General features: G+C 72.4%; 51 protein-coding genes and 1 rRNA gene (1 of these 52 running past the window's edge). 25 read left to right on the top strand and 27 right to left on the bottom strand.

Annotated elements, in window-relative coordinates:
* Positions 1-725 carry the 5' portion of a S1 family peptidase gene (locus tag ACFP2E_RS00260; protein WP_378522185.1) on the bottom strand. 88 nt of this gene lie to the left of the window's left edge, so only the first 725 of its 813 coding nucleotides appear in the window; the start codon lies at positions 723-725; its stop codon lies beyond the left edge, outside the window.
* A gap of 182 nt (positions 726-907) precedes the next feature.
* Between ACFP2E_RS00260 and ACFP2E_RS00255 the strand changes: the two genes are divergently transcribed.
* The 5 genes from ACFP2E_RS00255 to ACFP2E_RS00235 all read left to right on the top strand — a co-directional run bounded on the left by ACFP2E_RS00255 (position 908) and on the right by ACFP2E_RS00235 (position 8,597).
* The gene (locus tag ACFP2E_RS00255) at positions 908-2,686 is read left to right on the top strand and encodes an acetyl/propionyl/methylcrotonyl-CoA carboxylase subunit alpha (protein WP_378522186.1); all 1,779 of its coding nucleotides are present in this window, start codon (positions 908-910) and stop codon (positions 2,684-2,686) included.
* Positions 2,687-2,719: 33 nt separating this feature from the next.
* On the top strand, positions 2,720-3,211 hold the full coding sequence (locus ACFP2E_RS00250; RefSeq protein WP_378522187.1) for a PH domain-containing protein: 492 nt from the start codon (positions 2,720-2,722) through the stop codon (positions 3,209-3,211).
* On the top strand, positions 3,208-4,719 hold the full coding sequence (locus ACFP2E_RS00245) for a PH domain-containing protein (RefSeq protein ID WP_378522188.1): 1,512 nt from the start codon (positions 3,208-3,210) through the stop codon (positions 4,717-4,719). Before ACFP2E_RS00250 ends, ACFP2E_RS00245 begins: the two co-directional genes overlap by 4 nt.
* A gap of 145 nt (positions 4,720-4,864) precedes the next feature.
* Positions 4,865-5,143: a Fe-S cluster assembly protein HesB gene (locus ACFP2E_RS00240; RefSeq protein WP_378522189.1), complete on the top strand. Its 279-nt coding sequence runs from the start codon at positions 4,865-4,867 to the stop codon at positions 5,141-5,143.
* Between the two features lie 64 nt (positions 5,144-5,207).
* A complete protein-coding gene (locus tag ACFP2E_RS00235; RefSeq protein ID WP_378522190.1) occupies positions 5,208-8,597 on the top strand; it encodes a pyruvate carboxylase in 3,390 nt (1,129 codons plus the stop codon).
* Between the two features lie 30 nt (positions 8,598-8,627).
* Here ACFP2E_RS00235 and ACFP2E_RS00230 read toward each other — a convergent pair whose 3' ends face one another.
* The 3 genes from ACFP2E_RS00230 to ACFP2E_RS00220 form a co-directional block, all read right to left on the bottom strand.
* Positions 8,628-9,884: a calcium-binding protein gene (locus ACFP2E_RS00230; protein WP_378522191.1), complete on the bottom strand. Its 1,257-nt coding sequence runs from the start codon at positions 9,882-9,884 to the stop codon at positions 8,628-8,630.
* Positions 9,885-9,916: 32 nt separating this feature from the next.
* Positions 9,917-11,137, bottom strand: a complete 1,221-nt coding sequence (locus tag ACFP2E_RS00225; protein WP_378522192.1) for a SpoIID/LytB domain-containing protein — start codon at positions 11,135-11,137, stop codon at positions 9,917-9,919.
* A 131-nt stretch (positions 11,138-11,268) separates the two neighbouring features.
* The gene (locus ACFP2E_RS00220) at positions 11,269-12,444 is read right to left on the bottom strand and encodes a SpoIID/LytB domain-containing protein (protein WP_378522193.1); all 1,176 of its coding nucleotides are present in this window, start codon (positions 12,442-12,444) and stop codon (positions 11,269-11,271) included.
* Between the two features lie 81 nt (positions 12,445-12,525).
* Here ACFP2E_RS00220 and ACFP2E_RS00215 point away from each other — a divergent pair, with 81 nt between their 5' ends.
* Positions 12,526-13,245, top strand: coding sequence for a hypothetical protein (locus tag ACFP2E_RS00215; protein ID WP_378522194.1), 720 nt, complete (start codon positions 12,526-12,528; stop codon positions 13,243-13,245).
* Here the strand turns inward: ACFP2E_RS00215 and ACFP2E_RS00210 are convergent.
* Together ACFP2E_RS00210 and lpdA are read right to left on the bottom strand one after the other, a co-directional pair.
* Positions 13,181-14,590 (bottom strand): NAD(P)H-quinone dehydrogenase, encoded by a 1,410-nt coding sequence (locus ACFP2E_RS00210; protein WP_378522235.1) that lies wholly within the window; start codon positions 14,588-14,590, stop codon positions 13,181-13,183. The two genes, ACFP2E_RS00215 and ACFP2E_RS00210, sit on opposite strands and share 65 nt — an antisense overlap.
* A gap of 26 nt (positions 14,591-14,616) precedes the next feature.
* A complete protein-coding gene (lpdA, locus tag ACFP2E_RS00205) occupies positions 14,617-16,026 on the bottom strand; it encodes a dihydrolipoyl dehydrogenase (protein ID WP_378522195.1) in 1,410 nt (469 codons plus the stop codon).
* 73 nt (positions 16,027-16,099) lie between these two features.
* Here lpdA and ACFP2E_RS00200 point away from each other — a divergent pair, with 73 nt between their 5' ends.
* From ACFP2E_RS00200 to ACFP2E_RS00165, 8 genes are all read left to right on the top strand, one after another.
* Entirely contained in the window at positions 16,100-16,552 is a 453-nt protein-coding gene (locus tag ACFP2E_RS00200; RefSeq protein WP_378522196.1) for a gamma-glutamylcyclotransferase, read from the top strand.
* 32 nt (positions 16,553-16,584) lie between these two features.
* Positions 16,585-17,412 carry a purine-nucleoside phosphorylase gene (locus tag ACFP2E_RS00195; protein ID WP_378522197.1) on the top strand — a complete coding sequence of 276 codons (828 nt, stop codon included), beginning with the start codon at positions 16,585-16,587 and terminating at the stop codon, positions 17,410-17,412.
* Between the two features lie 83 nt (positions 17,413-17,495).
* A complete protein-coding gene (locus ACFP2E_RS00190) occupies positions 17,496-18,062 on the top strand; it encodes a hypothetical protein (RefSeq protein ID WP_378522198.1) in 567 nt (188 codons plus the stop codon).
* On the top strand, positions 18,059-18,868 hold the full coding sequence (locus ACFP2E_RS00185; protein WP_378522199.1) for an NAD-dependent epimerase/dehydratase family protein: 810 nt from the start codon (positions 18,059-18,061) through the stop codon (positions 18,866-18,868). The genes ACFP2E_RS00190 and ACFP2E_RS00185 overlap by 4 nt, the downstream gene beginning before the upstream one ends.
* A gap of 105 nt (positions 18,869-18,973) precedes the next feature.
* On the top strand, positions 18,974-19,423 hold the full coding sequence (locus ACFP2E_RS00180) for a VOC family protein (protein WP_378522200.1): 450 nt from the start codon (positions 18,974-18,976) through the stop codon (positions 19,421-19,423).
* Between the two features lie 94 nt (positions 19,424-19,517).
* Positions 19,518-21,005: a hypothetical protein gene (locus tag ACFP2E_RS00175; RefSeq protein WP_378522201.1), complete on the top strand. Its 1,488-nt coding sequence runs from the start codon at positions 19,518-19,520 to the stop codon at positions 21,003-21,005.
* A 13-nt stretch (positions 21,006-21,018) separates the two neighbouring features.
* Positions 21,019-21,423 carry a hypothetical protein gene (locus ACFP2E_RS00170; protein ID WP_378522202.1) on the top strand — a complete coding sequence of 135 codons (405 nt, stop codon included), beginning with the start codon at positions 21,019-21,021 and terminating at the stop codon, positions 21,421-21,423.
* Positions 21,424-21,463: 40 nt separating this feature from the next.
* Positions 21,464-21,808, top strand: a complete 345-nt coding sequence (locus ACFP2E_RS00165; RefSeq protein ID WP_378522203.1) for a hypothetical protein — start codon at positions 21,464-21,466, stop codon at positions 21,806-21,808.
* On the opposite strand, the gene ACFP2E_RS00160 is transcribed toward ACFP2E_RS00165, so the two are convergent.
* Positions 21,785-22,234: an SRPBCC family protein gene (locus ACFP2E_RS00160; protein ID WP_378522204.1), complete on the bottom strand. Its 450-nt coding sequence runs from the start codon at positions 22,232-22,234 to the stop codon at positions 21,785-21,787. The two genes, ACFP2E_RS00165 and ACFP2E_RS00160, sit on opposite strands and share 24 nt — an antisense overlap.
* 57 nt (positions 22,235-22,291) lie before the next feature.
* On the opposite strand from ACFP2E_RS00160, the gene ACFP2E_RS00155 reads away from it, so the two are divergent.
* Complete coding sequence (locus ACFP2E_RS00155; RefSeq protein ID WP_378522205.1) at positions 22,292-23,947, top strand: phospho-sugar mutase; 1,656 nt, start codon at positions 22,292-22,294, stop codon at positions 23,945-23,947.
* A gap of 28 nt (positions 23,948-23,975) precedes the next feature.
* On the opposite strand, the gene ACFP2E_RS00150 is transcribed toward ACFP2E_RS00155, so the two are convergent.
* Together ACFP2E_RS00150 and ACFP2E_RS00145 are read right to left on the bottom strand one after the other, a co-directional pair.
* A complete protein-coding gene (locus ACFP2E_RS00150; protein WP_378522206.1) occupies positions 23,976-24,617 on the bottom strand; it encodes a hemerythrin domain-containing protein in 642 nt (213 codons plus the stop codon).
* Positions 24,618-24,703: 86 nt separating this feature from the next.
* Entirely contained in the window at positions 24,704-25,312 is a 609-nt protein-coding gene (locus ACFP2E_RS00145) for a hypothetical protein (protein WP_378522207.1), read from the bottom strand.
* Between the two features lie 100 nt (positions 25,313-25,412).
* Between ACFP2E_RS00145 and deoC the strand changes: the two genes are divergently transcribed.
* The 5 genes from deoC to ACFP2E_RS00120 are packed head-to-tail and all read left to right on the top strand — an operon-like array spanning position 25,413 to position 29,931.
* Positions 25,413-26,393 carry a deoxyribose-phosphate aldolase gene (gene deoC, locus ACFP2E_RS00140; RefSeq protein ID WP_378522208.1) on the top strand — a complete coding sequence of 327 codons (981 nt, stop codon included), beginning with the start codon at positions 25,413-25,415 and terminating at the stop codon, positions 26,391-26,393.
* A 32-nt stretch (positions 26,394-26,425) separates the two neighbouring features.
* Positions 26,426-27,886 (top strand): aldehyde dehydrogenase family protein, encoded by a 1,461-nt coding sequence (locus ACFP2E_RS00135; RefSeq protein WP_378522209.1) that lies wholly within the window; start codon positions 26,426-26,428, stop codon positions 27,884-27,886.
* Positions 27,883-28,752, top strand: a complete 870-nt coding sequence (locus ACFP2E_RS00130) for an aldehyde dehydrogenase family protein (RefSeq protein ID WP_378522210.1) — start codon at positions 27,883-27,885, stop codon at positions 28,750-28,752. The genes ACFP2E_RS00135 and ACFP2E_RS00130 overlap by 4 nt, the downstream gene beginning before the upstream one ends.
* 5 nt (positions 28,753-28,757) lie before the next feature.
* The gene (locus tag ACFP2E_RS00125; RefSeq protein WP_378522211.1) at positions 28,758-29,372 is read left to right on the top strand and encodes an ATP-binding protein; all 615 of its coding nucleotides are present in this window, start codon (positions 28,758-28,760) and stop codon (positions 29,370-29,372) included.
* Complete coding sequence (locus ACFP2E_RS00120; RefSeq protein WP_378522212.1) at positions 29,365-29,931, top strand: hypothetical protein; 567 nt, start codon at positions 29,365-29,367, stop codon at positions 29,929-29,931. Before ACFP2E_RS00125 ends, ACFP2E_RS00120 begins: the two co-directional genes overlap by 8 nt.
* On the opposite strand, the gene ACFP2E_RS00115 is transcribed toward ACFP2E_RS00120, so the two are convergent.
* Positions 29,894-30,997 carry an adenosine deaminase gene (locus ACFP2E_RS00115; protein WP_378522213.1) on the bottom strand — a complete coding sequence of 368 codons (1,104 nt, stop codon included), beginning with the start codon at positions 30,995-30,997 and terminating at the stop codon, positions 29,894-29,896. The two genes, ACFP2E_RS00120 and ACFP2E_RS00115, sit on opposite strands and share 38 nt — an antisense overlap.
* Positions 30,998-31,071: 74 nt before the next feature.
* Between ACFP2E_RS00115 and ACFP2E_RS00110 the strand changes: the two genes are divergently transcribed.
* The gene (locus ACFP2E_RS00110; protein ID WP_378522214.1) at positions 31,072-31,524 is read left to right on the top strand and encodes a MaoC family dehydratase; all 453 of its coding nucleotides are present in this window, start codon (positions 31,072-31,074) and stop codon (positions 31,522-31,524) included.
* 128 nt (positions 31,525-31,652) lie between these two features.
* Here the strand turns inward: ACFP2E_RS00110 and ACFP2E_RS00105 are convergent, their stop codons facing one another.
* The 15 genes from ACFP2E_RS00105 to ACFP2E_RS00035 form a co-directional block, all read right to left on the bottom strand.
* Entirely contained in the window at positions 31,653-32,939 is a 1,287-nt protein-coding gene (locus tag ACFP2E_RS00105) for a thymidine phosphorylase (protein ID WP_378522215.1), read from the bottom strand.
* Positions 32,936-33,334, bottom strand: coding sequence for a cytidine deaminase (locus ACFP2E_RS00100; protein ID WP_378522216.1), 399 nt, complete (start codon positions 33,332-33,334; stop codon positions 32,936-32,938). Before ACFP2E_RS00100 ends, ACFP2E_RS00105 begins: the two co-directional genes overlap by 4 nt.
* A gap of 7 nt (positions 33,335-33,341) precedes the next feature.
* Positions 33,342-34,682, bottom strand: coding sequence for an ABC transporter permease (locus tag ACFP2E_RS00095; protein ID WP_378522217.1), 1,341 nt, complete (start codon positions 34,680-34,682; stop codon positions 33,342-33,344).
* 2 nt (positions 34,683-34,684) lie between these two features.
* Entirely contained in the window at positions 34,685-35,872 is a 1,188-nt protein-coding gene (locus ACFP2E_RS00090; RefSeq protein WP_378522218.1) for an ABC transporter permease, read from the bottom strand.
* The gene (locus ACFP2E_RS00085) at positions 35,869-37,392 is read right to left on the bottom strand and encodes an ABC transporter ATP-binding protein (protein ID WP_378522219.1); all 1,524 of its coding nucleotides are present in this window, start codon (positions 37,390-37,392) and stop codon (positions 35,869-35,871) included. The genes ACFP2E_RS00090 and ACFP2E_RS00085 overlap by 4 nt, the downstream gene beginning before the upstream one ends.
* 118 nt (positions 37,393-37,510) lie before the next feature.
* On the bottom strand, positions 37,511-38,596 hold the full coding sequence (locus tag ACFP2E_RS00080) for a BMP family protein (RefSeq protein WP_378522220.1): 1,086 nt from the start codon (positions 38,594-38,596) through the stop codon (positions 37,511-37,513).
* 165 nt (positions 38,597-38,761) lie between these two features.
* Complete coding sequence (locus ACFP2E_RS00075; protein ID WP_378522221.1) at positions 38,762-39,988, bottom strand: amidohydrolase; 1,227 nt, start codon at positions 39,986-39,988, stop codon at positions 38,762-38,764.
* A gap of 130 nt (positions 39,989-40,118) precedes the next feature.
* On the bottom strand, positions 40,119-41,204 hold the full coding sequence (locus tag ACFP2E_RS00070; RefSeq protein WP_378522222.1) for a ScyD/ScyE family protein: 1,086 nt from the start codon (positions 41,202-41,204) through the stop codon (positions 40,119-40,121).
* 168 nt (positions 41,205-41,372) lie between these two features.
* Complete coding sequence (locus ACFP2E_RS00065; RefSeq protein ID WP_378522223.1) at positions 41,373-42,488, bottom strand: ScyD/ScyE family protein; 1,116 nt, start codon at positions 42,486-42,488, stop codon at positions 41,373-41,375.
* A 126-nt stretch (positions 42,489-42,614) separates the two neighbouring features.
* Positions 42,615-43,622, bottom strand: coding sequence for a methylmalonyl Co-A mutase-associated GTPase MeaB (meaB, locus tag ACFP2E_RS00060; protein ID WP_378522224.1), 1,008 nt, complete (start codon positions 43,620-43,622; stop codon positions 42,615-42,617).
* Positions 43,619-45,787 carry a methylmalonyl-CoA mutase gene (scpA, locus tag ACFP2E_RS00055; protein WP_378522225.1) on the bottom strand — a complete coding sequence of 723 codons (2,169 nt, stop codon included), beginning with the start codon at positions 45,785-45,787 and terminating at the stop codon, positions 43,619-43,621. The genes meaB and scpA overlap by 4 nt, the downstream gene beginning before the upstream one ends.
* On the bottom strand, positions 45,784-47,532 hold the full coding sequence (locus ACFP2E_RS00050) for a methylmalonyl-CoA mutase family protein (protein ID WP_378522226.1): 1,749 nt from the start codon (positions 47,530-47,532) through the stop codon (positions 45,784-45,786). The genes scpA and ACFP2E_RS00050 overlap by 4 nt, the downstream gene beginning before the upstream one ends.
* A 226-nt stretch (positions 47,533-47,758) precedes the next feature.
* The gene (locus ACFP2E_RS00045) at positions 47,759-48,535 is read right to left on the bottom strand and encodes a succinate dehydrogenase/fumarate reductase iron-sulfur subunit (protein WP_378522227.1); all 777 of its coding nucleotides are present in this window, start codon (positions 48,533-48,535) and stop codon (positions 47,759-47,761) included.
* 10 nt (positions 48,536-48,545) lie between these two features.
* Positions 48,546-50,414: a fumarate reductase/succinate dehydrogenase flavoprotein subunit gene (locus ACFP2E_RS00040; RefSeq protein WP_378522228.1), complete on the bottom strand. Its 1,869-nt coding sequence runs from the start codon at positions 50,412-50,414 to the stop codon at positions 48,546-48,548.
* On the bottom strand, positions 50,414-51,187 hold the full coding sequence (locus ACFP2E_RS00035) for a hypothetical protein (protein ID WP_378522229.1): 774 nt from the start codon (positions 51,185-51,187) through the stop codon (positions 50,414-50,416). Before ACFP2E_RS00035 ends, ACFP2E_RS00040 begins: the two co-directional genes overlap by 1 nt.
* A 156-nt stretch (positions 51,188-51,343) precedes the next feature.
* Here ACFP2E_RS00035 and ACFP2E_RS00030 point away from each other — a divergent pair, with 156 nt between their 5' ends.
* The 4 genes from ACFP2E_RS00030 (at position 51,344) to ACFP2E_RS00015 (ending at position 56,045) form a co-directional block, all read left to right on the top strand.
* Entirely contained in the window at positions 51,344-52,411 is a 1,068-nt protein-coding gene (locus tag ACFP2E_RS00030) for a glycosyltransferase (protein WP_378522230.1), read from the top strand.
* A 136-nt stretch (positions 52,412-52,547) separates the two neighbouring features.
* Positions 52,548-53,252, top strand: a complete 705-nt coding sequence (locus tag ACFP2E_RS00025) for a succinate dehydrogenase cytochrome b subunit (protein ID WP_378522231.1) — start codon at positions 52,548-52,550, stop codon at positions 53,250-53,252.
* Between the two features lie 25 nt (positions 53,253-53,277).
* Entirely contained in the window at positions 53,278-55,305 is a 2,028-nt protein-coding gene (locus ACFP2E_RS00020) for a fumarate reductase/succinate dehydrogenase flavoprotein subunit (protein WP_378522236.1), read from the top strand.
* Positions 55,302-56,045 carry a succinate dehydrogenase/fumarate reductase iron-sulfur subunit gene (locus tag ACFP2E_RS00015; RefSeq protein WP_378522232.1) on the top strand — a complete coding sequence of 248 codons (744 nt, stop codon included), beginning with the start codon at positions 55,302-55,304 and terminating at the stop codon, positions 56,043-56,045. The genes ACFP2E_RS00020 and ACFP2E_RS00015 overlap by 4 nt, the downstream gene beginning before the upstream one ends.
* 121 nt (positions 56,046-56,166) lie before the next feature.
* Here ACFP2E_RS00015 and ACFP2E_RS00010 read toward each other — a convergent pair whose 3' ends face one another.
* Both ACFP2E_RS00010 and rrf read right to left on the bottom strand, forming a co-directional pair.
* Positions 56,167-57,099, bottom strand: a complete 933-nt coding sequence (locus tag ACFP2E_RS00010; protein ID WP_378522233.1) for a tetratricopeptide repeat protein — start codon at positions 57,097-57,099, stop codon at positions 56,167-56,169.
* A gap of 102 nt (positions 57,100-57,201) precedes the next feature.
* Positions 57,202-57,318 (bottom strand): 5S ribosomal RNA (rrf, locus tag ACFP2E_RS00005).
* Positions 57,319-57,326 lie beyond the last annotated feature (8 nt).

The following is a 57,326-nucleotide window of genomic DNA, read 5'->3' as shown; positions in this document are numbered from 1 at the left end:
CCGAGGCCGTAGCTGACGATGCCGACCTGGACGGTGCGGCCGGCGACGGTGCCGAAGAGCGGACCGCCCGAGTCACCCTGGCAGGAGTCGCCGCCAAGGGTCTCCGCGCAGATCTCCGAGCTCGCCTGGAAGCCCATCAGGCCGTTGGTGGTGCACTTGTCGTCGGCGACCGCCCGCACGTCGACGGCCTTCAGCCGCGACGGGATGAACGGCGAGCCGAAGAACTCGGTGCCCCAGCCGGCGACGGTGAGGGCGGCGCCGTCGCGCTCGAGGGTGTCCTGGCCCACCGAGGCGAGGTCGACCCGCGGCGCGGTGATCGAGGAGGTGACCCGGACCAGCGCCGCGTCGTAGGTGCCGGTGCTGGCGTAGTCGGGGTGGATCACGATCCGGTCGGCGGTGAGGGTCTGGCCGCGGGAGAGGTCGTCGATGTCGGTGCGGCCGACCGCGACCTGGATCTCCTTGGGCTTGGTGCCCTCGAGGCAGTGGGCGGCGGTGAGCACCCAGCGCGACCCGATGACCGAGCCGCCGCAGAAGTGGCCGTCGGTCCCGTTGTCACCCTTGAGCTGGAGCGACGCCATGAACGGGAACTGGCCCTGGCCGGCCTGGTAGCCCCCGACGATCGCGGTGGCGGGCGAGGACGTCAGTCCGGCCGCGAGGCCGGCACCGGCGACGAGGGTGACGGCGGTGGCCACGCGAAGGGCGAGCTTGGAGAAGAGACGGCGCACGTGAGGACCTTCCGAGTCAGGCGGATTTCCCCGTCCAACGACGGGATCGGGCGCCGGTTACCCCCGTCCCCGCAGCTTCCCGGGCCCCCCGGCGCGCCATCCTGCGGGCGCGGGCGCGACCCCGCAGCGGGGGGACGCTACGCTGCGGCACGCAGCCCGATCAGCGAGACCAGGAGCGCCAGGTGCCGGAGAGCAAGCCACTGCAGAAGGTCCTCATCGCCAACCGAGGCGAGATCGCGGTCCGGGTGATCCGGGCCTGCAAGGACTCCGGGATCCCCAGCGTGGCGGTCTACGCCGACCCCGACCGTGACGCGCTCTTCGTGCGGCTCGCCGACGAGGCCCACAGCCTCGGGGGCGCCACCCCTGCCGAGTCCTACCTCGACATCGACAAGATCGTCGCAGTCGCGAAGAAGTCCGGTGCCGACTCCGTCCACCCGGGCTACGGCTTCCTCGCCGAGAACGCCGACTTCGCCCGCGCGGTCATCGACGCCGGCCTGATCTGGATCGGTCCCCCGCCGTCCGCCATCGAAGCGCTCGGCGACAAGGTGAAGGCCCGCCACATCGCCGAGAAGGTCGGCGCCCCGCTCGCCCCCGGCACCAAGGACCCGCTGGCCAACCACGACGAGGCGGTCGCCTTCGCCGAGGAGAACGGCCTGCCGATCGCGATCAAGGCCGCCTTCGGCGGCGGCGGCCGCGGCCTCAAGGTCGCCCGCGAGATGTCCGAGGTCGCCGACGCCTTCGACTCCGCCGTCCGCGAGGCGGTCACCGCCTTCGGCCGCGGCGAGTGCTTCGTCGAGAAGTTCCTCGACAAGCCGCGCCACGTCGAGACCCAGTGCCTCGCCGACCAGCACGGCAACGTCGTGGTGGTCTCCACCCGCGACTGCTCGCTGCAGCGCCGCCACCAGAAGCTCGTCGAGGAGGCCCCCGCCCCGTTCCTCACCGAGGACCAGGTCGCACGCCTCTACGAGTCCAGCAAGGCGATCCTGCGTGAGGCCGGGTACGTCGGCGCCGGCACCTGCGAGTTCCTCGTGGGCCAGGACGGCACCATCTCCTTCCTCGAGGTCAACACCCGGCTCCAGGTCGAGCACTGCGTCTCCGAGGAGGTCACCGGCATCGACCTCGTCCGCGAGATGTTCCGCATCGCCGCCGGCGAGGAGATCGGGTACGACGACCCGGAGGTCCGCGGCCACTCCATCGAGTTCCGCATCAATGCCGAGGACGGCGGCCGCAACTTCATGCCCGCCCCGGGCACCCTCACCCGCTGGCACCAGCCGTCCGGCCCGGGCGTCCGCGTCGACGGCGGCTACGACCAGGGCGAGACGATCCCCGGCTCGTTCGACTCGCTGATCGCCAAGCTCATCGTCACCGGCCGCGACCGCAACCACGCGCTGGAGCGCTCGCGCCGCGCGCTCGACGAGTTCGTCGTCGACGGCATGCCCACGGTCATCCCGTTCCACCAGGCGGTCGTGTCCGACCCGGCGTACATCGGCGACGGCGAGAAGTTCAGCGTCTACACGACCTGGATCGAGACCGAGTTCGACAACCAGATCCAGCCCTACTCCGGCGACGCCGGCGAGGCCGACGAGCAGGGCGAGCGACAGAAGGTCGTCGTCGAGGTCGACGGCCGTCGGATCGAGGTCGTCCTCCCCGGCGGCCTGGGCGGGCTCGCCACCACCGGCAACGGTGGCGGCGGCGCCAAGAAGCCCAAGCGCGGCGGCGGCAAGAAGTCCGGGGGCGCCGTCAGCGGCGACGCCGTCACCAGCCCGATGCAGGGCACCGTCGTCAAGGTCGTCGTCGAGGAGGGCCAGGAGGTCGCCGAGGGCGACACCGTGGTCGTCATCGAGGCGATGAAGATGGAGCAGCCGCTCAAGGCCCACAAGGCCGGCACCGTCACCGGCCTCCAGGCCGAGGTCGGCGCCACCGTCACCAACGGCGCGGTCATCTGCGAGCTCAAGGACTGAGCCGTCGACGGGGTCCTGACTAGGCTCGGAGACGTGGTCGAGACCCTGCAGCTCCGCGAGCCCAGCCAGCGCGTCAGCCCCCGGGCGCGCGGCCTCTGGCTGGTCGAGTCGTTGCTGGAGGGGCTGCTGACCGTCCTCGTACTGACGGTCGTGGCGTGGGTGTGGTCGCCCGTCGAGCTGCGGTGGTGGATGCCGCTGGTCGCGCTCGCGCTGCTGGCTGCGTACGTCGCCGTGGTCCCGGCGTGGCGGTACGCCGTTCACCGCTGGGAGGTCACCGACACGGCGGTCTACACCCAGACCGGGTGGTGGGCGCGGGAGCGGCGGATCGCGCCGATGTCGCGTATCCAGACCGTCGACTACGCCGAGGGCGCCCTGGAGCGGCTCTTCGGGCTCGCCAGCGTCACCGTGACGACCGCGTCGGCCGCGGGGGCGCTCCAGATCGCCGCCCTCGACCGCGACGTCGCGCACCGGCTGGCCGACGAGCTGACCCTCAGGGCCGACACCGTCCCGGGCGACGCCACGTGAGCGAGCCCCTGACCGCGGGTCCCGGCGTCCCGTGGCAGCGGCTCGACCCGCGGATGCTGCTGGTCTACCCGCTGCGCGAGGTGCTGCGCTTCCTGCCGGTGCTGCTCGGCCTCTTCATCGCCGGCTCGGCGTCGGGCCGGATGGACCTGCGCTGGCAGCTGCTCGGCATCACGATCCCGCTCCTCGTCGGCCTGCTCCGCTACGCCACCACCAGCTTCCGGATACACGCCGGGACGGTGGAGCTGCGTCGCGGCGTCGTCGACCGGCACCGGCTCTCGGCTCGGGTCGAGCGCGTCCGCACGGTCGAGCTGACCGCGTCCCCGCTCCACCGCCTGCTCGGCCTGACCACGGTCAGGATCGGCACCGGTACCGCCTCGACGCGAGAGGAGGACTCGCTCGACCTCGACGGCCTGCCGGTGGCGCGCGCCCGGGACCTGCGCGAGTCGCTGCTCGGCGCGGCCGTCCGCAGCCGCGGCCCGGAGCCCGAGGGCGAGGGCGACGTGCCCACCGTGCAGGCGGCCCGGGTGGTGCTCACCTTCGACCCACGCTGGGCGAGGTTCGCCCCGCTCACCAGCGCCGGCGTCGTGCTGGCCGCGGGCGTGCTGGGCGTCGGCAGCCAGGTCCTCGAGGGCCTCGGTGCCTTCGACGACCCCGAGCTCGGCTCCGTCGACGACCCGGGCGTCCTCGAGGCCGTCGAGTGGCTTGTCGTCATCCCCGCCACCGTCGTCATCGGGGCCGTGGTGGTCTCCGCCCTCGCGGTGGCGGCCTACCTCGTGACCCACGGCGGGCTGCGCCTGTCGCACTCCGACGCCGACGGCGCCTGGCACCTGCGCCGCGGGCTGCTCACGACCCGCGAGACGACGCTCGACGACCACCGGGTGACCGGGGTCTCCGTGGTCGAGCCGCTCGGACTCCGGCTCGCCGGCGGCGCCCGCCTCGCGGCGATCGTCACCGGGCTGCGCCGCGACGAGTCGACCAGCGCGATGCTCGTCCCGCCCGCCCCTGTCGCCGTCGTCCGCCGCACCGCCGGCGCGGTCGTCGGCGACCCGGCCGCGGCCACGGGGCCGCTGCGGGGGCACGGCCCCCGGGCCCGGACCCGACGCTGGACGCGGGCGCTGGTGCCGGTGCTCGTCGTCGCCGCGGCGCTGGCGGCGGCGTCCGTGGCCGCCGGGCGGGTCTGGCCCGCCCTCGTCGGCCTTGCCCTGCTGCCGCTGGCCGCCCTCCTCGCCGAGGACCGGACCCGGGCGCTCGGGCACGCCCTCACCCCCACGCACCTCGTCAGCCGCTCGGGCAGCCTGCTGCGGCGGCGCCAGGTCCTGCGCACCGACGCGGTCATCGGCTGGAACCAGCGCGCCACCTGGTTCCAGAGGCGGGCCGGCCTCACCACGCTGGTGGCGACCACGGCGGGCGGCAGCCAGGCGGTGGTCGTGCTCGACGTCCCGGAGGACGAGGCGGTCGCCCTCGCGGCCGCTGCGACCCCGGGCCTGCTCGAACAGTTCCTCGACTGAGGTCACGGAACGGTAACGGCGTCGCAACGCTTGGTCACGCGCGCCGCGTCCCCCCGGTTGCGGCCGGCCCGCGTCCACGGTCGAGTGGGGTGCGAGGAGCCGGCAGAGACCCCGCCGGGAACCGACCGAAGGAGGCGAGCCACCCGTGCTCACGCTGACCGACACCGCCCGCGACGTGCTGCGCAAGATCCCCCGCCAGCCCGACCAGCCGAGCACCGCCGGCCTGCGTATCGCCCCCCGCGCCACCGACGACAGCCGCTTCCGTGTTGCGGCCGCACCGCGCCCGCGCAGCGGCGACCACGTGCTCGACGACGGCGACGCGCGGGTCTTCCTGGCCGACGAGGCCGTCGACCGCTTCGAGGACGCCGAGCTCGACGCCCGCAAGGACGACCGCGGCAGGATCGAGTTCGTCGTCCGGACCTGATCCCGCGAGACCGCCGCCCGGACAGCGCCTTCCGTGTGGCCCCGATCTCAGTAGGGTGCCCAGCATGTTCTCCAAGGTGCTGGTGGCCAACCGCGGCGAGATCGCCATCCGCGGCCTCCGTGCGGCGTACGAGCTCGGCGCGCGCACGGTCGCCGTGTTCCCCTACGAGGACCGCTGGTCCGAGCACCGCCTCAAGGCGGACGAGGCCTACGAGATCGGCGAGCGCGGCCACCCTGTCCGCGCCTACCTCGACCCCGAGGCGATCGTGGCGACGGCGGTGCGCGCCGGCGCCGACGCGGTCTACCCGGGCTACGGCTTCCTGTCGGAGAACCCCGCCCTCGCCGAGGCCTGCACGAATGCCGGCATCACCTTCGTGGGGCCGACCGCCGAGGTCCTCACCCTCACCGGCAACAAGGCCCGAGCCATCGCCGCGGCCAAGGCAGCCGGCGTGCCGACCCTGGCGAGCGTCGAGCCCTCGACCGACGCCGACGCCCTCATCGCGGCAGCGTCGGAGATGCCCTTCCCGCTCTTCGTGAAGGCCGTCGCCGGTGGCGGCGGCCGCGGCATGCGTCGCGTCGACGACCCCGCCGACCTGCGCGAGGCCGTCGAGACGTGCATGCGCGAGGCGGAGGGCGCCTTCGGCGACCCGACGGTCTTCATCGAGCAGGCCGTGGTCGACCCCCGGCACATCGAGGTGCAGATCCTCGCCGACGCCGCGGGCAACGTCATCCACCTCTACGAGCGCGACTGCTCGGTGCAGCGGCGCCACCAGAAGGTCGTCGAGATCGCGCCCGCCCCCAACCTCGACCCGGAGCTGCGCGACCGGATCTGCGCCGACGCGGTCCGCTTCGCGCGGGAGATCGGCTACCGCAACGCCGGCACCGTCGAGTTCCTGCTCGACCCGCAGGGCAACTACGTCTTCATCGAGATGAACCCCCGCATCCAGGTCGAGCACACGGTGACCGAGGAGGTGACGGACGTCGACCTCGTGCAGTCGCAGCTCCGGATCGCCTCGGGCGAGACGCTGGCCGACCTCGGCCTCTCCCAGGACGACATCGTGCTGCGCGGCGCGGCGCTGCAGTGCCGGATCACCACCGAGGACCCGGCCAACAACTTCCGCCCCGACACCGGCAAGATCACGACCTACCGCTCCCCCGGCGGCGCGGGCGTCCGCCTCGACGGCGGCACGACCTACACCGGTGCGGAGATCTCGGGCCACTTCGACTCGATGCTGGCCAAGCTCACCTGCCGAGGCCGCACGTTCGACAAGGCCGTGCAGCGGGCGCGGCGCGCGGTCGCGGAGTTCCGCATCCGAGGCGTCTCCACGAACATCCCCTTCCTGCAGGCGGTCCTCGACGACCCGGACTTCCTCGCCGGGCGGGTGACCACCGCGTTCATCGAGACCCATCCGCAGCTGCTCCAGGCCCGCAGCAGCGGCGACCGCGGCTCGAAGCTGCTCAACTACCTCGCCGACGTGACGGTCAACCAGCCGCACGGACCAGCCCCGGTGAGCGTCGACCCGGTGACCAAGCTGCCGGCGACCAACCTCGAGGTGCCGCCGCCGGACGGCACCCGCCAGCTGCTGCTGAAGCTCGGCCCGGAGGAGTTCGCCCGCCAGCTACGCGCCCAGGAGCGGGTCGCCGTCACCGACACCACCTTCCGCGACGCCCACCAGTCGCTGCTCGCGACCCGGGTCCGCACCCGGGACCTGCTCGCTGTGGCCGGCCACGTCGCCCGCACCACGCCGGAGCTGTTCTCCCTGGAGGCATGGGGTGGCGCGACGTACGACGTGGCGCTGCGATTCCTCTCGGAGGACCCGTGGGAGCGGCTCACCAAGCTGCGGCAGACGGTCCCCAACATCTGCCTGCAGATGCTGCTGCGCGGCCGCAACACCGTCGGCTACACGCCGTACCCCACCCGCGTCACCGACGTCTTCGTCGAGGAGGCGGCCGCGGCCGGCATCGACGTGTTCCGGATCTTCGACGCGCTCAACGACGTCGAGCAGATGCGACCGGCGATCGAGGCGGTGCGCCGCACCGGCACGACGATCGCCGAGGTCTGCCTCTGCTACACCGGCGACCTCTCCGACCCGGACGAGAAGCTCTACACGCTCGACTACTACCTCGACCTCGCCGACAGGATCGTCGATGCCGGCGCGCACGTCATCGCGATCAAGGACATGGCCGGGCTGCTGCGCGCACCCGCCGCCCGCACCCTGATCACGGCGCTGCGGGAGCGGTTCGACCTGCCGGTCCACCTGCACACCCACGACACCGCCGGGGGCCAGCTGGCCACGCTGCTGGCGGCCATCGACGCCGGGGTCGACGCGGTCGACGCCGCGACGGCGTCCATGGCCGGCACCACCTCGCAGCCGCCGCTGTCGGCGCTGGTCTCTGCCACCGACCACTCCCCGCGCGAGACCGGCCTGTCGCTGGCCGCCGTGAACGCGCTGGAGCCCTACTGGGAGGCCACCCGCCGGGTCTACGCGCCGTTCGAGTCCGGGCTGCCGTCGCCGACCGGCCGGGTCTACCGCCACGAGATCCCGGGCGGGCAGCTGTCCAACCTGCGGCAGCAGGCGATCGCGCTCGGCCTGGGCGAGAAGTTCGAGCAGATCGAGGACATGTACGCCGCCGCCGACGACATCCTGGGCCACATCGTGAAGGTGACGCCGTCGTCGAAGGTGGTCGGCGACCTCGCCCTCCATCTCGTGGCCGTGGGCGCCGATCCCGCCGAGTTCGCGGAGGAGCCCGGCAAGTTCGACATCCCCGACTCGGTGGTCGGGTTCCTCAACGGCGAGCTCGGCGACCCGCCGGGCGGCTGGCCCGAGCCGTTCCGCACGAAGGCGCTCGAGGGCCGGAGCTGGAAGGCGCCGGCCGAGGAGCTGACCGAGGAGCAGGCCGCCGGCCTCGAGCCGGGCGACCCGGAGCGTCGCCGCCGCACGCTCAACGAGCTGCTGTTCCCCGGCCCGACCCGCGACTTCGACGTGGCCCGCCAGACCTACGGCGACCTCTCGCTGCTGCCGACGATGGACTACCTCTACGGCCTGCGGTACGGCGAGGAGCACCAGGTCGACCTCGCCGAGGGAATCCGGGTGCTGCTGGGGCTCCAGGCGATCTCCGAGCCCGACGAGCGCGGCTACCGGACCGTCATGGCCACCATCAACGGCCACCTGCGACCGATCAGCGTCCGCGACCAGTCGGTCGCGGCGGAGGTCGCCGCCGCCGAGAAGGCCGACCCGTCGCAGCCTGGCCAGGTCGCGGCGCCCTTCCAGGGCGTGGTGACCATCGTGGTCGAGCAGGGCCAGGCGGTGGAGGCCGGCGAGACCGTCGCGACGATCGAGGCGATGAAGATGGAGGCGTCCATCACCGCCCCCGTCGACGGCACGGTGCAGCGGCTCGCGATCAGCGGGCCGCAGGCGGTCGACGGCGGCGACCTGGTGCTGGTCCTGGGCTGACGCGACTCAGGCCGGGCGGTCGGCAGCCCGTCAGCAGCCGCGCTCGACCTCGCGGCAGGTGTCGGTGCCGCCGCCGGTGGCGGCGGTGTCGGTGCCGTCCCCGCCGTGGAGGAAGTCGTTGCGCGGCGAGCCGCCGAGCCAGTCGTCGCCGCCGAGCGTCCGGGCGCGGAGCGGTCCCCCGGTGAGCGCCCACACCCTGTCGGGGCCGGGGGTGCCGTGGAACTCCCACGCGATGTTGCCGACGAGGCGGTGCTCCTCGAAGCCGCCGACCGAGCCGCGGGCACCGGTCGAGGTCCGGGTGGTGCCGGAGCGCAGGTCGACGTGGAACGACGCCCGCGGCTGCCTGCCCTCCAGCCGCTTGCCGAGGGACACGAGGACGTCGCGCCCCGCACCGCCGACGTTGCGGGCGCCGGAGCGAGCCAGGACGTGGTGGACGACGTGGTCGGCGCCGCCGCCAGCCTCGACGACGGCCGGCCGGTCGCTGAAGGCCTCCACGAAGTCGCGGCCGCCGCCGCCCTCGATGCGGTCGCGGCCGGTGTAGCTGCCGAGCAGGTCGTTCCCCGGGCCGCCGACGAGCGTGTCGGCGCCACGCTTCGTCGCCTTCCGGGACTCGCCCGTGAGGGTGTCGTTGCCGCCGCGCCCCTTGATGAGGTCGCCGCCGTCGCCACCGTCGACCTGGTCCGGGCCGTCGGAACCGGTGATGGTGTCGTTGTGGACGGACCCGATCACGCCCGGGTGGGTCCCGAGCCGGAGCCTGTCGGTTCCCTCGCCCGACGCGAGGGGGTTCTCGGAGGACAGGTCGACGATGACGGCGCCGGCCGCGTCGGCGTAGCTCACGGTGTCGTGGAGCCGCCGGGCGTCCGCCCGGCGGTTGTCCTGCCCGCCGACCAGGAAGTCGTCGCCGGGACCGCCGCTGATGACGTCCCCGACGAGGAAGCTGCCACCGGCGTCGGAGCCGAGCCGGTCCTGCTGGCCGTAGATCCGGTCCGACCCGAAGCCGCCGTCGACCCGGTCCGAGCCCATGCCGGCGCAGACCAGGTCGTCACCGGCGCGGGCGTCGATGACGTCGTCGCCGGGGCCGGCCACGATCACGTCGGGGCCCTTGGTGCCGACGATCGTGTCGGGCCCGGAGGTGCCGACGATGGTGGCGGGGACGCCCTGGCAGGTCGGGGTGGCGGCGATGGCGGCGGGCGACCAGTCCGCCGGGACCGCCAGGGCTCCGAGGAGCACGAGCGCGACCCCCGTCGACCCGGCCGTCATCCTGGTCACCGTGGCGGTGGCCGGCATGACCCGTCCCCCCTCCGGCCGCGGCGCGGCCCTCACTTCCGTCTGCGAACCTCGAAGGTAACCCAGGTCGACTTCAGCCCGAGGGCGCTTCGCAGCGTGTCACCCGAGACCGTCACGGAGCCGTCGGAGCCGACGACGCGCAGCGTCCGGAGACGGCCGCCCCACTCGCCGTTCCCGTCCCGCGACACGACGACGAGCCGGCGCAGGTTGCCGATCGCGGGCCAGGCCTGCTCGAAGCGGGTGTCGTCGACGGTCACCGACCAGCGGTGGTTCGGGTTGCCGGCCCAGCCGTCGTACGGGTCCTCCTGCGCGACCAGGTAGGGCACCGACCCCGCCGACGTCCAGCCGCCGCTGCTCGAGCCGAACTGGGTGAACGCCGGCTCCCCGTCGTGCTCGAGCACCAGCCTCCGGGTCCTCGCGATGGCGTCGTTCGACGCGGGGTGCTCCGCCGAGTAGCCGCCGTAGACCTGGCAGGACCAGGTGTCGCAGATCGGGCCCGAGCGGTGCCGCCGCTCGTACGCCGCGTAGGTGCGCGCCGCGATCGCCTGCGCCCGCACCGCGGCCGGGCTCCACAGCGCGGGGATCTCGAGCGGGACGACGCCGCGCAGGTAGTGCTCGAGCCTGAGCACGTTGACGGTGTCGCGCGCGCTCGGGCCCCCGGGGGCGCCGCGCGACCAGAGCCGGCCGCGGTAGGCACGGGTCCCGCTCGGCGTCACGAGCGAGACGGGGCCACCCCTGACCACGAAGCCGGCCTCGCCCGGGAGGGTCCGGAAGCGGCGCCAGCGCTCGCGGTAGTGCGCGACCTGGGTCGCCCCGGAGGGATCTGCCTGGACCCGCCACCGGCTGGCTCCCTTGTCCGGGAGCACGGTCTTCTCCTTGGTGGAGGCGTCGAGGAGCGTCAGCCCGGGGGCCGCCTCGACGACGAGGTCGTCGGTGGTGTCGGCGGTGATCTGGACGGCGATCCTGCCGCCGGCCTTCCCCCAGTCGGTGCCCGGGTAGTAGAACTCCGCGATCTCCCGGTGCCCCAGGCCCTTGCGGGCCGCGCCCTCGGCGCCGTACTGGGACATGCCGTGGCCGTGCCCGTAGCCGTGGCCGTTGATGACGATGCGCGCCTTGCGGGGCACGTCCCAGCTGTCGGTGGCCGCGTGGGCGGGCCCAGCAAGCACGACGGGCCCGGCGGTCGCGGCCACGGCGAGCCCCAGGGCGGCGAGCAGCGCCGTCGGGATCCTGCGCATGGTGGTGGCCTCGTTCACGGAAGACGTCTCGTGTGACTGTTGGTGCTGGTGTGGTCCAACGGACATGGCACCACGGGTTCAGGGGCCGCGCAACGGCTTCCCGGCAACTACAGGTCTGTAGTTCGGCCGCGGCCGCTCCGTCCTGGGCGTCAGCTGAGTACCGGGTCGTCGAAGAAGTGGGAGCGAAGGCCCAGCCACGACGCGAAGGTCTCGCCCGAGACGGACCGGCTGAAGGCGCTGCCCTGCACGGTCACCCGGTCCACCCACTTCTCGTTGACGTCGCGTTCGAGGGTGATCGACTCCAGGTCACCCATGCCGGGCCACAGGTCGGTGATCTCGTCGGCGTCGAAGGTCGCCGTCCAGGAGTCGTCCTTCCTGTCGAAGCGGTCCTCCCTCGCCGGCAGGTACGCCGCGTCCTCGCCGTGGACCCACCCCTGCGAGGTCCACCCGCCGTTGCTGCGCGCGAACTGCGTGAATGCGAGCCCACCCTCGAAGCTCAGCACCTCGCGCGCGGTGGCCCGGACGGCCGCGTTCGACTCGGGCTCCTCGGCCGTCCGGCCGCCGTAGACCTGCGACCGGGTGGTGTCCCAGACGTCGAAGTGCCGGCCCGCCGGCACCGCGGCGCGCTCGTAGGCGGCGTAGGTCCGGGCCGCGACGGCCTGCGCCCGGACGGCGTCGGCGTCCCACTGCGCGGGCATCTCGTCCGGGACGACGCCCTTCACGTAGGCGTCCAGCGGGACCACGTTGACGGTGTCGCGCTCGCTGCCACCGTTGGCGGGAGTCGCGGAGCGCAGCGCCCCCCGGTAGTCGACGGGGCCGGCCGGCGTCCGCAGCCGCAGCGCTCCGCCCCGGGCGGAGAGCTCGGCGTCGCCGGGCACGGTCCGCCACTCCCGCCAGCGCCCGGTCTTGTAGGAGATCACACTGCGGCCGCGCTCGCCGGGCGTGATCCGCCACAGCCGGGCCTGCTGGCGCGGGGTCCAGGTCCGGCCGTTCCCGAGCGCGGTGACCCGCAGGCCCTTGCGGTCCTCGACGACGACGTCGCGGCTGGTGTCGCCCGTGACGAGCACCCGGATCCTGCCCGTGGCACTGTCGACCGTGGTCCCCGGGTAGTAGAAGCCGAGGATCTCGCGGTACCCGTCGCCCGCCTCGCCGCGTGCCTTGGCGCCGTACTGGGAGAGGCCGTGGCCGTGGCCCCAGGCCTCGCCCGCGAACGTCACCTGCTGCGGCGCCCCACCCTCCGCGGCGAGTGCCGACGGCACGGCCCCGGCGAGCACAGCGGCGGCGGCGCCGGTTGCAAGCAGTGTGCGAGTCCCCCGAGTGAGCATGCGCCCGATCCTCACACACATCTCCGGATTTGCCCGGTCTGGGCGATCCGGGGCCCACGGCATGCGCCCTACCGTCGGGAGATGACGTGGTCCTTCCTCGTCGCACTCGCGGTCCTCACGGTCTCGGTGAGCATCCTGACCCGCCGGGCGGTGGTCGCGGGCCGCCGCCGGCGGCTGGAGCGGGACCTGCACTTCCGGCTCAGCCGGCGTGCAGCGGAGGAGGATGCCACCCGCCTCGGCGAGGAGCTCGCCGAGCTCCACATCGCGCTCGTCACCGACCTGCTCCCCCACCCGGAGCGACCGGCGATGCTCGACGACTACGGCCGTGCCCTCGAGGCATGGGAGCACGCGCGGCTGCTCCTGCTACGGGCGACCCACAGCGACGACGTCGTGCCCGCGACAGAGCTGCTTGCCGAGGTCGGCCACGCCCGGGCGTGCCTGGTCGCCCGCCGGGCCGGTGAGCCGGTTCCGGCCGGCCGGGCGCCCTGCTGGTTCGACCCGACCCACGGGCCGGGCCACGACACCGTCGCCTGGGCGCCGCCGGAGGGCGAGCCGCGCACGGTGGCGGCCTGCCCGGCCTGCGAGGCCCGGCTGCGCACGGGCGACGCGCCGCAGGCGCGACTGGTGCGCTGGAGCGACCGGTGGTTGCCGTGGTTCGAGGCAGGCCCGGCATACCACGCGTGGGCCGAGGGCTACCACGGTCCCGCAGCCCGCGCGGGGCCCGCCGGCGTCCCGGTCAGACCCGGTGGAGCCGGCGTGCCGCCTCGGCGATCGATCCACTCATCGACGGGTAGACCGTGAAGGCCTGAGCCAGCTGGTCGGCGGTCAGCGACTCCGCCACCGCGACCGAGACCGGGTGAATCAGCTCGCTGGCGCGGGGCGCCACGACCACGCCGCCCACCACGATGCCGGTGCCCGGGCGGCAGAAGAGCTTCACGAAGCCGTCGCGCACGCCCTGCATCTTCGCCCGCGGGTTGCCCGAGAGCGGCAGCATGACGACCTCGGCCTGGATCTCGCCGGCGTCGACCGCCTGCTGCGACCAGCCGACCGTGGCGATCTCGGGAGCCGTGAAGACGTTGGAGGAGACCGTCTTGAGGTTCAGCGGGGCGACGGCGTCGCCGAGGAAGTGCCACATCGCGATCCGGCCCTGCATGGCGGCGACCGAGGCGAGCATCAGTACGCCCGTGCAGTCGCCGGCGGCGTAGACACCACGCGCGGACGTGCGGCTGACCCGGTCGACCTTGATGAAGCCGCCCTCGTCGACCGCCACGCCGGCCTCCTCGAGGCCGAGGTCGGCGGTGTTGGGGACGGAGCCGAGCGCGAGGATGCAGTGGGACCCCTGGACCTGGCGGCCGTCGGTGAGGGTCACCGTCACGACGTCGCCGTCGCGGGCGACCGACTCCATCCGGGACTTGGACAGCACGTTCATGCCGCGCCGCTTGAGGACCTCCTCGAGCACGGCGGCCGCGTCGGCGTCCTCGCCGGGCAGCACCCGGTCGCGGGAGGAGACGAGGGTGACCGGGACACCGAGCGCGAGGTAGGCGCTGGCGAACTCGGCGCCGGTGACACCGGAGCCGACGACGATCAGCTCGGAGGGCACCTCGGTGAGGTCGTAGACCTGCTCCCAGGTCAGGATCCGCTCGCCGTCGGGCTTGGCCGACGGCAGGGTGCGGGGCGCGGCGCCCGTCGCGAGCAGCACGGCGTCGGCGTCGAGGACCTCCTGGCCGCCGGCGGTGAGGTCGACCACGACCCGCTCGGTGCCGTCGAGCCGGCCACGTCCGTGCACCATGCGCACGCCGTCGCGCTCGAGCCGGCGGGCGATGTCGGCCGACTGGTCGGCAGCGAGGCCCTTGACCCGCTCGTTGACCCGGGCCAGGTCGACCCGGATCCGCGCGGCGGGCCCCTCGGCCCCGGCGGGCTGGTCCTGCCCGTTCTGGATCTCCAGGCCGAGCTCGCCGGCCTCGATGAGCTCGGTCATCACCTCGGCCGTGGCGATGAGCGTCTTGCTCGGCACGCAGTCGGTGAGGACGGCCGAGCCGCCGAGCCCGTCGGTGTCGACGACGGTGACGTCGGCGCCCAGCTGGGCGGCGACATGGGCGGACTCGTAGCCGCCGGGACCACCGCCGACGATGACGACCTTGTTCACGTGCTCGTCCCGCTCCCGCACCCGGCTCAGAGGTTGATCATGTGGCCGGCGATGCCCTCGACGGCCTCCTTCATGGCCTCCGACAGCGTCGGGTGCGCGAAGACGTTGCGCGCCACCTCGTCGGCGGTCAGGTCCCACTGCTGGGCCAGCGTCAGCGCCGGCAGCAGCTCGGTGACCTCGGGGCCGATCATGTGGGCGCCGACGATCTCGTTGTACTTCGCGTCGGCCACGATCTTCACGAAGCCCACTCCCTCGGCCATGCCGCGCGCCTTGCCGTTGGCCGAGAACGGGAACATCGCCGTCTTCACGTCGTACCCCTTCTCCTTCGCCTGCTCCTCGGAGTAGCCGAACGACGCGATCTGCGGCTGGCAGAACGTCGCGCGCGGGATCATGTCGAAGTCGATCTCCAGGGTCTCCGCCCCGGCGATCGTCTCGGCGGCGACGACGCCCATCGCCTCGGCGGTGTGGGCGAGCATCAGCTTGCCGGTCACGTCGCCGATGGCGTAGACGCCCTCGACGTTGGTGCGGCCGCGCTCGTCGACGGCGATCGCGCCGCGCTCGGTCAGCTCGACGCCCGTCGCCTCGAGGCCGTAGCCCTCGACGCGCGGGGCGAAGCCGAAGGCCGCCATCATCTTGTCGGCCTCGAGCACCTGCGAGTCGCCGCCGTCGGCGGGGCTCACCGTCACCTTGACACCCGAGCCGGTGTCCTCGACCGAGTCGACCTTGGTCGAGAGCATGACCTTCACGCCGAGCTTCTTGTACTGCTTGAGGAGCTCCTTGGACACGTCGACGTCCTCGGTGGGGACCATCCGGTCGAGGAACTCGACGATCGTCACGTCGACGCCGAAGTTCTTCATCACGTAGGCGAACTCGACGCCGATGGCACCGGAGCCCCCGATGATGATGCTGCCCGGGAGGTTCTCGTCGAGGATCTGCTCCTCGTAGGTAACGACGTTCTCGCTGACCTCCATGCCCGGCAGCATCCGGACCTTCGCGCCGGTCGCCAGGATCAGGTTGTCGCAGGAGTACGACGTGGTGTTGCCGTCGGAGTCCTTGACGTCGACCGACTTCGGACCGGTGAGGGTGCCCCAGCCGTTGATCTCGGTGATCTTGTTCTTCTTCATCAGGTAGTGCACACCCTTGGCGCTGGACTCGGCCACGCCGCGGCTGCGCTTGTGCGTCGCGCCGAAGTCCATGGTCGGCTCGCCGGAGATGCCGAACGTCTTGCGCTCGTGGGTGATGATGTGCGCGATCTCCGCGTTGCGCAGCAGCGCCTTCGACGGGATGCACCCGACGTTGAGGCAGACCCCGCCCCAGTACTTCTCCTCGATCACGGCGACCTTCTTGCCGAGCTGGGCCGCCCGGATCGCGGCGACGTAGCCGCCGGGGCCGGCACCGAGGACGAGGACGTCGAAGTGGGTCTCAGTCTGGGTCACGGGGGCCAGCCTAGGCCCGCAGCAGGCGTGGCCTCAAAGCAAGGTGGCCCCTCGGCCGACTAGTGTTCGAGCCGTGACGCTGTACGCCGCCTACGGGACCAACCTCGATCCCGCACGGATGGGCGAGCGCTGCCCGCACTCCCCGCTCCACACCACCGGGTGGCTGACCGGGTGGCGACTGACGTTCGGCGGCGAGGAGCACGGCTGGGACGGCGCGCTCTCCACGATCGTGCAGGACCCCTTCGAGCAGGTCTTCGTCGCCGTCTACGACGTGACGCGCGAGGACGAGGCCGCGCTGGACGGCTGGGAGGGCGCCGACCTCGGCCTCTACCGCAAGACCCGGGTGCGGGTGTCCACGCTCGCGGGCGAGCTGGTCGTCTGGACGTACGTGCTCGATGCCTTCGAGGGCGGGCTGCCGTCAGCGTCGTACCTCGGGGTGCTCGCCGACGCGGCCGAGGCCGCCGACGCCCCGGCCGACTACGTCGCGGCGCTGCGCCGCCGCCCCTGCCGGTCCACCGGCCTCTGACCACCCGTCCCGGCGCGGTCTAGAGTCGCTCCGTGAGCGAGCCCCAGAACCAGCTGAACGACCCCACCACCGACCCGAAGGCGGTCGCCGCCGCAGCCGCCGACCGGCTCCGCGAGCTGACCGGGGTCGAGACCCACGACGTGGCCCTCGTGCTCGGGTCCGGCTGGCTCCCGGCGGTGGACGCCCTGGGCGAGGCCACGGCCGAGATCTCGACCACCGACCTGCCCGGATTCTCGGCGGCCGCCGTCGCCGGCCACTCCGGCAAGATCCGGTCGATCCGGTCGGGCGACCGCAACCTGCTGGTCTTCCTCTCCCGCACGCACTACTACGAGGGCAAGGGCGTGCGCGCCGTCGTCCACGGTGTCCGCACCGCCGCCGCGGCCGGCTGCCGCGCGATCGTGCTGACCAACGGCTGCGGCGGCCTCAAGGAGCACTGGACCCCCGGCACCCCGGTGCTCATCGGCGACCACATCAACCTGACCGGTCGCTCCCCCATCGAGGGCGCGAACTTCGTCGACCTCACCGACCTGTACTCCAGCCGGCTGCGCGCGATGTGCCGCGAGGTCGACCCGTCGCTGGAGGAGGGCGTCTACGTCCAGTTCCCCGGCCCCCACTACGAGACCCCGGCCGAGATCGGCATGGTCCGCGCGATCGGCGGCCACCTCGCCGGCATGAGCACCACCCTCGAGGCGATCGCGGCCCGCGAGGCGGGCATGGAGATCCTCGGCATCAGCCTGGTCACCAACCTCGCCGCCGGCATCAGCGGCGAGCCGCTCAACCACGAGGAGGTCCTCGAGGCCGGCAAGGCCGCCGCCTCGCGGATGGGCGGGCTGCTCGGCGAGATCGTGCCCCGCATCTGAGCCACCGTCTGCTGCAGGACCGAGCCCCTGCCGCCAGCCGACCCGGTGGCGGGCCGGCCCGTCAGGTGGGCAAGACTTCCGGCATGGTCATCCGTACGGGGGCGGTTGCCGCCCTGCTGCTGTCGCTCGTCGCCTGCACGGCCGACGAGGGACCGTCCGCGGACTCGTCGCCCGCAGCCTCGTCGGAACCGTCGGGGACGACCGGTGCCGAGCCGGGGGAGACCGATCCCCTCACCATCATGGGCAAGGGCCGCGGCTGCGCGTCGCTCCCCGGCACGTACGTCATGTACGAGCAGGTACGGGTGGACCGCCCGGTCACGCTGACCGGGCTCCGGCTCGCTGACGCGGAGGGCATCGAGCTCCTCGAGCGGTCGGTGTCCCGCCGACCCGACGGCGAGGTCCCCTCGTCCGGGTGGGTCCTCGTGGGGGCCCCTGGCAAGACGCACTACAAGCGCCGGATCGGCTGGTCCGGGCGCGAGCCGCTCGTCGGAGCCCGGCTCGAGCCGAAGACCGACTACTACGTGATCGCCCGCATGCGGATGACCATGGGCGGCTCCATGGACGGGCTCGACATCGGCTGGGACGACGGCGGGACCACCGGCAACAGCCAGTGGCAGGGGCGGACCGAGGTCAGGAAGGACTGCGTGTGAAGGTTCTCGTCACCGGCGCGGCCGGCAGCATCGGACAGGTGGTCACCGTGGGTCTCGAGGACCGCGGCCACGAGGTGGTCGGGCTCGACCTGGTCCCGCCGCCGGACGGCTACGTCGGCCAGTGGCACATGGTCGACTGCGCCGACCCCGACGCCGTCGCGGCGGTCTTCGCGGAGGTCGCGCCCGAGGCGGTCGTCCACCTCGCCGGCCACCCGGGCGAGGCGTCCCTGCCCGACTCGCTCCACTCCCACGTGGTGACCACCGCCGCGCTGCTGGACGCGATGGTCGCCCATGACGTCACGCGCCTCGTCTACGCGTCCTCCAACCACGCGGTCGGCCGCACCCCGCGTCCGGAGTCGGCCGACGCCGCTGTCTCGGACGACGCGCTCCCCCGCCCCGACACGTTCTACGGCGTCGGCAAGGTCGCCGCCGAGGCGGTCATGGCGCTGTACGCCGACCGCTACGCCCTCGACGCCGTGTCCTGCCGGATCGGCTCGTTCCTGCCCCAGCCCGAGACCCGCCGGCACCTCGCGACCTGGCTGTCCCATGACGACTGCGTCCGCATGGTCGACGCCGGCCTGACCGCCCCCGCGCCCGGCTTCGCGGTCCTCTACGGGATCTCCGCCAACACCCGCGCCTGGTGGGACCTCGAGCCCGGCCGCCGGCTCGGCTACGACCCGCAGGACGATGCCGAGGAGTTCGCCGCCACCGTTCCGGCCCGGGACGAGGACGAGGCCGAGTCGGCGTACGTCGGCGGACCGTTCGCCCTCGAGTCGTTCTACCGCCCCGCCCTCGACCGCGGCTGACCTGCCAGCAGTTCCCCGCCGAGCTGCCACCAGTTCCCCTGCCGGACCCGCCGAGCTGCCAGCACTTGCCTGTCGCCGTCCCCGCCGGCACCTACCGTGACGCGCATGGTGACCTGGCATCTGACGATCGACTGCGCCGACCCGGCGCGGATGGTGGCGTTCTGGGGCCCCGCGCTGGGCTACGAGGTGCCGCCACCACCCGAGGGTCACGCGACGTGGAACGACTGGTACCGGTCGGTGGGAGTGCCCGACGAGGAGCTCGATCCGAACGGCGACGGCGCCGACCGGCTCCATGATCCCGCCGGTTGCGGGCCCCGCATCTGGTTCCAGCAGGTCCCCGAGCCGAAACAGGTCAAGAACCGGTTCCACCTCGACCTCGACCCCACCGGCCCCGATCCCCGGAGCCTGCCGATCGAGCGGCGTCGCGAGATCGTCGAGACCGCGGTGGCGGAGCGGTTGGCAGCCGGCGCGACCGTGCTCCGTCGCAACGACGACCACGGCGGCTACGCCGTCCTCATGGCCGACCCCGAGGGCAACGAGTTCTGCGTGTCCTGACTCGGTGCCTGTCGGGGCCCGGCGCCACTGCCCATGGCCGTGACGCGCTGTGCAGAACTTCTTGACTTCGAACACCTGTTCGATAGACTGGGGCATGGCCTCCACTCCGATCGACGAGCTCGACGCCGCGGCGACGCTGACGGCGCTCGAGGATGGGGTGCGGGCCCGGCGCGAGGCGGAGGTGCGCGATCTGTTGCTGGTGGCCCGGTGGGCGGACCTGCAGGGCACCGACCCGCGGGAGGACCCCCGGCCGGACCCGTCGCAGCCGCGGCCCCCGGGTGGGGACCGGCTGGTGCAGGTCGGGGGCGAGGGGACGCCGATGGTCCGCGAGCTCACGTTGTGCGAGCTGGGCATCGCCCGCGGGGTCCACACCATGGCGGCCCGCAAGGTGGTCGCGGACGTGCTCGACCTGCGTCACCGGTTGCCGCAGACCTGGTCCCTGGTCCTCGACCTCGATGCCGAGCCGTGGCTGGCCCGCAAGGTCGCCGGCATGTGCCGCCACCTGCCGGCCGCGGTGGTGGGTGTCGTGGACGACGCGGTGGCCGACGCGATCCGCACCGAGGCCCCGTCCCGGGTGATGGCGATCGCGGAGGCCAAGGTCATCGAGGCCGACCCCGCCGCACACGCCGCCCGGATCGCCGCCGACCGCGAGCGCCGCTACGTCGCGCTGACCCGGCCCGACGCCACCGGACTGCGCACCATCGTGGCCCGGGTGACCGCCGGCGACGCCGCCTGGGTCGACGCCACCGTCACCCGGGTCGCCGAGATCCTCGCCGCCCGCCCCGGCCACGCCGACACCCCCGTCGACGACCTGCGCGCCGAGGCGATGGGCTGGCTCGCCCGGCCCGCCGAGCTGACCCGGCTCCTCCTCGAGGGAGCCGACGTCCCCGCCGAGACCGGCGACGAGCCCGACCGGGAGTCCCAGGGCCTCGAACCCGATGACACCCCGTGCCGGGCACTGGCATTCCCCGCCGACCTGCTCGATGCGCTCCGCGCCCTCGACGTCGACCGACTGGCCGACCAGCTCCGGCCCCGCACGGTGCTCTACGTCCACCTCCACGAGGCCGCCCTCACCGGCCTGACACAGGGCGTGGCGCGGGTCGAGGGCCTCGGCCCGCTCGCCCTGGCCCAGCTACAAGACCTGCTCGGCCACCACCGGATCACCGTGAAGCCCGTGCTCGACCTGGCCCACCACCACAGCGTCAACGCCTACGAGCACCCCGAGGCCATCCGGGAGCGGATCCACCTCATCCGCCCCGGCGACGCGTTCCCCCACGCCTCCACGGTTTCCCGCAACACCGACCTCGACCACCCCGTGCCGTTCGACCCCCACGGCCCACCCGGACAGACCTCCAGTCGCACCAGCCAGCCACTCGGCCGGCGGGGCCACCGCGCCAAGACCCACCTCGGCTACACCGCCACCCCCGCCGCCGCGGGCACCACGATCTGGCGGACCCCGCACGGCCTGCACCGCAGGGTCGACGGCTCCGGCACCCACCACCTCGACCCACCCGACGACGAGGCCGTCAACCACACCGACGACGTCGACCGTGTCCTGGAGCTCCTGCTCGGCGCCGCCTGACTAGGGTGCGGCCATGGAGATCGTCGAGCGCGCCCCCCAGCACCTGCGTGGTGCCTCCCTGTCGGCTCCGATCGGCGAGCTGCCGCTCGTGGCCCCGTCACTGTGGCGTCGGGTGATGGAGTTCGCCGAGGCCGGCCAGGTGCACGCCGAGCTGAGCGCGGAGCCGGGCGGCGACGTCCACCGCATCACCGTCGGCGTCCTGGTCGACGAGCCGGGTGAGGACACCGTGGCCGTGCCGGGCGGCCGCTGGCTCCACCACCGCCACGAGGGCGACGTCCGCGGCATCGGCGACACCTACGCGCGCATGTTCGAGCACGCCGACGAGGTCGGCGAGCGGACCACCAACCTGAAGCTCGACGTCGGCTACCTGCCCGACGGCAGCGAGCAGGCCCACGACCTCTATCTCCAGCTGGGCTGACTCTGGCAGGGTGGTCGGCCCACGACGAAGGGGGATCGGAATGGGCGACCAGGAGGCAATGGCGGAGATCGAGGCGGAGCGCAGGCGCCGGCTCGCTCCCGAGAACCGGCCCGAGAACGCCGAGGTCGACAACACCGGGGTCACGCTGCCGGCGGTCGAGCGGTTCGAGCAGATGAACGCCGACGAGGAGCAGGAGAGCTCGGCCGGCCGGGCCGACCCGAGCGCCGCGTTCCGGGACAAGCGCCCCTCGGACGCGGAGATCGCCGAGATCGAGGCCGAGCGCAAGCGCCGGCTCGCCCCGGAGAACCGGCCCGAGAACGCCGAGGTCGACAACACCGGCGACTTCGGCGGATCGACCAGCTCAGGCGGCGAGCCGCGCCCGTAGCCCGTCCAGGCAGCCGACCATCATCCGGTCGTGGTTCCACCGCAGCAGCGGCCTGACCACGACGGAGGCGAGGCGCAGCCAGCGGCTCCCGACGTCGACGTCCTGCTCGAAGTCGAGCCGGGTCGAGCCGTCCTGCTCGGTGAGCCGCCAGCGCACGCTGCCGTGGAGGTCGCCGGCCAGGCTGGTCTCGAGCACGTCGAGGTCGCGGCGTACGGCGTGCAGCATCAGGTCGAGCGTGTACGGCAGCGCCGAGCGGCAGAGCACACGGGCGTCGTCGTCCGTCACCTTCGCCACGGCGAGCACCTGCGGCCACCACTCGGGGTAGTGCTCGAGGTCCACGAGCACCGCGTGCACCTGCGCGCGAGGCGCCTCGACGACCCAGCGTCCCCGGAACGAGTAGCTGCCTCCACCGTCGACCAGCCCCATGCACCCATCCTGCCCCGAGGTGGGCCGGTCGGGCGCAGTCGGACTAGCGTTCCGCCCATGACGACGCTCGACACCGCCGCCCTGCTCGAACGTGCCCGCGAGTGGGCCGCGGAGGACCCCGACGAGGAGACCCGGGCCGAGCTGGACGCGATCATCGCCGAGGTGGCCGACGGCGGGGACGCCGCCGACCTCGCCGACCGCTTCGACGGCACGCTCGAGTTCGGGACCGCGGGCCTGCGCGGCGCGCTGGGCGCGGGCCCCAACCGCATGAACCGGGTCGTCGTCACCCGTGCCGCCGCCGGGCTCGCGGCCTACCTCAAGGACCAGGGCGCCGGCCGCGACAGCAGCGTCGTCATCGGGTACGACGCCCGGCGCAACTCCGACGTCTTCGCCCGCGACACCGCCGAGGTGATGACAGGGGCCGGTCTCAAGGCGCTGGTGCTCCCCCGCCCGCTGCCGACCCCGATCCTCGCCTACGCGATCCGGGAGCTCGGCTGCGTGGCCGGCGTGATGGTCACCGCCAGCCACAACCCGCCGGAGGACAACGGCTACAAGGTCTACCTCGGCGACGGGTCGCAGATCGTGCCGCCTGCCGACGCCGGGATCGCCGAGCGGATCGCGGCCGTCGGTCGCCTCGCCGACGTGCCGCGCGGCGACGCCGGCAAGGTGCTGGGCGACGAGCTGGTCGACCGGTACCTCGACACGGTCGCCGAGCTCGCCGCCGACGGCCCCCGCGACCTCGACATCGTCTACACACCGCTGCACGGCGTGGGCGGCAGCTCGGTGGTCCAGGTCCTGGAGACCGCCGGCTTCGGCGCACCGCGGGTGGTCTCCGAGCAGGAGCACCCCGACGGGACCTTCCCGACCGTCTCGTTCCCGAACCCCGAGGAGCCCGGGGCCATGGACCTCGCCATGGCTCTCGCGGAGCGCAGCGGCGCCGACCTCGTGGTCGCCAACGACCCGGACGCCGACCGGTGCGCGGCGGCGGTGCCGGGTCCGCACGGCTGGCGGATGCTGCGCGGCGACGAGGTCGGGGCGCTGCTCGCCGCCCACCTGCTGCGCCGCGGCAAGGAGGGCACCTACGCCACCACCATCGTGTCGTCGTCGCTGCTGGGCCGGCTGGCCGAGGCAGCCGGACAGCCGTACGCCGAGACGCTCACCGGTTTCAAGTGGATCGGCCGCGTCGACGGCCTCGCGTTCGGCTACGAGGAGGCGCTCGGCTACTGCGTCGACCCCGAGCACGTGAAGGACAAGGACGGGCTCTCCGCGCTGCTGCTCCTGTGCGAGATCGCCGCGGAGGCCAAGGCCGCCGGCCGCACCCTCGACGACCTGCTCGACGACATCGCCCTCGAGCACGGCCTGCACGCCACCGACCAGGTCTCGGTGCGGGTCACCGACCTCGCCGAGATCGCCCGCGCCATGGAGACCCTGCGCAACACCCCGCCGACCACGCTGGGCGGGCTCGCCGTGGAGCAGGTGGACGACCTCGACGAGGGGACGGCCGACCTCCCGCCCACCGACGGCCTGCGCTACCGGCTCGCCGGGGGCGGCCGGGTCGTCGTCCGTCCGAGCGGCACCGAGCCGAAGCTCAAGTGCTACCTCGAGGTGGTCATCCCGGTGAACCCCGAGGACGGCGTCGAGGCGGCCCGGATCGCGGCCGCCGGGAGGCTCGACGCACTCGGGCGGGACATCCGGACCGCGGCCGGCATCTGAGCGGCGGCAGGCGCGCCGCCGGACCCGGTCAGCCCGCCCAGACCGGTGCGACCTCGCGGCGGTAGCGCCGCCCGAAGACGGTGCCGACCACGGCGAGCACCGGGCCGGGGACGTTGTCGCGGAGCGCCGCGAGCTCGGCCGGCGACGCGCCGTCCTGCACCCAGACGAAGAACGTCCCCGCCTCGGACGGGCTCGACCTGCGACGGAACTGACGGCCCATCTCCTTCATCGCCGGGTGGCCGGAGTTCCGGTTGAGCGCGTCCTCGGTCTCCTGCTCCTCGTGGTCGAGGTGACTCACGGCCGTCGCCTGCAGCCGGGTCACCGCCACGGCCGCGGCGTCGGCGTCGTGCCGGCCCGCCGTGGCCGCCAGCGTGTCCATCGCCCTGCTGGCGGCGGCGAGGTCGGCAGCCATGGCCGCGTGCTCGCCGTCGAACGACGCGATGGTGAGGCTGTCCACGCCGATCGCCGACAGCGCCGGCCAGGCGATCGCATGCTCACCCTCGTGGTGCTCGGTGAGCTGGTCCTCGAAGTTGCGCCAGGCCCGGTGCAGCCCGGCGGCTCGGACGACGTCGCCCTCGGGGAACTCCTCCAGCGCCCGGCGGAACCGCTCAAGGTCCCTGCGCAGGGCGCCGTGGATCACCTTGTTCATGCTCATGGCCGGGGGTGCCATCTCCCCACCGTAGGCGCCCCTTCCTGGTCGTGGAAGGGATTCGGCGGATCGCCGCGGACCCGCCTCCCGACGGCCGGAAGCGCCCCTCAGCGGGCGATCGAGACGACCAGGCCGCCCAGCGCCACGACCAGCGCGACGATCTCCGGCCACGCCCAGTCACGGCGTACGCCGGCGGCGAGCGCGAGCTGCTCGTCGGACAGCAGCGCGATCCCCGCCCGACCGCGGGCCTCCTCGGCCAGCTGGTGGAGCCGGTCCTCGACGTACGTGGGGTACGGCATCGTGCCCGGGGTCTCGGGATCCGCTGCCCGCTGCCGGTTGCGCTCCAGCCTCTTGTCGGAGCGCAGCGCCTGACGCCACGACTTCCCGACCGCCGGGGACACATAGCGCCGCTCGCCGACCCGGACCGCGCAGACCTGCCGGACGGCGATCTGCTCGATGGCCGCGAGCGGGACGTGGAGGGTGCTGAACGAGTTGCGCATGACCAGGTCGGACTCGGTGGCCCACAACCGCGGCCGGAGCATCGCGGCCCACATCACGACGCCGACGACGAGTGCGGTCCACACGACCACCGGCGAGTAGCCCTGATCGCGGTCGAGCACCCCGATCAGCACGATCACGATGACCAGCACCAGCCCGATCGACCCCATGACCCGGCCGCTCGTCGGCCGAAACTTCTCCACGGGCTCGTCGCTCACCTGCACCCCTCGCTGGTCCCCGGCACACCGCCGGCTGGTCGTCGCTGCCTGTCCGCATGCTGATTGTCCGCGGACCGAACCTCCAGCCTATGCTGGGTCGGTGACGAGTTCCTCCACCGCTGCAGCCCCGGCGGCGACGGCGTCCACCTCGGACCTCTCCGAGATCACGCGTTCCGATGCCTCGCTCCGTCGTTTCCTCCACGGCCTCCCCGGCGTCGACCAGGTCGGCGCCGAGGCGCGTGCTGCCTCCCTGGGCACCCGGTCGATCAAGACCAGCGCCAAGGAGTTCGCGCTCGACCTGGCGATCCGCATGGTCGACCTGACGACCCTCGAGGGCCAGGACACTCCGGGCAAGGTCCGCGCGCTCGCGTCCAAGGCGCTGCGCCCCGACCCCGCGGACCCGACGGTCCCGCAGGTCGCCGCCGTCTGCGTCTACCCGGACATGGTCGCCACCGCGAAGGAGGTCGTGGGCGACTCGGGTGTGAACATCGCGGCCGTGGCGACGGCGTTCCCGTCGGGCCGCGCGGCGATGGACATCAAGCTGGCCGACACCCGCGACGCCGTCGAGGCGGGCGCCGACGAGATCGACATGGTCATCGACCGTGGAGCGTTCCTCGCCGGCCGCTACCTGCAGGTGTTCGAGGAGATCGTCCAGGTCCGCGAGGCGTGCGGCGACGCCCACCTCAAGGTCATCTTCGAGACCGGTGAGCTGCAGACCTACGACAACGTCCGCCGCGCGAGCTGGCTGGCGATGCTGGCCGGGGGCCACTTCATCAAGACCTCCACCGGCAAGGTACAGCCGGCGGCGACGCTGCCGGTCACCCTTGTCATGCTCGAGGCGGTCCGCGACTTCCGCGAGCTCACCGGTCAGATGGTCGGCGTGAAGCCCGCGGGCGGCATCCGCACCGCCAAGGACGCCATCAAGTACCTGGTCATGGTCAACGAGGTCGCCGGCAGCGACTGGCTCGATCCCGACTGGTTCCGCTTCGGCGCCTCCACGCTGCTCAACGACCTGCTGATGCAGCGCACCAAGATGAGGACCGGCCGCTACTCCGGCCCCGACTACTTCACCCTGGACTGATCGCCATGGCCGACACCGGAACAAGTGGATCCATGACCGGAAAGAGCACCGTGTTCGAGTACGCCCCCGCGCCCGAGTCGCGCAGCATCGTCGACATCAAGCCGTCGTACGGCCTGTTCATCAACGCCGAGTTCGTCGACGGCCACGGCAAGGCGTTCAAGACGATCAGCCCTGCCACCGAGGAGGTGCTGGCGGAGGTCGCCGAGGCCGACGAGGCGGATGTCGACAACGCCGTCAAGGCCGCCCGCCGCGCCTACTCGCGCGTGTGGGGCCGGATGCCCGGCAGCGAGCGCGCCAAGTACCTCTACCGCATCGCGCGGATCATCCAGGAGCGCGGCCGCGAGCTCGCCGTGCTGGAGTCCCTCGACAACGGCAAGCCGATCAAGGAGTCCCGCGACGTCGACATCCCGACCGTCGCCGCGCACTTCTTCTACTACGCCGGCTGGGCCGACAAGCTTGAGTATTCGGGCTACGGCGCTGGCAATCCGAGGCCGCTCGGCGTCGCCGGCCAGGTCATCCCGTGGAACTTCCCGCTGCTCATGCTGGCGTGGAAGATCGCCCCGGCGCTGGCCTGCGGCAACACCGTGGTGCTCAAGCCGGCCGAGACGACCCCGCTGACCGCGCTGCTGTTCGCCGAGATCTGCCAGCAGGCCGACCTGCCGCCGGGCGTCGTCAACATCGTCACCGGCGCCGGCGAGACCGGCCGCTCGCTGGTCTCGCACCCCGACGTCGACAAGGTCGCCTTCACCGGCTCCACCGACGTGGGCCGCGCGATCGCCAAGGCCGTCGCGGGCACCGACAAGAAGGTCACCCTCGAGCTCGGCGGCAAGGCCGCCAACATCGTCTTCGACGACGCCCCCATCGACCAGGCGGTCGAGGGCATCGTCAACGGAATCTTCTTCAACCAGGGCCACGTCTGCTGCGCCGGCTCGCGGCTGCTGGTGCAGGAATCCGTCGCCGACGAGGTCCTCGACCGGCTCAAGCGCCGGATGGCGACGCTGCGTGTCGGCGACCCGCTCGACAAGAACACCGACATCGGCGCGATCAACTCCGCCGAGCAGCTCGCCCGGATCCGCGAGCTGTCCGAGGTCGGCGAGGCCGAGGGCGCGGGCCGCTGGTCGCCCCAGTGCGAGCTGCCCACCAACGGTTTCTGGTTCCCGCCGACGCTGTTCACCGGCGTCTCCCAGGCCCACCGGATCGCCCGCGAGGAGATCTTCGGCCCGGTGCTGTCGGTGCTCACCTTCCGCACCCCCAGCGAGGCGGTCGAGAAGGCCAACAACACGCCGTACGGCCTGTCCGCGGGTGTGTGGACCGACAAGGGGTCCCGGATTCTCCACATGGCCAACGCGCTGCGTGCCGGGGTCGTGTGGGCCAACACGTTCAACAAGTTCGACCCGACCAGCCCGTTCGGTGGCTACAAGGAGTCGGGCTACGGCCGTGAGGGTGGCCGTCACGGCCTCGAGGCCTACCTGAAGGGTGGAACCAGCCAGTGAGCCGCATCGACGTGCGCAAGACCTACAAGCTCTACATCGGTGGCGCCTTCCCCCGCTCGGAGTCGGGCCACTCCTACGTCGTCAACGACTCGAAGGGGACGTTCGTGGCCAATGCCGCCCTGGCCTCCCGCAAGGACGCCCGTGACGCGGTGACCGCCGCCCGCAAGGCCTTCCCGGGCTGGGCCGGCCGCACCGCCTACAACCGGGCACAGATCCTCTACCGGGTCGCCGAGATCATGGAGGACCGCCGCCCGCAGTTCGTCGACGCGGTGCGCCGCTCCGAGGGGCTGACCACCGCCAAGGCGGAGAAGGTGCTCGACGCCGCCATCGACCGACTCGTCTGGTACGCCGGCTGGGCCGACAAGATCACCCAGGTGGTCGGCGGCGCCAACCCGGTGGCCGGGCCGTTCTTCAACCTCTCCACCCCGGAGCCGACCGGCGTCGTCGCCGTGCTCGCGCCGCAGGAGTCCTCGCTGCTCGGCCTGGTCTCGGTGATCGCGCCGGCGATCGTCACCGGCAACACCGTCGTCGTCGTCTCCTCCTACGAGCGGCCGCTGCCCGCGATCACGTTCGCCGAGGTGCTGGCGACCTCCGACGTCCCCGGCGGCGTGGTCAACATCCTCACCGGCTCCGCGGCCACCATCGCGCCGTGGCTGGCGGGCCACATGGACGTCAACGCCATCGACCTCACCGGCATCGCCGGCGAGGCCGAGCTGGCCGCCGACCTCGAGGTCGCGGCGGCCGACAACCTCAAGCGGGTCCGCCGCGCGCCGGCCGCCGAGCCGGACTGGACGGCCGACCCCGGCATCGAGGCGATGACCACGTTCCTCGAGACCAAGACCGTCTGGCACCCGATCGGCGTCTGACGCACGTGACGGCACAGGTGATCGTGCTTGCCGGCCCCTCAGGGGCCGGCAAGTCACGTCTCGCCGAACGGCTCGGGCTGCCCGTCCTGCGGCTCGACGACTTCTACAAGAGCGGCGGCGACCCCTCCCTGCCGGTCATCGAGCACGGCCCCAACGCCGGCATGACCGACTGGGACCACCCCGACTCGTGGCTGAAGGCCGAGGCCATCACCACGCTCGAGCGCCTCTGCCGCGAGGGCCGGGCCGAGGTGCCGATCTACGAGCTGGCGCGCGACGGGCGGTGCGGCTCGCGCAGGCTCGACCTCGGCGGCAGCCGCTACTTCGTCGCGGAGGGGATCTTCGCCCAGGAGGTCGTGCCCGCGGCCGCACTGGCCGGTGTGCTCGCGGGCGCCTACTGCGTGCGGCAGCACGCCGCGGTCACCTTCTGGCGCCGGCTCACCCGCGACCTGCGCGAGCGCCGCAAGCCGCCGCTGGTTCTGCTGCGCCGCGGCTGGGCCCTCATGCGCGACCAGCAGCGGGTGGTCGGCCACGCCGTCGACCTCGGATGCCGCCCGGCAACACCGGACCAGGCGTACGACGAGATCTCCCGGCTGCTCGACCGGCAGCCCGCCGGTGGCTGAGGCGGGAGCCTCTTCGCCCGCGGAGCGGCTGCTGCGGCACCCGCTCCCCCAACCCGACGCCCGCTCGTGCGGCGCCGCGTCGATGCGGGTCGCAGAGCTCCTGCGCGCCGCCGCGGCCCCACCCGTCCTCACCGGGTTCCACGCCGAGGTGCTGGCGCTGCACCGCCGGCTGACGTCGGGTCGCGACGGCCGGGGCCGGCTCCAGCTGCCGTGGCCGCAGGCGCTCGGCACCCCGCCCTGGGCCGTCGCGCGCCACCTGGCCGGGCTGACCGGCCAGGCGTACCGCAGTCGCTGGATCCGCACCGGCGACCCGGTGCCCGACGTGGCCGGCGCGACCTCCCACGCCCCGGTCGGGCTCTACGTCGGCAACGCCTGGCTGCCGCGCCACGTCGTGCTCGTCGTCGGCGGGACCGACGAGGTGCTCGCGGTCTACGAGCCCACGTCGGGGCGGCTCGTCACGGTCGGCCACGAGGCCCTGCGGTCGCGCCGCCTCCGGCTCGCCGGCTGGGACGTGCCGTGGTTCAGCGTTCGGCCAGCAGCCCGGCGTACCCCGGCTTGACGACCTCGTCGATGATCGCGAGCCGCTCGTCGAACGGCAGGAACGCCGACTTCATGGCGTTGATGGTGAACCAGCGCAGGTCCTCGAGGCCGTAGCCGAAAGCCTGCACCAGCGACCACATCTCCTCGGTCATCGACGTGCCGCTCATCAGCCGGTTGTCGGTGTTCACGGTGACCCGGAACCGCAGCTTCGTCAGCAGCCCGATCGGGTGGTCGGTGATCGAGGACGCAGCGCCGGTCTGCACGTTGGATGCCGGGCACATCTCGAGCGGGATCCGCTTGTCGCGGACGTACGCCGCCAGCGGGCCGAGCGCGACGCGGCCATCCTCGCTGACCTCGATGTCGTCGATGATGCGCACGCCGTGGCCGAGCCGGTCGGCGCCGCACCACTGGATGGCCTGCCAGATCGACGGCAGCCCGAACGCCTCGCCCGCGTGGATCGTGAAGTGGGAGTTCTCGCGCTGGAGGTACTCGAACGCGTCGAGGTGGCGGGTGGGCGGGTAGCCCGCCTCCGCGCCCGCGATGTCGAAGCCGGCGACCCCGCGGTCGCGCCAGGCCACCGCGAGCTCGGCGATCTCCATCGACCGGGCCTGGTGGCGCATCGCGGTGAGCAGCTGCCGCACCACGATCCGCCCGCCCGTGGCCGCGACGCCCTCGTCGAAGCCGCGCTGCACCGCGGCCACCACCTCGTCGAGGCTCAACCCGCCCTCGACGTGCTGCTCGGGGGCGTAACGGATCTCGGCGTACACGACGCCGTCCGCGGCGAGGTCCTCCACGCACTCGCGCGCCACCCGGGCCAGCGCGGGCGCCGTCTGCATCACCGCGACGGTGTGGTCGAAGGTCTCGAGGTAGCGCTCCAGCGATCCGGAGTCGGCCGACTCCGCGAACCAGCGGCCCAGCGACTCCGCGTCCGACGCCGGCAGCTCGTGGCCGACCTCGGCGGCGAGCTCGAGGATCGTCTGCGGGCGCAGGCCGCCGTCGAGGTGGTCGTGGAGCAGCACCTTCGGCGCCCGGAGCACCTGGCCGCGGGTGGGGACGGTAGGTTCCGTCGTCGTGACGGTGGTCATGCCGTGGTGATCCCGGTGTTCATGGCCGCCATCCTTCCATCGACGCCCGCGACACCGAAGGACGGAGCAGCAGCATGCGCGTGTTCACCAGCCTGGACGAGGTCGCCGCGGCGGTCGGCGAGGAGCTCGGCACCTCCGAGTGGCTCACGGTCGAGCAGGACCGGGTCGACGCCTTCGCCGACGCGACCGGCGACCACCAGTGGATCCACGTCGACGCCGAGCGTGCCAAGGACGGCCCCTTCGGTGGCACGATCGCCCATGGCTACCTCACCCTGTCGCTGGTGCCCTACCTCGGCACCACGGTGTTCTCCCTCGAGACCCCCGGCGCCAAGCTGAACTACGGCGTCAACAAGGTCCGCTTCCCGAACCCGCTCCGCGTCGGTTCCCGCATCCGCTCGACGGTCTCCGTCGCCGACGTCACCGACCTGCCCGCCGGCAAGCAACTCACCCTGCGCCACGTCATCGAGATCGAGGGCGAGGACAAGCCGGCCTGCGTCGCCGAGACCGTCGTCCTGCTCCTCCCCTGAGTCGAGTCGGGACTTCCCACCGTTGAGTCGGGACTTCCCAGCGTTGAGTCGGGACTTCCCACCGTTGAGTCGGGACTTTCGACGGTCGAATCTGCCGAATCGACCGTCGAAAGTACCGACTCAACCGGTCAGGAGATGCGATCCAGGATGAGCGGGCCCGGCTCGTACGCCGTCCCGGCGGGCCCGAGGTCGTAGCCGCCCTCAAGCGAGGCAAGCGCCCGCTCGAAGCGCTCGGCGTCGTCGGTGAGCAGCGTGAAGAGCGGCGCACCCTCGGTGACCTCGTCGCCGGGGCGGGCGTGCCACACCACGCCGGCGCCGTCCTGGACGGCGTCGCCCTGCTTGGCCCGGCCGGCGCCGAGGCGCCAGGCGGCCATACCGACCGCCATCGCGTCGAGGCGCGTCAGCACCCCGGAGCGCGCCGCGGTCACGACGTGCTTCTCGCGGGCCTCCCGCATCGGGGCGTCGGGGTCACCGTCCTGGGCGCGGATCATCGCCTTCCAGACGTCCATCGCGGACCCGTCGGCCAGCTTGTCGGCCGGGTCGACGTCGGTCACGCCGGCCCCCGCGAGCATCTCGCGGGCCAGGGCCAGGGTGAGCTCGACGACGTCGGCCGGACCGCCGCCGGCCAGCACCTCGACGGACTCCGCCACCTCGATCGCGTTGCCGGCGGTGTTGCCCAGCGGGGTCGACATGTCGGTGAGCAACGCGACCGTGCTGACGCCGGCGTCCTTGCCGAGGTCGACCATGGTGCGGGCGAGCTCGCGCGCCTGGTCGAGGTCCTTCATGAACGCACCGGTGCCGACCTTGACGTCGAGGACCAGCGAGCCGGTGCCTTCAGCGATCTTCTTGCTCATGATCGACGACGCGATGAGCGGGATCGCCTCGACGGTGCCCGTGACGTCGCGCAGCGCGTAGAGCTTCTTGTCGGCGGGCGCGAGCCCGTCGCCGGCCGCGCAGACCACGGCCCCGACCGACTCCAGCTGCGCGAACATCTCCTCGTTGGACAGCAGCGCGCGCCAGCCGGGGATCGCCTCGAGCTTGTCGAGCGTGCCCCCCGTGTGGCCGAGGCCCCGGCCTGACAGCTGAGGGACGGCCACGCCGCAGGCCGCGACGAGCGGCGCGAGCGGGAGCGTGATCTTGTCGCCGACACCGCCGGTCGAGTGCTTGTCGGCGGTGGGCCGCGACAGCGACGAGAAGTCCATCCGCTCCCCCGACGCGATCATCGCGTTGGTCCAGCGGGAGATCTCGCGACGGTTCATGCCGTTGAGCAGGATCGCCATGGCCAGCGCCGACATCTGCTCGTCGGCGACGTCGCCGCGCGTGTAGGCGTCGATCACCCAGTCGATCTGGCTGTCGCTGAGCTCGTGCCGGTCCCGCTTCGCAGCGATGACCTCCACGGCGTCGTGGCCACTCACGTGGTTCCCTCCAGGTCGTCGGGCCCGAACGCGTCGGGCAGCACCTCGTCCATCCGGCGCACGCCGGACACGGTCTGCAGCAGCAGCTCACGGCCGCCGTGCTCGAACAGCAGCTGCCGGCAGCGGCCGCACGGCATGATCACCTCGCCCGCGCCGTTGACGCAGACGAAGTGGGTCAGCCGGCCGCCCCCGGTGGCGTGCAGCTGCGAGACCACGCCGCACTCGGCGCACAGCACCACGCCGTACGCCGCGTTCTCGACGTTGCAGCCCACCAGCAGCCGGCCGTCGTCCGCCAGCGCCGCGGCCCCCACGTGGTAGCGGGAGTACGGCGCGTAGGCGTGCGCGGCGATCTCCGTGGCCGCCTGCCGCAGGCGGTCCCAGTCGAACTCGCTCATCCGGCGGTCAGCTCTTGGTGTAGGGCTGGCCGTCGGCGGCCGGCGGCCGCACGCGGCCGACGAAGCCGGCCACGGCGATGATGGTCGCCAGGTAGGGCGCCGCGCCGAGCAGCTCGCCGGGGAGCTTGTCGACGAAGCTGAGCTGGTTCTGCAGGTTCCACATGAAGCCGAAGAACAGCGCCGCGAACGTCGCCCCGATGGGGTGCCAGCGGCCCATGATCACCGCGGCGAGCGCGATGAAGCCGGTGCCGGCGGACACGTCCCGGTCGAACGCGCCGGTCGAGCCCACGGTGTAGTAGGCGCCGCCGAGGCCGGCGAACACGCCGCCGAGGAGGACCGCCTGCCAGCGCACCCGGTTGACGTTGATGCCGACGGTGTCGGCGGCCTTGGGGTGCTCGCCGACGGAACGGACGCGCAGACCCCAGCGGGTCTCGAACAGCAGGAACGTCACAAAGGCGACCGAGACGTACATCAGGTACACGAGGATCGTCTGGTCGAACAGCGCCTCGCCGATCACGGGGATGTCCGCGAGGACCGGGATCCGGATCTCGTCCAGGATCTGCGGGTTGTTGAACTGCGGCTTGCGGCTGCCCGGGATCTGGCCCAGCAGGAAGCTGGTCAGGCCCGAGGCGAACGCGACGAGGACCACGCCGAGGACCACCTGGTTTACCTGGTAGCGCAGCGCGAACAGGCCCAGCATGGCCGCAACGCCGACACCGGCGAGGACGCCGCCGACGAGCCCGAAGGCGGCGGTCAACCCGACCGGGATGAACACCAGGAACGCGTAGCCGATGCTGGCGAACACCGAGGCGAAGAACGCGCCGGCGAGGAACTGGCCCTCGATGGCGATGTTGATGACGCCCGCGCGCTCGCACAGGCAGCCTGCGAGGGCGCCGAGGACCAGCGGGGTCGCGATCCGCATCGTGCCGGGGATCGGGTTGGCGATCGCCGCCTGGAAGGCGCCGCCCTGGTCGGCGTACGCCCACATCAGGAAGCCGAGGTAGAAGGTGATGCCCACGACCACGGCGAGCAGGATCCCCACCCAGCGGCGGGGGTAGCGGTTCACCGCGGCCAGCCCGAGGGCCACCGCGGACACGGCGACAGCCAGCCAGGAGATGCCGGTGGTGGTGAGCTCCTTGGGCCGGTCGTCGGCGCTGACCCGCTCACCCAGCACGTAGGTGACGGTGGTGTTGTCGATGGTGAGCGCGAAGTAGACGAGCAGCGCGAGGCTGATGCCGAACGTGACGACCAGCCGGACCTGTCGCGCGACGTCTGCCCGGTCGCGGACGCTCGGGTCCTGGAGCGGAGCGTCCGGTGCCTGCGGGACCACGGTGTCGGTGACGCCCATGCTCACCACCCCTTCGCCATGACGGTGGAGGCCTGTCCGTCGCCTCGCATGCGGAACACTCCACGGACCAGCGCGGGCGCGGCCACGAAGAGCACGATCAGTGCCTGGAGCACCTGCGCCATCTCGGGCGGTACGCCGGCGGCTGCCTGCATCGAGAGGCCTCCGGACGAGAGCGCCCCGAAGAGCAGGCCGGCCAGGACGGTGCCGAGCGGGGTGGCCCGGCCGAGCAGCGCGACCGTGATCGCGTCGAAGCCGACGCTGCCCGCGATCTGGTCGCTCAGCGGGTCCTGGCGCCCGAGCAGCTGCATCGCCACGGCGAGGCCGGCGAGCATGCCTGCCGCGGTCATCGCGGTGATGTAGACCCGCGAGACACTCATGCCGGCGGTCCGGGCGGCGTCGGGGTTGGCGCCGACGGCGCGGATCTCGAAGCCCCAGGTGCTGCGCTCGAGCAGCCACCAGATGACCAGCGCTGCGACCACGGCCAGCAGGACACCGGTGTGGACCCCGAAGACCTCGGGGAAGGACGCGGAGTCGTCGACCGGCGGCGACAGCAGGTTGTCCTCACCCGGCCGCTGGAACGACTCCTTGGCCAGGAAGTACAGCAGCAGGAAGCGGCCCACGTAGTTGAGCATGATGGTCGAGATGACCTCGTGGGCGCCGGTGCGGGCCTTCAGGAAGCCGGCCAGTCCGCCCCAGAGGCCGCCCGCCACGACGCCGCCCACCAGCGCCAGCAGCAGGTGCAGGCCGACGGGCAGGTCGTAGTGGAAGCCGATGTAGCCGCAGACGATGCCGCCGACCAGCATCTGGCCCTGGGCGCCGATGTTGAACATGCCGGCCCGGAAGGCAAGCGAGACGCCGAGGCCGGCGCAGATCAGCGGCGCGGCGCGCTCGAGGGTGCGCACCAGGGCACCACCGGAGCCGATGGAGCCGTCGAGCAGGGCGCTGTAGCCGTCCCACACGGCGATCCCTGAGAACCGGAAGAAGTCCCACGGGTAGCTGAAGAAGTAGGCCAGGGACTCGATGACGCGCGGCGTCGAGAAGATGATGAGCAGGGCACCGACCAGCAGCGCGAGCACGATCGCCGCGAGCGAGTCCTTGATGGTCGGCAGCCACTGCTCGTAGCGGTTGGCCATCGGCCGTGCCTTCGGCTGGGGCGCGTCGGGCTTCGTGTCGGTCGTCGGGCCGCTCATGCGGCACCTCCCTGCGCGGGCTCGTGGGCGCCGGCCATCATCAGGCCGATGTCCTCGCGGGCGATGTCCGGGGTGACGGTGCCGACGATCCGGCCGTCGTACATCACCGCGATCCGGTCGGACAGCGCGAAGATCTCGTCGAGCTCGGTGGACACGACGATCACCGCGGTCCCCTTGTCGCGCTCGGCAATGATCCGCTGGTGGATGAACTCGATGGAGCCGACGTCGACGCCGCGGGTCGGCTGCGAGGCGATCAGCACCTTGAGCGGCCGCGAGAACTCGCGGGCCACGACGACCTTCTGCTGGTTGCCGCCCGAGAGCGAGCTGACCGGCGAGTCGGCGGACTCGGTGCGGATGTCGAACTCCTCGATGCGGTGCGCGGCGTTCTTCTCGATGGCCGGCAGGTCCAGCGCGAGGCCGCGGGAGAACTCGGGGTGCCGGAACAGGTCGAGGACGAGGTTCTCGCGGACGCTGAAGGAGCCGACGTAGCCGTCGTGGGAGCGGTCCTCCGGCACGTAGCCGATGCCGTCCTCGAGCGACTCCCGGGGGCCGTGGTGGCTGATGTCCTTGCCGTCGAGCCAGATCTCGCCGGCGGCCGGGCGGACGAGCCCGAGCAGGGACTTGATGAGCTCGGTCTGGCCGTTGCCCTGGACGCCCGCGATGCCGAGCACCTCACCGGCGCGCGCCTCGAAGGAGACGTCCTTGACGACCAGGTGGCCTCGCGGGTCGACGACGGTGAGGTTGCGCGCCTCGAGCATGACGTCGCCGGCGCTGGCCTCCTCCTTGTCGACCTTCAGCTTCACGGCACGGCCCACCATCATCTCGGCGAGCTCGGCCTCGGAGGCGTCCGGCGAGGCGGTGCCGACGACCTTGCCGCGCCGGATCACGCTGATCCGGTCACCGACGGCCTTGACCTCGCGGAGCTTGTGGGTGATGAAGATGATGGACGTGCCGCGCGCCTTGAGCTCGCGCATGATGTCCATGAGCTCGTCGATCTCCTGCGGCGTCAGCACCGCGGTGGGCTCGTCGAGGATCAGCACCTCGGCGTCGTTGGCGAGCGCCTTGATGATCTCCACGCGCTGCTGCACGCCGACGGGGAGCTCCTCGACGAGGCGGTCCGGGTCGACCTTGAGGCCGTACCGCTCGGAGAGCTCGCGGACCCGGTCGGCCGCGTGGGCGCGGTTGAGGATGCCTCCGGGGCCCCTGGTCTGCTCGCGGCCGAGCATGACGTTCTCGGCGACGGTGAAGACCGGGACCAGCATGAAGTGCTGGTGGACCATGCCGATGCCCGCGGCGATCGCGTCGCCCGGCGAGCTGAAGCGGACCGGCTTGTCGTCGATCAGGATCTCGCCCTCGGTGGGGTCGAGCAGGCCGTAGAGCATGTTCATCAGCGTCGACTTGCCTGCCCCGTTCTCACCGAGCAGGCAGTGGATCTCGCCCGGCTCGATGGTGAGGTCGATCTTGTCGTTCGCCGTGAAAGATCCGAACCGTTTGGTCAGCCCCCGGATCTCGAGCTTCATCGCACTCCTTTGTGCTGTCACGCGTCCTCCCGGGCGGGAGGGTCAACGACGAGGTTAGAACGTGCAGGTCGGGGCGGGATACCCCGCCCCGACCTGTCGGGTGCTGCTGGTCAGCTCGTCAGCCGACGGTGATCTCGCCGTCGATGATCTGCTGCTTGAGCTCCTCGATCTTGTCGGCGAGCTCGTCGTCGACGTCGGCGTTCGGGCCGAACGGCGCCAGACCGACGCCGCCGTTCTCGAGCGTGCCGACGTAGACCTCGTTGTCGAACTCGCCCGCGGCGGAGGCACGGATGGCCTCCTCCACGGCGACATCGAGGCCCTTGGTGACCGAGGTCAGCAGGATGTCGCAGTACTCGGCGGCCGACTCGCAGCCGTCCGTGTCGACCCAGATGCCCCACACGTCGTTGTCCTGGGCGGCCTGGAGGCCACCGAGGCCGGCGGGACCGGCGACCGGGAAGATGATGTCAGCGCCCTGCGTGATCATCTCCTCCGCAGTGGACTGGCCCTTGGTCTTCGACTCGAAGTCGTTGGTGAACGAGCCCTTGCCCGACTCCGGGTCCCAGCCGACGACCTGGACGTCGGTGCCGTTGTCCTCGTTGTACCGCTCGACACCCTGCACGAAGCCGGTCATGTAGATCGTCACGGTCGGGATGTTGAGGCCGCCGAAGGTGCCGACCACGCCGGTCTCCGACTTGGCCGCGGCGAGGTAGCCGGCCAGGTAGGCGGGCTCCGCGGTGTTGAACGTCAGGCCCTTCAGGTTCTTCGGGGCGGTGTTCTCGCCCTTGTCGTCGAAGTAGGCGAAGTCGACGATCGCGAAGTCGACGTTCTTGTTCTTCTTGGCGGCTGCCAGCGTCGAGTCGCCGAGCAGGAAGCCGACGGTCGCGATGACGTTGCAGTTCTGCTGGACCATCGCGTTGATGTTGTCGGTGAACTCCGACGGCGCGTTCGACTCGACCTCGGCGGTCTGCACGCCCATGTTGGACTCGGCGTTCTGGAGGCCGGCGTAGGAGGTCTGGTTGAACGACTTGTCGTCGAAGCCACCGGAGTCGGAGACCATGCAGGCCTTGACGTCGGGGTACTGCTCCGACGGTGCGGTCGCCGTGTCGGAGGCCGTCGGGGACTCCGAGCCGGTGGCTCCGTTGTCGGTCGACCGCTCGCCGCACGAGGCGAGGGTCAGGGCGGCGATGCTCACAAGGGCTGCCACGCGTGCCGTCTTCTTCACGGCGCCTCCATATCTGTGTCGGTCGCGCCCGTGACTGGGCGCACACTCGCCGCACACCCTAGACGTCGAGAACGCCGATCCGAGCGTGGACACGGAACTGTTATCAGTCAGTGACCCCGCCGCCACCGAACGACTGGCCCGCCCGGGTCAGGGCGCCAGCAGCGCACCCACGGCGGCCTCCGCGAGCACGCGCGCGCCGATGAGGGTGGCCTGCTCGTCGACCCGCAGGTTGCCCTGGTGGAGGTCGTACGTCGGTCCGCCGCGGGTGCGGGTGCCGAGCCGGGCCATGGCGCCGGGGACCCGGTCGAGGAACCAGCCGAAGTCCTCCCCACCCAGCGACTGGGTGGTGCCGACCAGGCCGTCGCGGCCCACGGCCCGCTCGATGGCGGCGCCGAGCACCCGCGTCGAGGCGGCCTCGTTGACCACGGGCGGGACGCCGCGCTTGTAGTCGACCACAGCGGTCACGCCGTACGGCGCCACGATCTCGTCGATCACCTGGCGCACCAGCGTCTCGGCCTCGGCCCACGCGACCGCGTCGAGCATGCGGACCGTGCCGGCGGCCTGCCCGGAGCCGGGGATGACGTTGTGGGCGGAGCCGGCGCGGATCTTGCCCCAGACGACGCTGACGCCGGCCCGCGGGTCGAGCCGGCGCGAGATGATCGCGGGCAGCTCGGTGATGACCTTGCCGAGGGCGAAGGTCAGGTCCTGGGTGAGGTGGGGGCGCGAGGTGTGCCCGCCCCGACCGGTGAGCTTGACGTCGAGCGCGTCGGCGGCGCCGGTGAGGGCGCCCTCGCGGAGGCCGACCTGCCCCACGTCGAGCGAGGGGTCGCAGTGGAGCATGAAGATGCGCACCACCCCGTCCAGCGCACCGGCGTCCATGAGCCGGAGCGCGCCGCCCGGCATGACCTCCTCGGCCGGCTGGAAGAGCAGCCGGACCCGGCCCGGCAGCAGCCCGCGCGAGTGCAGCTCGCCGAGGGCGAGCGCGGCGCCGACGAGGCCGGCGGTGTGGACGTCGTGGCCGCAGGCGTGGGCGACGCCGGGAGTGCGGCTCGCCCAGGCCTCACCCGTGGTGTCCTCGACCGGGAGCGCGTCGAGGTCGGCGCGCAGCGCCACGAGCGGGCCGCTGTCGCCGATCTCGGCGACGACACCGGTGGCGCCTCCGGGCGTGGTCACCCGGAGCCCCGCCTCCTCGAGCCGGTTGGCGACCAGCCGGGTGGTGCGGTGCTCCTGCCAGGAGAGCTCGGGGTGTGCGTGCAGGTCGCGGCGCAGGTCGACGAGCTCGTCGGCGTACTTGTCGACGACGGCCTCGATCAGCGCTGAGCCGTCGGGGCTGTCAGGGCTGTCGGGGGCGTCGGGGGAATCGGGGTGGGACATCGCACCGTCAAGGGTAGTTCACCGGGGGGACGCCCGGGCGGCCACGACGGAACCCGGGACGAACGGGGCCCGGGCGGAGTGCCCCACTCCGCCCGGGACCCAGCCCAGGGCCCCACCCGGACCCAGGCGACTAGTCGGCCCAGCTCTCGACGGCCCCCGCACCGGGGCCCGCCAGCGTCATCGTCGTGGCGAAGATGCGCCCGGCCCGCCACTCGACGTCGGCGGGCAGCGTGACCTGCTTGTACCGCTCCGGCGTGGTGGTCCCCGCCGGGATCCTCACGATCTCGCCGGCGAAGAGCTGTGCGACATAGATGTCACCCTCGCGGTTGAGGTCCAGCCCGGTCGCGGTCACGAGGCCCGTGACGAGCCGCTCGGCGACTCCCGTGGAGGGGTCGATCCGGAACACGGACCCGTTGGCGCCCAGTCCCTCGGGACCGCCGGGGAGGCTGGTGACGTAGAGCATCCCGTCGCGGCCCATCTCCACGTCGGTGGGCACCGGCTCGAAGTGGTAGGTCTCCCCCACGACGCACGCGGGCAGCCCGAACTCCTCCGCGACCTCGGCCGTGATCACGATCGGGATGGTCGGCAGCACCGAGACCAGCGACACGTTGCCCCGGGCCACGTGCAGGATCGCGTTGCCGGCGGCGTCGGCGACGTAGATGCCGTGGCCGGTCATCTCCGTGGCGTAGGGGTTGCTCTCGACGATGCCGGTGTAGGTGTGCGGCCCGGCCATCTCGACCGGCCACTGGGCCGCGCACTCGGCGTCGAGGTCCGGCAGGCCGTAGGCGGTGCCGCTGTCCGGGTTGTGGTTGCGCTCGAAGCGACCGATGTCGGCGATCTGACGCGCGTGACCGCGTCGCACGAAGCGCCACAGCAGGGCGTCGCGGCCGGCGGTGGTGAAGACGACCTTCTTGCGGCGCACCGAGACCCCGGCGGTCGAGACCCGCTTGCCCTGCCACACGACGCGGGGCTCCCGGCCGGGGCGCTGGCGGGTCAGGTTGCCGGCGAACGACTGAGCCACCCACAGGCTGTCGTTGCCCGAGACGGCGAGGCTGAGCGGCGCGTCGAGCCCGCCTGCGACCTGGCGGAACGTGTCCGGCGGCGCGGACCTCCCCGCGGCCGACGGCGCGGCGGCGGACGGGGCGAGTGTGCCCGCGAGGAAGGCGGCGGTCGCCAGGGCGACGGTCGCGAGGACAGGACGTGACGAACGGACCATGGGGCACCCCCGGTGACGGCGACAGGTGCGCTCAGTCTGGGGCGCCGTGGTCCCCTGCCACATACCCCAACGAGGCCATGTTCTGCCCACCCAGCCGACCCCCGGCCGCTGGCCCGTGAGGGCCGGTGCGACCGGGGGCCTCCCCCGGTGTGCCGTCGCGCGTCGGCGTCAGTCGACGCCCACCGTCCAGCTGCGGACCTCACCGCTCGGCGGCTGGCTGCCGTCGCTCATCAGGTCGGTCACCGTCGCGTAGACACGACCGTCGTGGTACTCCACGTCACCGGGCAGCGGCACCTCCGCGAGCGTGCCGGGCTCGCCGAGCAGCGGCTGCTCCAGGATCGTGCTGGCGAAGAGCATCGACACGTACGAGGTGCCGTCCGGGCCGATGGCCAGGCCGGTGGGCGTCACCAGCCCGCCGGCCACCCGGCGCACCGAGCCGGTCCCGACGTCGATGCGGTAGACCGCGCCGTTGCGTCCCATCTGCGGGATCTCGGGGCCGCCCGGCAGCGTGGTGACGTAGAGGTTGCCGTCCGGGCCCTCCTCCACGTCGGTCGGCACGGCCTCGAGCTTGTAGGTCTTGCCCTGCGCGCACCGCGGCAGCTCGAGGGCCTTGCGGATCTTCCTGGTGATCTCGACCCTGGTCGCGGGGAGCACCGCGGTGGTGGCCACCTCGCCCGTGGCCGACACCTCGAGCACCGCGTTGGCCGCGGCGTCCGCGACGTAGGTGGTGCCGGCGACGGTGGTGGACGCGTAGGGGTGGGACTCCTTGATGCCGCGGTAGGGCAGCATCCAGCTCTCCCCCTTGCCGAAGCGGTCCTTGCAGGACTCGGAGAGACGGACGATGCCGTAGCGGATGCCGCCGTCCGGGTTGCTGGCCTTCTCGAAGGCCCACAGGTCGGCGACCTCGGTCGCCGAGCCGCCCTCGCCCAGCCGCATGAGCCGGGTGTCCTGGGGGCGGCCCATGAAGCTCGTCGCGAAGGTGACCTCGCCCCCGGACACGGAGACCGCACCCACCTCGGTGCCCTCGGCGGCGGTGTAGACGACCTCCGGCTCGGCACCGGGCGTGGCGCGGGTCAGCATCCCGGCGAAGTTCTGGGCGACGTAGACCGTGCCATCGGGGGCGATCGCCAGGCTGAGCGGCGTGATCAGGCCGCCCACCACGGGCTCCTCGGCGACGCCGGCCTTCGCCGGCGCGGACAGCCCGCCCACGAGCGCGAGGGCGGCGATCGCGGCGGGCACGAGGGTCCGTCGCGCGGTACGTGCGGGCAGCTTCCCTGGGGACATGGTTCCTCCGGTCGGGTCGGGGTCGAGGAAGCGACCCTGACGCGCGCCGGAGGGCGCTGTCGCCGGACGTTGCGAGGTGTACGAGAGGTGTGCGGGTCCGGTCCAGACCTGCGGAACGGCGGGGGGTCAGCCCTCCCGGCCACCCTCGTCGTACGCCGCGAGGATGCGGTCGGCGGCCGCGGTGGCGGGCAGCTCACCGGCCAGGACCGCGTCGCGCACGTCGTCGCGGATGGCCGCTACCGGCGCGGAGCGGCGGAGCCGGTCGGCCAGCTCGTCGCGCACCAGCGCCCAGGTGAAGTCGAGCTGCTGCTGCGCCCGCTTGTCGTGGAGCCCCCGCTCCCCCAGGTGGTCGCGGTGGGCCAGCACCCGCTGCCACACCTCGTCGACGCCGTCGCCGGTCAGCGCCGAGCAGGTGATGACGGGAGGCGCCCAGGCGTGCCGCCCGTGGACGAGCCGCAGCGCACCCGCGAGCTCGCGGGCGGCGGTGCGCGCCTCCCGCACCCGGTCGTCGCCGCCCACGTCGTCGGCCTTGTTGACCGCGATGACGTCGGCGATCTCGAGGATGCCCTTCTTGATGCCCTGCAGCTGGTCGCCGGTGCGGGCCAGGGTGAGGAAGAGAAAGGTGTCGACCATGCCGGCGACGGTGACCTCGGACTGGCCGACGCCCACGGTCTCGACCAGCACGACGTCGTAGCCGGCGGCCTCGAGGACCGTCATCGCCTGGCTGGTGGCGCGGGCGACGCCGCCGAGCGTGCCGGCCGACGGGGAGGGCCGCACGAACGCGCCGGGGTCAGCGGCGAGCTTCGCCATCCGGGTCTTGTCGCCGAGCACCGAGCCGCGGGTGCGGACGCTCGACGGGTCCACGGCCAGCACCCCGACCCGCTTGCCGGCGGCCGTGAGCCGGGTGCCGAGGGCCTCGATGAAGGTCGACTTCCCGACGCCGGGCACGCCGGAGATCCCGACCCGGACAGCTCCCCCGGCGTCGGGCGCGAGCTCGGCGAGGAGCTCCCGCGCGAGCGCCCGGTGCTGCGGCCGCGACGACTCCACGAGCGTGATGGCGCGCGAGACGAGCGCGCGGTTCCCGTCACGGACCCCCGCGGCCAGCTCCCCCACGTCCTGCCCCGGACGGGTCACGCGTGACCGTGCCCCAGCTGGTCGGAGAGCTTGCCGAGCAGGTCGAGCGCCGACTCGGCGATGACCGTGCCGGGCAGGAACACCGCCGACGCCCCCATCTCCTGGAGCGTCGGCACGTCGTCGGGCGGGATCACGCCGCCGATGACGACCATGATGTCCGGCCGGCCGGCGTCGGCGAGCGCGCGCCGCAGCTCGGGCAGCAGCGTCAGGTGGCCCGCCGCCAGCGAGGAGACCCCGACGATGTGGACGTCGGCGTCGATCGCCTGCTGGGCGACCTCCTCGGGCGTGGAGAACAGCGGCCCGACGTCGACGTCGAAGCCCATGTCGGCGAAGGCGCTGACGACGACCTTCTGGCCACGGTCGTGGCCGTCCTGGCCCATCTTGGCGACGAGGATGCGCGGCCGGCGGCCCTCGTGCTCCTCGAACTCGTCGGCGGCCTCGACGACCCGCTGCACGAGCTCGCCCCCGGCGGAGCCGGCCTCGTCGCGGTACACGCCGCTGATCGTACGGATCACCGCCTGGTAGCGGCCGTAGACCTTCTCCAGCGCGTCGGAGATCTCGCCGACCGTCGCCTTGGCGCGGGCCGCGTCGACCGAGAGCTCGAGCAGGTTGCCGTCGCCGGAGTCGGCGGCGTTCGTGAGCGCCTCCAGGGACCGGCGCACCTCGTCGTTATCGCGCTCGGCGCGCAGCCGCTCCAGCTTGGCGACCTGCTGCCGGTAGACCTCGTCGTTGTCGACCTTGAGCACCTCGAGCGGGTCCTCGTCGGCGAGCCGGTAGGTGTTGACCCCGATGACGCGCTGGACGCCGGCGTCGATCCGGGCCTGGGTGCGGGCCGCGGCCTCCTCGATGCGCATCTTCGGGATGCCCTGCTCGATCGCCTTGGCCATGCCGCCGGCGCGCTCGGCCTCGAGGATGTGCGCCCAGGCGCGCTCGGCGAGGTCGTGGGTGAGCCGCTCGACGTACCAGGAGCCGGCCCACGGGTCGATCGTGTGGGTGGTGCCGCTCTCCTGCTGCAGCAGCAGCTGGGTGTTGCGGGCGATGCGGGCCGAGAAGTCGGTCGGCAGCGCGATCGCCTCGTCGAGGGCGTTGGTGTGCAGCGACTGGGTGTGCCCCTGGGTCGCGGCCATCGCCTCGATGCAGGTGCGCTGCACGTTGTTGAAGACGTCCTGCGCGGTGAGCGACCAGCCGCTGGTCTGCGAGTGGGTGCGCAGGCTCAGCGACTTGGGGTTCTGCGGGTCGAACTGGCGCACCAGCCGCGCCCACAGCGCGCGGGCCGCCCGCATCTTGGCGACCTCCATGAAGAAGTTCATGCCGATCGCCCAGAAGAAGGACAGCCGCGGCGCGAAGGCGTCGATGTCGAGGCCAGCGTCGAGCCCGGCGCGGAGGTACTCGACGCCGTCCGCGAGCGTGTAGGCGAGCTCGAGGTCGGCCGTCGCCCCGGCCTCCTGGATGTGGTAGCCGGAGATCGAGATCGAGTTGAAGCGCGGCATCCGCTCCGCGGTGAACGCGAAGATGTCGGAGATGATCCGCATGCTCGGCACCGGCGGGTAGATGTAGGTGTTGCGGACCATGAACTCCTTGAGGATGTCGTTCTGGATGGTCCCCGTGAGCTGCTCCGGCTTCACCCCCTGCTCCTCGGCCGCGACGATGTAGAGCGCGAGCACCGGCAGCACCGCGCCGTTCATCGTCATCGAGACGCTCATCCTGTCGAGCGGGATGCCGTCGAAGAGGGTGCGCGCGTCGTAGATCGAGTCGATCGCCACGCCCGCCATGCCGACGTCGCCGCGGACCCGCGGGTGGTCGGAGTCGTAGCCGCGGTGGGTCGCGAGGTCGAACGCGACCGACAGGCCCTTCTGCCCGGCGGCGAGGTTGCGCCGGTAGAACGCGTTGGACTCCTCGGCGGTGGAGAACCCGGCGTACTGCCTGATCGTCCACGGCTGGGTGGTGTACATCGTCGGGTAGGGACCGCGCAGGAACGGGCTCAGCCCGGGCCAGGTCGCGAGCGCGTCGAGGCCGGCGACGTCGTCGGGGCCGTACGACGGCTGGACGGCGATTCCCTCCGGCGACATCCAGGCCTCGGGCCGCTCGGAAGCCGAGCCCCCACCCACGTCGGTCGAGCTCGTCGAGACCAACGGAAGTCCGCTGAAGCTCTTCGGGACGCTCATGCCAGCTTGCTCCTCGTCCGGGTCAGGAAGTCCAGGGCGTCGACACCCACCGCGCAGGAGTCGTCCGCGTAGTCGGTCGGCTTGCCGGCGATGATCACGTGGCGCGCACCCGCCTCGCGGAGCCGGGCGGCCGCCTCGGCGCCCCACTCGGCGTACGTCGCGTCGGCGCCGGCGAGGCAGACGACCGCCTGCCCGTCGTACGCCGCGACGACGGCGTCCGCGTCGGCCGTCGGGCCGGCCACGTCGACGGCGATGCCGCCGGCGGCCAGCAGGTTGGACGCGAAGGTGGCGCGGGCGGTGTGGGTCGCGATCGGGCCGAGCGTGGCCAGGAAGACGTGTGCCTCGACGGGCTCGTCGCGCAGCGCCTCGAAGCTCGCGCCGTAGCGGCGCACCTCGTCGGCGCCGGGCGCCGGCTGCCGCTCCGGCAGCGTCTCGGCGAGGTTCGGGAACTCGGTGAGCCCGGTGAGCGGGCGCTTGCGGCGGGCGACCTCGGCCTCGCGGCGCGCGACGGTCCCGGCGATCGCGTCGTCCAGCGACCCGCCGTCCTCGACCCGCCCGAACAGCTCCCAGGCGGCGCGCGCGAGGTCGTCGGTGAGCTTCTCGACGGCGTAGGCGCCGCCGGCGGGGTCCGCCACCCGGGCGAGGTGGGACTCGGAGATCAGCAGCGACGAGGTGTTGCGGGCGATCCGGCGGCCGAACGCGTCGGGCACGCCGAGCGGGGTGTCGAACGGCAGCACGGTCACGGAGTCCGCCCCGCCGACGCCGGCGGCGAAGGCCGCGACGGTGGTGCGGAGCATGTTCACCCACGGGTCGTACTTGCTCATCATCGGCCGGCTGGTGACGACGTGCTGGCGCTGCGCCCAGCCGTGCGTCTCCTGCGGCGAGGCGTCGCTGAGCTCGAGCACCCGCGCCCAGAGCCGGCGGGCGGCCCGCAGCTTGGCGATGGTCGGGAACTGCTCGTCGGTGGCGGCGTAGCGGAACTCCACGAGGCGGGCGGCCTCGTCGACCGACAGGCCGGCGCCGGTGAGCACCCGCAGGACCCGGGCGCCGACGGCGAGCGAGTGGGCGAGCTCCTGCGCGTCGGAGGCGCCGCGGTCGTGCACCTCGGTGGCGTCGACGACGACGGCCAGGACGCCGGCCCTGCGGCCGAGCTGCGCCGCGGCGACGAGGGCGTCGTCGGCGGCCGTGCCGCTGACCCCGAGGTTGGTGCCGGGGTGGAGCTCGCGGCCACCGGCGTGGGCGAGGAACGCCTCGGCCAGGGCGAGCGACTCGGAGCCGGCAGGGCGGGCGTCGAGCACGACCGGCGCCAGGTCGAGCAGCACGCCGTCCAGCACGGTGGCCAGGTCGGCGTCGGGGGCCGTCTGGAGCCACAGCGAGGTGGCGCCGTTCTGCAGGTCGACGAGGGCGGCCTCGTTGGCGGCCTTCGGGTCGGCGAGGTCGACCGGGGTGCGGACGTCCCACTCGCCCATCCGGGTCGGCCGGCCGCTGGTGGCGAGATCCTCGAGCAGGTCGGGGGTGCCGAGCGGCGGCACCGGGATGCCGTCGAGCGTCGTCCGGGTCAGCTTGTCCCAGACCGCGGCGTCCGGGTCCTCGTCGGAGAGGCGGCCGGACTTGCGGAGCACGGCCGCCGCGGCCTTCTCCCAGGCGGCGCGATCGTGGTCGTCCTCGGGCGCGGCGAGCGCGAGCGAACCCTGCTCGGGCTCGAGCTCGGCGGGCTCGTCGAGGCCGCCCTCGACCTGGCTCATGGCGCGCACCATCCGCAGACGATCGTCATGGTCCGAACCCTAGGAGCCACGCAGTGACGGCCACCACCCGGTGTGAAATATCCGACGGCCGCCACGGACCAGGACACTCCCGCCGCGAGGACCAGCCGTCACACTCCTCGGCCACGAGCGGCACTTCTCGGCCACTCGAGTACCCGAGAAGCGGAGCGATCCCCGGATATCCGGGGATCGCTCCGCCGCCCCCGCCTCAAACCTCGGTGCGGCCGTCGTAGTCCTTGCTCCGCACGCCGATCTTGTTGCCGAGCCACACCAGCGGGTCGAACTTCCGGTCCACGACGCGCTCCTTCATCGGGATGATCGCGTTGTCGGTGATCCGGATGCCCTCGGGGCAGACCTCGGTGCAGCACTTGGTGATGTTGCACATCCCGATGCCGGCCGCCTCCTGGGCGAGCTGCCGGCGGTCGTGGGTGTCGAGCGGGTGCATGTCGAGCTCGGCGTACCGCAGGAAGAACCGCGGCCCGGCGAAGGCCGGCTTGTTGTCGTCGTGGTCGCGGATCACGTGGCAGGTGTCCTGGCAGAGGAAGCACTCGATGCACTTGCGGAACTCCTGGCCCCGCTCGACGTCGACCTGCGCCATGCGTCGCTTGCCGTCGGCGTCCCGCGGCGGCGGCGCGAACGACGGCAGCTCGCGCGCCTTCTCGTAGTTGTAGGAGACGTCGGTGACGAGGTCGCGGATGACCGGGAAGGTCCGCATCGGGGTCACCGTGATGGTCTCGGCCTGGTCGAAGTCGGAGAGCCGGGTCATGCACATCAGCCGCGGCCGGCCGTTGACCTCGGCGCTGCAGGAGCCGCACTTGCCGGCCTTGCAGTTCCAGCGGACCGCGAGGTCACCGGCCTGGGTCGCCTGCACCCGGTGGATGGCGTCGAGCACCACCTCGCCCTCGGAGACCTCGACGGTGTAGTCGCCGAGGTCGCCGCCCGACTCGTCGCCGCGCCAGATCCGCATCTTCAGCTGGTAGCCCATCAGGCGGTCCTCACTTCTCGAAGAACTTCTTCAGCTCGTCGGGCATGGCAGGGAGGGTCTGCTCGGTCAGGTCGACGCCGTCGCCGGAGCCGTTGAGCCGGAGCACGAGGTTCTTCCCGCCCCAGCTGTCGTCCGTTGCCGGGAAGTCGTCGCGGGTGTGGCCGCCGCGGGACTCCGTCCGCGCCAGCGCCGCCTTCGCGATGCACTCCGAGACCAGCAGCATGTTGCGCAGGTCGAGGGCGAGGTGCCAACCGGGGTTGTACTGCCGGTGGCCCTCCACCACGAGGTGGCGCGCCCGCTCCTTGAACGCCTCGATCTCCTCGAGCGAGCGCTCGAGCTCGGCGCCGGTGCGGATGATGCCGACCAGGTCGTTCATGGCCTGCTGCAGGTCCTGCTGGATGGTGTACGGGTTCTCCCCGCCGGTGGACTCGAACGGCGCCAGCGCCTGCTGCTGCGCGGCCTTCACGTCGGCGTCGGCCACGGCCGGTCGCGACCCGCCCAGCCCGTCGGCGTACGCCGCCGCGGCCTCGCCGGCCCGCCGGCCGAAGACGAGCAGGTCCGACAGCGAGTTGCCGCCGAGGCGGTTGGAGCCGTGCATGCCGCCGGCGACCTCCCCCGCGGCGTACAGCCCCGGGACCGCCGACAGCTCGGTGTCGGGGTCGACCTCCACACCGCCCATCACGTAGTGGCAGGTGGGGCCGATCTCCATCGGCTCCTGCGTGATGTCGACGTCCGCGAGCTCCTTGAACTGGTGGTACATCGACGGCAGTCGCTTGCGGATGAACTCCGGGCTGCGCCGGGAGGCGATGTCGAGGTAGATGCCGCCGTGGGGGGTGCCGCGGCCGGCCTTGATCTCGGCATTGATGGCCCGGGCGACCTCGTCGCGGGGCAGCAGCTCGGGTGGCCTGCGGTTGTTCTTCTTGTCGTCGTACCAGCGGTCGGCCTCGTCCTCGTTGTCGGCGGTCTCGGCCTTGAAGAACTCCGGGATGTAGTCGAACATGAACCGCTTGCCCTCGGAGTTCTTGAGGATGCCGCCGTCGCCGCGGACCGACTCCGTGACGAGCAGCCCCTTCACCGACGGCGGCCACACCATGCCGGTCGGGTGGAACTGCACGAACTCCATGTTCAGCAGGCTGGCGCCGGCCCGGAGCGCGAGCGCGTGCCCGTCGCCGGTGTACTCCCAGGAGTTGGACGTCACCTTGAACGACTTGCCGATGCCGCCGGTGGCGAGGATGACGCTGGGCGCCTCGAAGACCACGAACCGGCCCGTCTCGCGCCAGTAGCCGAACGCGCCGGCGATCCGGTCACCCCCGTCGGGGCCCGCTTCGTCCTTGAGCAGCTCGGTGACTGTGCACTCCATGAACACGTCGATGCCGAGCGCGACCGCCCGCTGCTGCAGCGTGCGGATCATCTCCAGGCCGGTCCGGTCGCCGACGTGCGCGAGCCGGGCGTAGCGGTGGCCGCCGAAGTCGCGCTGCGAGATCAGGCCGTCCTCGGTGCGGTCGAACAGCGCGCCCCAGTCCTCGAGCTCCTGCACCCGCTCCGGCGCCTCCTGGGCGTGCAGCTGCGCCATCCGCCAGTGGTTGAGCATCTTGCCGCCGCGCATCGTGTCCCGGAAGTGCACCTCCCAGTTGTCCTCGGGCCAGCGGTTGCCCATCGCCGCGGCGATGCCGCCCTCGGCCATGACCGTGTGCGCCTTGCCGAGCAGGGACTTGCAGACGATGGCGGTGCGGGCGCCGGCCTCGTGGGCCGCGATCGCCGCGCGCAGGCCGGCTCCGCCGGCCCCGACCACGACCACGTCGTAGGAGTGCCGCTCGAGACCGCCCTGCTCGGCACCGGACATCTCGTTGCCGGTCATCGGGTGGCGGGTGTCGCTCATCAGAAGAACCTCGGGTCGTCGAACACGCCGCGGGCGAGCAGCATGATGTACAGGTCCACCAGCGCCACCGAGAACAGCGAGATCCAGGCGTAGCGGGCGTGGCGCCCGTTCAGCCGGGAGACCCAGGTCCAGAGCCGGTAGCGCACCGGGTGCTTGGAGAAGTGCCGCAGCCGGCCGCCGACGGCGTGCCGGCACGAGTGGCACGACAGCGTGTAGAGCCAGATGTAGATGACGTTGATGAGCATCAGCAGCGTGCCGAGGCCCATGTGGCCCCACTCCTTGTCCTCGTTGCGGAACGCGAGGACCACGTCGAAGGAGAGGATCAGGCCGACCAGCACCGCGGCGTACCAGAACCAGCGGTGGGCGTTCTGGAAGACCAGCGGGAAGCGGGTCTCCCCGGAGTAGGAGCCGTGGGGCTCGGCGACCGCACAGGCCGGCGGCGACAGCCAGAACGCCCGGTAGTAGGCCTTCCGGTAGTAGTAGCAGGTCATCCGGAAGCCCAGCGGGAACACCAGGATCAGCAGCGCCGGGGAGAGCGGGAAGCCGGCGAACGGCTGGCCGAAGTCCGACGCGCCCGCGATGCAGTCGCCCAGGCACGGCGAGTAGAACGGCGAGAGGTACGGCGAGGCGTAGTAGAACTCGTCCGCGAAGGCCCGCCACGTCGCGTACACGACGAAGCCGGAGAAGACCACGAACGTCGTCAGCGGCGCCAGCCACCACCGGTCGGTGCGCAACGTCCGTGCGTCGATGCTGGCCCGGCGGGGCCCGGTCACGCCTGTCGTCATCCTCTTCCCTTCCCCGGGGGCGGGTGCAACGCGTCGCAGTCTGTCCGGTCCCGGCCGGATGTGAAAGGGGCCACACCGGACGAGTTCACCCGGATGTCAGCTCGTCGCTGCCCGGTCGTCCCACGGCCCGGCGACCCTCGGGACATGCGCATCGCCCTCGTCGCCGAGTCGTTCTACCCCGCGGTCGACGGCACCACGACCACGGTGAAGGCCGTCGCCGACCACCTGGTCGAGGCCGGCCACCGCGTCCTGCTGGTCGCCCCCGCCCCGGGCCTGGGCAGCTACCGCGGCGCCCGGGTCGTCCGCGTCCGCCGCCCGCGGCGCAGCGACCAGGTCCGCGCGGCACTGGCGGAGTTCGGGCCCGAGCTCGTCCACGTCACCTCCCCCGGCCCCCTCGGCCGCCGCGCGCTCGAGCACGCCCGCGCCCTCGGCGCGCGGACCCTGGTGGCGCAGCAGACGCCGGTGCCGTCGTCGTACGCCGAGACGTGGCGGGCCAAGGTCGGCGAGCGCGCCGACGCCGTCGTGGTCACGTCGGCCTGGATGACGGGCCAGGTGGAGCGGCTGGGTGTGCGGCCCAGGCTGTGGCAGCCCGGGGTGGACACCCGCGCCTTCGGTCCGCAGCTGCGCGACGACTTCCAGCACGCCCGGTGGGCCCGCGCGGGCGCGCCGGACGGTCCGCGCGTCGTCGTCGGCTTCGTCGGCGCCCTCGAGCGCCGGCACCACGTCGCCGACCTGGCGCAGCTCGCGAGCCTGCCGGGGACCCGGCTGGTCGTCGTCGGCGACGGCTCGCAGCGCCGCTGGCTGTCCTCCCGGCTGCCGGACGCCCGCTTCACCGGGCCGCTGGGGACCGGGGACCTGACCCGCGCCCTGGCCGCGTTCGACGTGCTCGTGCACCCGGGGCGTCGGGAGACCTGCTGCCACAGCCTGCGCGAGGCCGCGGCCAGCGGAGTCCCGGTCGTCGCCCCCGCGGCCGGCGGTGCCGTGGACGTGGTCCGGCCGCTGCAGACCGGCCTGCTCTACGACCCCGGCCGTCCCCTGGGGCTGGCCGAGGCGGTGGCTGCCGTCGCCGCCGACCCGCGCCGGGCGCTGCTCGGCGCCCGCGGGCGCGAGCTCGCCGTGCGTCGCGACTGGCACGCCGCCGTCACCGAGCTCGTCGACCGCCACTACGCCCCGCTGCTGGGCCGCGGCGCGACCGGTCCCAGCGCCGCCTGACCCCCGGCGGGCCACGGCCTGGCCGCCCGCAACGGCTCCCCCAAGGCCCGTTCACCGCTCAGCGCCACGGCTCTCAGGGAAATCTCACACTCCCCGGACGCGGACGGTCGTGAAACGCCCGGTAGCGTGTGATGACGTGGCAGCAACGACGTCCCTCGTGAAGGGAGCGCGCTCGACGCGCTCGACCATCGCCCTGAAGATGCTGATGGCCGTCACCGGCATCATCTTCATCGGCTACGTGCTCCTGCACATGTACGGCAACCTCAAGGCCTTCGCCGGCCACGACGCGTTCAACGAGTACGCCGAGCACCTGCGCGAGTTCGGCGAGCCACTGCTGCCCTACGGCGGCCTGCTGTGGACCGTCCGGGTCGTGCTGCTGGTCTCGCTCGTCGTGCACGTGTACGCCGCGGTGACCCTGTGGCGCCGCGCGCAGAGCGCCCGCAGCCAGAAGTACGTGGTGAAGAAGAACCGCCACTCGTCGTTCTCCTCGCGCTGGATGCGGTGGGGCGGGCTTGCGCTGCTCCTCTTCATCGTCTGGCACCTGCTGAACTTCACGATCGGCAAGGTCAACGTGCAGGGCGGCGCCACCAACGACCCGTACAACCTGCTGGTCGACACCTTCGAGGTGTGGTGGATGACGGTGATCTACCTGCTCGCGCTGGCCGCGCTGGGGATGCACCTCCACCACGGCGTCTGGAGTGCCTCCCAGACCCTCGGCCTCACCAACAACGCCCGCGCCCGCACCAACGCCAAGACGCTCGGGGTGATCGTCGCCGTCGTGATCGCCGGTGGCTTCTCGCTCGTCCCGCTCGCCGTCCTCACCGGCGTCATCACGAAGTAGGGGAGTCATGACCGACCAGCCCGACATGCCCGACACCACCAGCGCCTACGAGGCGTCGGCGGACATCGACCTCGGCGACGATCACACCGACGACGCCGCCGGCTACTACGTGCTCGGCGACCCGGTCGCCGACACCAAGGCGCCGAACCACCTGCCCATCGCCGAGCGCTGGAGCACCCGCAAGTTCGAGGCCAGGCTGGTCAACCCGGCCAACCGCCGCAAGCTCTCGGTGATCATCGTCGGCACCGGCCTGGCCGGCGCCTCCGCCGCGGCCACCCTGGGCGAGGCCGGCTACCGCGTGAAGTCGTTCTGCTACCAGGACTCCCCGCGCCGGGCCCACTCGATCGCCGCGCAGGGCGGCATCAACGCCGCCAAGAACTACAAGGAGGACGGTGATTCGGCTCACCGCCTCTTCTACGACACCGTCAAGGGCGGCGACTACCGCTCGCGCGAGTCGAACGTCTACCGGCTGGCCGAGGTCAGCGTGAACATCATCGACCAGTGCGTCGCGCAGGGCGTCCCGTTCGCCCGCGAGTACGGCGGCCTGCTCGACAACCGCTCCTTCGGCGGCGTGCAGGTGTCCCGCACCTTCTACGCCCGCGGCCAGACGGGCCAGCAGCTGCTGCTCGGCGCGTACCAGGCCATGGAGCGCCAGGTCGCCGCCGGCACCGTGGAGGAGTTCACCCGCCACGAGATGCTCGAGCTGATCGTCGTCGACGGCAAGGCCCGCGGCATCATCGCCCGCGACATGGTCACCGGCGAGATCGAGACCCACCTCGCCGACGTGGTCGTCCTCGCGAGCGGCGGCTACGGCAACGTCTTCTACCTGTCGACCAACGCCATGGGCTGCAACGTCACCGCCACCTGGCGCGCGCACCGCAAGGGCGCCTACATGGCGAACCCCTGCTACACGCAGATCCACCCGACCTGCATCCCGGTCTCCGGCTCGCACCAGTCGAAGCTGACGCTGATGAGCGAGTCCCTGCGCAACGACGGCCGGATCTGGGTGCCGAAGAACAAGGCCGACTGCGACAAGGACCCGCGGCAGATCCCCGAGGAGGACCGCGACTACTACCTGGAGCGGATCTACCCCTCCTTCGGCAACCTGGTCCCCCGCGACATCGCCTCGCGCGCAGCCAAGTACGTCTGCGACGAGGGCCGCGGCGTCGGCCCCGAGGTCGACGGCGTCCGGCGCGGCGTCTACCTCGACTTCGCCGACGCGATCAGCCGCCTGGGCGAGGACGCCGTGCGCGAGAAGTACGGCAACCTCTTCGACATGTACCAGCGGATCACCGGGGAGAACCCCTACCAGGTGCCGATGCGCATCTACCCCGCGGTGCACTACGTGATGGGCGGCCTGTGGGTCGACTATGACCTGCAGTCGACGATCCCCGGCCTGTTCGTGACCGGCGAGGCGAACTTCTCCGACCACGGCGCCAACCGCCTCGGTGCCTCGGCGCTGATGCAGGGCTTGGCCGACGGCTACTTCGTGCTGCCGCACACGATCCGCGACTACCTCGCCGACGGCCCGTTCGAGCCGATCGCCGAGGACCACCCCGCGGTCGTGGAGGCCCGGGAGTCCGTGCGGTCCCGTATCGACCACTTCATGAACAACAACGGCACCCGCAGCGTCGACTCCTACCACCGGGAGCTCGGCAACATCATGTGGGAGTACTGCGGCATGGAGCGGACCGCCGAGGGCCTGCGCAAGGCCATCGACCTGATCCGGAGCCTGAAGGAAGACTTCTGGCGCAACGTGCGCGTCCTGGGCAGTGCCGAGTCGCTGAACCAGTCGCTGGAGAAGGCCGGCCGGGTGGCCGACTTCTTCGAGCTGGGCGAGCTGATGTGCATCGACGCGCTGAACCGGCGCGAGTCCTGCGGCGGCCACTTCCGCGCCGAGTCCCAGACCGAGGACGGCGAGGCCCTGCGCCACGACGACCAGTTCGCGTACGTCGCGGCCTGGGAGTTCGCGGGCGACGGCGAGACGCCGGTCCTGCACAAGGAAGACCTGGTCTACACGGCCATCGAGATGAAGCAGCGGAGCTACAAGTGAGACTGACCCTCAAGATCTGGCGCCAGCCGGACGCCGCCACCCCCGGCGAGATGAAGACCTACGAGCTCGAGGGCGTCTCCGAGGACATGTCGTTCCTCGAGATGCTCGACGTGCTCAACGAGGAGCTCATCGGCAAGGGCGAGGAGCCGGTGGCCTTCGACTCCGACTGCCGCGAGGGCATCTGCGGCATGTGCGGCCTGATGATCAACGGCGAGGCGCACGGCCCGGAGGTCACCACGACCTGCCAGCTGCACATGCGCTCCTTCAAGGACGGCGACGAGATCGTCATCGAGCCGTGGCGCGCCGACGCGTTCCCGGTCGTGAAGGACCTCTGCGTCGACCGCGGCGCGTTCGACCGGATCATCCAGTCCGGCGGCTACATCTCCGTCAACACCGGCTCCGCCCCCGAGGCGCACTCCGTGCCGGTCCCCCGCGACAACGCGGTGCGTGCCTTCAACGTCGCCACCTGCATCGGCTGCGGCGCCTGCGTGGCGGCCTGCCCCAACGGCTCCGCCTCGCTGTTCATGGGCGCGAAGATCACCCACCTCGGTGAGATGCCGCAGGGCCAGCCGGAGCGCGACGACCGCGTCGTCAACATGGTCGCCCAGCACGACCACGAGGGCTTCGGCGGCTGCACCAACATCGGCGAGTGCACCGCGGCCTGCCCCAAGGAGATCCCGCTCGACGTGATCTCCCGCCTCAACTGGGACCTCCACGCAGCGATGCGCCACGGCAAGTAGCGAGCTGCCACCAGTTCACCTGGTCCACAACGCGAACTGCCGCCAGTTCCCCTCGCAGAGGGAAACTGGCGGCAGTTCGGCGTTTCAGGGGGCTGTTGCCGGCCCCGCAGAGCCGGAGCGCTCAGCTCATCCGGCGCTCGATCAGGTCCGCCCGCTCGGCCGCGTCGGTGAGCTGCTCGCCGTCGATGGCGTGGGTCCGGTGGAACCACGCGAGCGCGTCGTTCTCGCGGCCGGCGGCCTCGAGCGTGTCCGCGTAGGCGTACCGCAGCCGCACCACCCACGGCGCACGGGTCTTCGTGTTCAGGGGCGCCAGCTCGAGGGTCCGCAGGGCCGCGTCGAGCTGCCCCAGGTCGCGCCGGGCGCCGGCCTCGACGATGGTCATCTCGGCCTTCGCCTCGGGCTCGAAGTTGGCCACGGAGGGGCTCTTGGCCAGCTTCAGCGCCTGGTCGGGCTGACCGAGGGCACGGTGGCAGTCGGCCATGATCGGGAGGTAGGCGGTCGCGCCGTTCATCCGCTTGGCGGCGCGCAGCTCCGACAGCGCCTCGGCGTAGTGCCCCGCGGCGTACGCCGCCTCGCCGCACGCCTCGCGGACGACCGCGAGCCGGGCCGCGCGGGCGCGTGCCGCCAGGGTGTGCTGGTAGGCGGTCTCGGGGTCCTCGTCGATCAGCATGCCCGCAGCGGCGAGGTGCCGCGCGACGCGGGCCGCGAGCTTCTCCGGCAGGCCCTTGAGCTGCGCCGCCACCGAGCGGTCGAGCTCTCGCCCGGTGATCTCCTCGGGGAGCTCCGGGCCGTCGTAGCGGGCCTGCTCCTCAGACCGCGGACCCTGCTTGTCGGCAGGCCGCTTCCAGTCGGACTTCCGGGCCGGCCGCGGGCCGCCGCGCTGGTCGCGCTGGTCGCGGCTGCCGCCCGACCGCTGGTCACGGCCGCCGGACCGCTGGTCGCGGTCGCGTCCACCACCGCCGCGCTGGTCCCGGCCTCCGCCCTGACGGGGTCCGCCGCTGCGCGGTCCCTTGCCCTCGTTGCTGGGACGCTGACTGCGCCGCTGTTCTGCCACGGCTGCTCACTCCTCGGGGGAAGACCTGGTCGGTGCTGGTTCTACTGGGGGTGAAATGCAGTGGAGGCCACCCGTTGCCGGGTGGCCTCCACGCTAATAGTTGTCCGGCGGCGTCCTACTCTCCCACAACCTCGCGGTTGCAGTACCATCGGCGCTGAACGGCTTAACTTCCGGGTTCGGGATGGGACCGGGTGTTTCCCGTTCGCTATGGCCGCCGTAACTCTGGT

It is taken from the genome of Nocardioides sp. GCM10027114, from assembly GCF_042659625.1.
Taxonomy (GTDB): Bacteria; Actinomycetota; Actinomycetes; order Propionibacteriales; family Nocardioidaceae; genus Nocardioides.
Note: the sequence above shows the minus strand (reverse complement) of the source record. Positions and strands in the feature narration are given on the sequence as shown.

Coding starts and splice junctions, on each gene's coding strand:
- ACFP2E_RS00235 (WP_378522190.1), top strand. CDS start 5,208: ATGTTCTCCAAGGTGCTGGTGGCCAACCGCGGCGAGATCGCCATCCGC.
- ACFP2E_RS00230 (WP_378522191.1), bottom strand. CDS start 9,884: ATGCCGGCCACCGCCACGGTGACCAGGATGACGGCCGGGTCGACGGGG.
- ACFP2E_RS00220 (WP_378522193.1), bottom strand. CDS start 12,444: ATGCTCACTCGGGGGACTCGCACACTGCTTGCAACCGGCGCCGCCGCC.
- ACFP2E_RS00215 (WP_378522194.1), top strand. CDS start 12,526: ATGACGTGGTCCTTCCTCGTCGCACTCGCGGTCCTCACGGTCTCGGTG.
- ACFP2E_RS00190 (WP_378522198.1), top strand. CDS start 17,496: ATGGTCATCCGTACGGGGGCGGTTGCCGCCCTGCTGCTGTCGCTCGTC.
- ACFP2E_RS00180 (WP_378522200.1), top strand. CDS start 18,974: ATGGTGACCTGGCATCTGACGATCGACTGCGCCGACCCGGCGCGGATG.
- ACFP2E_RS00175 (WP_378522201.1), top strand. CDS start 19,518: ATGGCCTCCACTCCGATCGACGAGCTCGACGCCGCGGCGACGCTGACG.
- ACFP2E_RS00170 (WP_378522202.1), top strand. CDS start 21,019: ATGGAGATCGTCGAGCGCGCCCCCCAGCACCTGCGTGGTGCCTCCCTG.
- ACFP2E_RS00165 (WP_378522203.1), top strand. CDS start 21,464: ATGGGCGACCAGGAGGCAATGGCGGAGATCGAGGCGGAGCGCAGGCGC.
- ACFP2E_RS00160 (WP_378522204.1), bottom strand. CDS start 22,234: ATGGGGCTGGTCGACGGTGGAGGCAGCTACTCGTTCCGGGGACGCTGG.
- ACFP2E_RS00155 (WP_378522205.1), top strand. CDS start 22,292: ATGACGACGCTCGACACCGCCGCCCTGCTCGAACGTGCCCGCGAGTGG.
- ACFP2E_RS00150 (WP_378522206.1), bottom strand. CDS start 24,617: ATGGCACCCCCGGCCATGAGCATGAACAAGGTGATCCACGGCGCCCTG.
- ACFP2E_RS00135 (WP_378522209.1), top strand. CDS start 26,426: ATGACCGGAAAGAGCACCGTGTTCGAGTACGCCCCCGCGCCCGAGTCG.
- ACFP2E_RS00115 (WP_378522213.1), bottom strand. CDS start 30,997: ATGACCACCGTCACGACGACGGAACCTACCGTCCCCACCCGCGGCCAG.
- ACFP2E_RS00110 (WP_378522214.1), top strand. CDS start 31,072: ATGCGCGTGTTCACCAGCCTGGACGAGGTCGCCGCGGCGGTCGGCGAG.
- ACFP2E_RS00100 (WP_378522216.1), bottom strand. CDS start 33,334: ATGAGCGAGTTCGACTGGGACCGCCTGCGGCAGGCGGCCACGGAGATC.
- ACFP2E_RS00095 (WP_378522217.1), bottom strand. CDS start 34,682: ATGGGCGTCACCGACACCGTGGTCCCGCAGGCACCGGACGCTCCGCTC.
- ACFP2E_RS00090 (WP_378522218.1), bottom strand. CDS start 35,872: ATGAGCGGCCCGACGACCGACACGAAGCCCGACGCGCCCCAGCCGAAG.
- ACFP2E_RS00085 (WP_378522219.1), bottom strand. CDS start 37,392: ATGAAGCTCGAGATCCGGGGGCTGACCAAACGGTTCGGATCTTTCACG.
- ACFP2E_RS00075 (WP_378522221.1), bottom strand. CDS start 39,988: ATGTCCCACCCCGATTCCCCCGACGCCCCCGACAGCCCTGACAGCCCC.
- ACFP2E_RS00070 (WP_378522222.1), bottom strand. CDS start 41,204: ATGGTCCGTTCGTCACGTCCTGTCCTCGCGACCGTCGCCCTGGCGACC.
- ACFP2E_RS00065 (WP_378522223.1), bottom strand. CDS start 42,488: ATGTCCCCAGGGAAGCTGCCCGCACGTACCGCGCGACGGACCCTCGTG.
- scpA (WP_378522225.1), bottom strand. CDS start 45,787: ATGAGCGTCCCGAAGAGCTTCAGCGGACTTCCGTTGGTCTCGACGAGC.
- ACFP2E_RS00050 (WP_378522226.1), bottom strand. CDS start 47,532: ATGAGCCAGGTCGAGGGCGGCCTCGACGAGCCCGCCGAGCTCGAGCCC.
- ACFP2E_RS00045 (WP_378522227.1), bottom strand. CDS start 48,535: ATGGGCTACCAGCTGAAGATGCGGATCTGGCGCGGCGACGAGTCGGGC.
- ACFP2E_RS00040 (WP_378522228.1), bottom strand. CDS start 50,414: ATGAGCGACACCCGCCACCCGATGACCGGCAACGAGATGTCCGGTGCC.
- ACFP2E_RS00030 (WP_378522230.1), top strand. CDS start 51,344: ATGCGCATCGCCCTCGTCGCCGAGTCGTTCTACCCCGCGGTCGACGGC.
- ACFP2E_RS00020 (WP_378522236.1), top strand. CDS start 53,278: ATGCCCGACACCACCAGCGCCTACGAGGCGTCGGCGGACATCGACCTC.